This window comes from Cupriavidus sp. 207A1 (assembly GCF_057798955.1).
The window spans coordinates 1-55,877 of the sequence record NZ_JBYOJO010000024.1; the positions used below are offsets into that span (position 1 = coordinate 1).

The 55,877-nt window shown below is 69.3% G+C and carries 51 protein-coding genes and 1 rRNA gene (1 of these 52 running past the window's edge); 11 read left to right on the top strand and 41 right to left on the bottom strand.

What is annotated here, in order from left to right; translation table 11 throughout:
- Window positions 1–90: 90 nt before the first annotated feature.
- Window positions 91–203: ribosomal RNA gene (rrf, locus tag AC3FMM_RS29980) — 5S ribosomal RNA — on the top strand.
- 92 nt (window positions 204–295) lie between these two features.
- Here the strand turns inward: rrf and AC3FMM_RS29985 are convergent.
- From AC3FMM_RS29985 to AC3FMM_RS30020, 8 genes are all read right to left on the bottom strand, one after another.
- Window positions 296–1,435, bottom strand: coding sequence for an MFS transporter (locus AC3FMM_RS29985; RefSeq protein WP_488688085.1), 1,140 nt, complete (start codon window positions 1,433–1,435; stop codon window positions 296–298).
- A 228-nt stretch (window positions 1,436–1,663) separates the two neighbouring features.
- Window positions 1,664–2,671, bottom strand: coding sequence for a tripartite tricarboxylate transporter substrate-binding protein (locus tag AC3FMM_RS29990; protein ID WP_116313607.1), 1,008 nt, complete (start codon window positions 2,669–2,671; stop codon window positions 1,664–1,666).
- A 145-nt stretch (window positions 2,672–2,816) separates the two neighbouring features.
- Window positions 2,817–5,540: a molybdopterin-dependent oxidoreductase gene (locus AC3FMM_RS29995; RefSeq protein ID WP_488688088.1), complete on the bottom strand. Its 2,724-nt coding sequence runs from the start codon at window positions 5,538–5,540 to the stop codon at window positions 2,817–2,819.
- Window positions 5,541–5,580: 40 nt separating this feature from the next.
- Complete coding sequence (locus AC3FMM_RS30000) at window positions 5,581–6,822, bottom strand: NAD(P)/FAD-dependent oxidoreductase (RefSeq protein WP_116313610.1); 1,242 nt, start codon at window positions 6,820–6,822, stop codon at window positions 5,581–5,583.
- A 61-nt stretch (window positions 6,823–6,883) separates the two neighbouring features.
- Window positions 6,884–7,267, bottom strand: coding sequence for a nitrite reductase small subunit NirD (gene nirD, locus AC3FMM_RS30005; protein WP_115712679.1), 384 nt, complete (start codon window positions 7,265–7,267; stop codon window positions 6,884–6,886).
- 26 nt (window positions 7,268–7,293) lie between these two features.
- Entirely contained in the window at window positions 7,294–9,855 is a 2,562-nt protein-coding gene (nirB, locus tag AC3FMM_RS30010) for a nitrite reductase large subunit NirB (RefSeq protein WP_115712680.1), read from the bottom strand.
- Window positions 9,856–9,920: 65 nt separating this feature from the next.
- Window positions 9,921–11,240, bottom strand: coding sequence for a NarK family nitrate/nitrite MFS transporter (locus tag AC3FMM_RS30015; protein WP_115712682.1), 1,320 nt, complete (start codon window positions 11,238–11,240; stop codon window positions 9,921–9,923).
- Between the two features lie 329 nt (window positions 11,241–11,569).
- On the bottom strand, window positions 11,570–12,046 hold the full coding sequence (locus AC3FMM_RS30020; protein WP_326348559.1) for a winged helix-turn-helix transcriptional regulator: 477 nt from the start codon (window positions 12,044–12,046) through the stop codon (window positions 11,570–11,572).
- Window positions 12,047–12,124: 78 nt separating this feature from the next.
- On the opposite strand from AC3FMM_RS30020, the gene AC3FMM_RS30025 reads away from it, so the two are divergent.
- Window positions 12,125–12,706, top strand: coding sequence for a GNAT family N-acetyltransferase (locus tag AC3FMM_RS30025; protein WP_116313612.1), 582 nt, complete (start codon window positions 12,125–12,127; stop codon window positions 12,704–12,706).
- Window positions 12,707–12,725: 19 nt separating this feature from the next.
- Here the strand turns inward: AC3FMM_RS30025 and AC3FMM_RS30030 are convergent, their stop codons facing one another.
- Complete coding sequence (locus tag AC3FMM_RS30030; protein ID WP_231942326.1) at window positions 12,726–13,538, bottom strand: EamA family transporter; 813 nt, start codon at window positions 13,536–13,538, stop codon at window positions 12,726–12,728.
- 208 nt (window positions 13,539–13,746) lie between these two features.
- Window positions 13,747–14,169 (bottom strand): Fur family transcriptional regulator, encoded by a 423-nt coding sequence (locus AC3FMM_RS30035; RefSeq protein WP_115699928.1) that lies wholly within the window; start codon window positions 14,167–14,169, stop codon window positions 13,747–13,749.
- A gap of 99 nt (window positions 14,170–14,268) precedes the next feature.
- On the opposite strand from AC3FMM_RS30035, the gene AC3FMM_RS30040 reads away from it, so the two are divergent.
- Both AC3FMM_RS30040 and AC3FMM_RS30045 read left to right on the top strand, forming a co-directional pair.
- Complete coding sequence (locus tag AC3FMM_RS30040) at window positions 14,269–16,440, top strand: TonB-dependent siderophore receptor (protein ID WP_488688092.1); 2,172 nt, start codon at window positions 14,269–14,271, stop codon at window positions 16,438–16,440.
- Window positions 16,441–16,449: 9 nt separating this feature from the next.
- Window positions 16,450–17,592, top strand: coding sequence for an acetyltransferase domain-containing protein (locus tag AC3FMM_RS30045; RefSeq protein ID WP_488688094.1), 1,143 nt, complete (start codon window positions 16,450–16,452; stop codon window positions 17,590–17,592).
- Window positions 17,593–17,619: 27 nt separating this feature from the next.
- On the opposite strand, the gene AC3FMM_RS30050 is transcribed toward AC3FMM_RS30045, so the two are convergent.
- From AC3FMM_RS30050 to AC3FMM_RS30100, 11 genes are all read right to left on the bottom strand, one after another.
- Window positions 17,620–19,515, bottom strand: a complete 1,896-nt coding sequence (locus AC3FMM_RS30050; RefSeq protein WP_488688096.1) for an efflux transporter outer membrane subunit — start codon at window positions 19,513–19,515, stop codon at window positions 17,620–17,622.
- Between the two features lie 38 nt (window positions 19,516–19,553).
- A complete protein-coding gene (locus AC3FMM_RS30055; RefSeq protein ID WP_115712695.1) occupies window positions 19,554–21,515 on the bottom strand; it encodes a glycosyltransferase in 1,962 nt (653 codons plus the stop codon).
- A gap of 2 nt (window positions 21,516–21,517) precedes the next feature.
- Window positions 21,518–22,852, bottom strand: coding sequence for a hypothetical protein (locus AC3FMM_RS30060; protein WP_115712696.1), 1,335 nt, complete (start codon window positions 22,850–22,852; stop codon window positions 21,518–21,520).
- A gap of 23 nt (window positions 22,853–22,875) precedes the next feature.
- Window positions 22,876–24,276, bottom strand: a complete 1,401-nt coding sequence (locus AC3FMM_RS30065; protein WP_488688098.1) for an HlyD family secretion protein — start codon at window positions 24,274–24,276, stop codon at window positions 22,876–22,878.
- 458 nt (window positions 24,277–24,734) lie between these two features.
- The gene (locus AC3FMM_RS30070; protein WP_116313622.1) at window positions 24,735–26,201 is read right to left on the bottom strand and encodes an MFS transporter; all 1,467 of its coding nucleotides are present in this window, start codon (window positions 26,199–26,201) and stop codon (window positions 24,735–24,737) included.
- A gap of 45 nt (window positions 26,202–26,246) precedes the next feature.
- Window positions 26,247–28,202: a TRAP transporter large permease gene (locus AC3FMM_RS30075; RefSeq protein WP_488688100.1), complete on the bottom strand. Its 1,956-nt coding sequence runs from the start codon at window positions 28,200–28,202 to the stop codon at window positions 26,247–26,249.
- Window positions 28,199–28,828, bottom strand: a complete 630-nt coding sequence (locus tag AC3FMM_RS30080) for a TRAP transporter small permease subunit (protein WP_115712704.1) — start codon at window positions 28,826–28,828, stop codon at window positions 28,199–28,201. Before AC3FMM_RS30080 ends, AC3FMM_RS30075 begins: the two co-directional genes overlap by 4 nt.
- Before the next feature lie 17 nt (window positions 28,829–28,845).
- Window positions 28,846–29,889: a TRAP transporter substrate-binding protein gene (locus AC3FMM_RS30085; protein WP_232348311.1), complete on the bottom strand. Its 1,044-nt coding sequence runs from the start codon at window positions 29,887–29,889 to the stop codon at window positions 28,846–28,848.
- Between the two features lie 403 nt (window positions 29,890–30,292).
- Window positions 30,293–30,988, bottom strand: a complete 696-nt coding sequence (locus tag AC3FMM_RS30090; RefSeq protein WP_488688102.1) for an intradiol ring-cleavage dioxygenase — start codon at window positions 30,986–30,988, stop codon at window positions 30,293–30,295.
- Between the two features lie 63 nt (window positions 30,989–31,051).
- A complete protein-coding gene (locus AC3FMM_RS30095; protein WP_115682935.1) occupies window positions 31,052–31,261 on the bottom strand; it encodes a hypothetical protein in 210 nt (69 codons plus the stop codon).
- A 332-nt stretch (window positions 31,262–31,593) separates the two neighbouring features.
- Window positions 31,594–32,061 (bottom strand): nucleoside deaminase, encoded by a 468-nt coding sequence (locus AC3FMM_RS30100; protein ID WP_488688104.1) that lies wholly within the window; start codon window positions 32,059–32,061, stop codon window positions 31,594–31,596.
- A 219-nt stretch (window positions 32,062–32,280) separates the two neighbouring features.
- Here AC3FMM_RS30100 and AC3FMM_RS30105 point away from each other — a divergent pair, with 219 nt between their 5' ends.
- Window positions 32,281–32,952 (top strand): ankyrin repeat domain-containing protein, encoded by a 672-nt coding sequence (locus AC3FMM_RS30105; RefSeq protein WP_488688106.1) that lies wholly within the window; start codon window positions 32,281–32,283, stop codon window positions 32,950–32,952.
- A gap of 46 nt (window positions 32,953–32,998) precedes the next feature.
- On the opposite strand, the gene AC3FMM_RS30110 is transcribed toward AC3FMM_RS30105, so the two are convergent.
- Window positions 32,999–33,595, bottom strand: a complete 597-nt coding sequence (locus AC3FMM_RS30110) for a helix-turn-helix domain-containing protein (RefSeq protein WP_115682914.1) — start codon at window positions 33,593–33,595, stop codon at window positions 32,999–33,001.
- A gap of 128 nt (window positions 33,596–33,723) precedes the next feature.
- On the opposite strand from AC3FMM_RS30110, the gene kbl reads away from it, so the two are divergent.
- Window positions 33,724–34,926: a glycine C-acetyltransferase gene (gene kbl, locus AC3FMM_RS30115; RefSeq protein ID WP_488688108.1), complete on the top strand. Its 1,203-nt coding sequence runs from the start codon at window positions 33,724–33,726 to the stop codon at window positions 34,924–34,926.
- Window positions 34,923–35,879, top strand: coding sequence for an L-threonine 3-dehydrogenase (locus AC3FMM_RS30120; protein WP_111521121.1), 957 nt, complete (start codon window positions 34,923–34,925; stop codon window positions 35,877–35,879). The genes kbl and AC3FMM_RS30120 overlap by 4 nt, the downstream gene beginning before the upstream one ends.
- A gap of 3 nt (window positions 35,880–35,882) precedes the next feature.
- On the opposite strand, the gene ccmI is transcribed toward AC3FMM_RS30120, so the two are convergent.
- The 19 genes from ccmI to AC3FMM_RS30215 all read right to left on the bottom strand — a co-directional run bounded on the left by ccmI (window position 35,883) and on the right by AC3FMM_RS30215 (window position 52,566).
- Complete coding sequence (gene ccmI / locus AC3FMM_RS30125) at window positions 35,883–37,082, bottom strand: c-type cytochrome biogenesis protein CcmI (protein WP_414249518.1); 1,200 nt, start codon at window positions 37,080–37,082, stop codon at window positions 35,883–35,885.
- Window positions 37,079–37,546, bottom strand: coding sequence for a cytochrome c-type biogenesis protein (locus AC3FMM_RS30130; RefSeq protein WP_414249517.1), 468 nt, complete (start codon window positions 37,544–37,546; stop codon window positions 37,079–37,081). The genes ccmI and AC3FMM_RS30130 overlap by 4 nt, the downstream gene beginning before the upstream one ends.
- Entirely contained in the window at window positions 37,539–38,081 is a 543-nt protein-coding gene (locus AC3FMM_RS30135) for a DsbE family thiol:disulfide interchange protein (RefSeq protein WP_116313644.1), read from the bottom strand. Before AC3FMM_RS30135 ends, AC3FMM_RS30130 begins: the two co-directional genes overlap by 8 nt.
- Complete coding sequence (locus AC3FMM_RS30140) at window positions 38,078–40,114, bottom strand: heme lyase CcmF/NrfE family subunit (protein WP_326348575.1); 2,037 nt, start codon at window positions 40,112–40,114, stop codon at window positions 38,078–38,080. The genes AC3FMM_RS30135 and AC3FMM_RS30140 overlap by 4 nt, the downstream gene beginning before the upstream one ends.
- The gene (gene ccmE, locus AC3FMM_RS30145; RefSeq protein WP_111521126.1) at window positions 40,111–40,581 is read right to left on the bottom strand and encodes a cytochrome c maturation protein CcmE; all 471 of its coding nucleotides are present in this window, start codon (window positions 40,579–40,581) and stop codon (window positions 40,111–40,113) included. The genes AC3FMM_RS30140 and ccmE overlap by 4 nt, the downstream gene beginning before the upstream one ends.
- On the bottom strand, window positions 40,578–40,727 hold the full coding sequence (ccmD, locus tag AC3FMM_RS30150) for a heme exporter protein CcmD (RefSeq protein WP_115712754.1): 150 nt from the start codon (window positions 40,725–40,727) through the stop codon (window positions 40,578–40,580). Before ccmD ends, ccmE begins: the two co-directional genes overlap by 4 nt.
- Window positions 40,724–41,494: a heme ABC transporter permease gene (locus AC3FMM_RS30155; RefSeq protein ID WP_111521127.1), complete on the bottom strand. Its 771-nt coding sequence runs from the start codon at window positions 41,492–41,494 to the stop codon at window positions 40,724–40,726. Before AC3FMM_RS30155 ends, ccmD begins: the two co-directional genes overlap by 4 nt.
- Window positions 41,491–42,168 (bottom strand): heme exporter protein CcmB, encoded by a 678-nt coding sequence (gene ccmB, locus AC3FMM_RS30160; RefSeq protein WP_488688112.1) that lies wholly within the window; start codon window positions 42,166–42,168, stop codon window positions 41,491–41,493. Before ccmB ends, AC3FMM_RS30155 begins: the two co-directional genes overlap by 4 nt.
- A complete protein-coding gene (ccmA, locus tag AC3FMM_RS30165; protein WP_442784928.1) occupies window positions 42,165–42,812 on the bottom strand; it encodes a cytochrome c biogenesis heme-transporting ATPase CcmA in 648 nt (215 codons plus the stop codon). The genes ccmB and ccmA overlap by 4 nt, the downstream gene beginning before the upstream one ends.
- Before the next feature lie 3 nt (window positions 42,813–42,815).
- The gene (locus AC3FMM_RS30170) at window positions 42,816–43,403 is read right to left on the bottom strand and encodes a cytochrome c3 family protein (protein ID WP_111521201.1); all 588 of its coding nucleotides are present in this window, start codon (window positions 43,401–43,403) and stop codon (window positions 42,816–42,818) included.
- A gap of 58 nt (window positions 43,404–43,461) precedes the next feature.
- Complete coding sequence (locus AC3FMM_RS30175) at window positions 43,462–44,001, bottom strand: nitrate reductase cytochrome c-type subunit (protein ID WP_488688115.1); 540 nt, start codon at window positions 43,999–44,001, stop codon at window positions 43,462–43,464.
- Window positions 44,002–44,026: 25 nt separating this feature from the next.
- Window positions 44,027–46,522 carry a periplasmic nitrate reductase subunit alpha gene (gene napA, locus AC3FMM_RS30180; RefSeq protein WP_115682905.1) on the bottom strand — a complete coding sequence of 832 codons (2,496 nt, stop codon included), beginning with the start codon at window positions 46,520–46,522 and terminating at the stop codon, window positions 44,027–44,029.
- Complete coding sequence (locus tag AC3FMM_RS30185; protein ID WP_115712759.1) at window positions 46,519–46,857, bottom strand: chaperone NapD; 339 nt, start codon at window positions 46,855–46,857, stop codon at window positions 46,519–46,521. The genes napA and AC3FMM_RS30185 overlap by 4 nt, the downstream gene beginning before the upstream one ends.
- Window positions 46,858–46,961: 104 nt before the next feature.
- Window positions 46,962–47,126 carry a periplasmic nitrate reductase, NapE protein gene (gene napE / locus AC3FMM_RS30190; RefSeq protein WP_115682903.1) on the bottom strand — a complete coding sequence of 55 codons (165 nt, stop codon included), beginning with the start codon at window positions 47,124–47,126 and terminating at the stop codon, window positions 46,962–46,964.
- Between the two features lie 193 nt (window positions 47,127–47,319).
- Window positions 47,320–47,664 (bottom strand): hypothetical protein, encoded by a 345-nt coding sequence (locus AC3FMM_RS30195; RefSeq protein WP_115712760.1) that lies wholly within the window; start codon window positions 47,662–47,664, stop codon window positions 47,320–47,322.
- Window positions 47,665–47,871: 207 nt separating this feature from the next.
- The gene (serA, locus tag AC3FMM_RS30200) at window positions 47,872–49,098 is read right to left on the bottom strand and encodes a phosphoglycerate dehydrogenase (RefSeq protein WP_326348581.1); all 1,227 of its coding nucleotides are present in this window, start codon (window positions 49,096–49,098) and stop codon (window positions 47,872–47,874) included.
- A 112-nt stretch (window positions 49,099–49,210) separates the two neighbouring features.
- Window positions 49,211–49,738: a hypothetical protein gene (locus AC3FMM_RS30205; RefSeq protein ID WP_116313649.1), complete on the bottom strand. Its 528-nt coding sequence runs from the start codon at window positions 49,736–49,738 to the stop codon at window positions 49,211–49,213.
- Between the two features lie 99 nt (window positions 49,739–49,837).
- A complete protein-coding gene (locus tag AC3FMM_RS30210) occupies window positions 49,838–50,032 on the bottom strand; it encodes a hypothetical protein (RefSeq protein WP_092313141.1) in 195 nt (64 codons plus the stop codon).
- A 92-nt stretch (window positions 50,033–50,124) separates the two neighbouring features.
- Window positions 50,125–52,566: a TonB-dependent receptor gene (locus AC3FMM_RS30215; protein ID WP_488688118.1), complete on the bottom strand. Its 2,442-nt coding sequence runs from the start codon at window positions 52,564–52,566 to the stop codon at window positions 50,125–50,127.
- Between the two features lie 326 nt (window positions 52,567–52,892).
- Between AC3FMM_RS30215 and AC3FMM_RS30220 the strand changes: the two genes are divergently transcribed.
- The 4 genes in view from AC3FMM_RS30220 to AC3FMM_RS30235 are tightly spaced (each overlapping or abutting the next) and all read left to right on the top strand, a layout consistent with a single transcriptional unit that may run on beyond the window.
- The gene (locus tag AC3FMM_RS30220) at window positions 52,893–53,876 is read left to right on the top strand and encodes a tripartite tricarboxylate transporter substrate binding protein (RefSeq protein ID WP_115712767.1); all 984 of its coding nucleotides are present in this window, start codon (window positions 52,893–52,895) and stop codon (window positions 53,874–53,876) included.
- On the top strand, window positions 53,873–54,652 hold the full coding sequence (locus AC3FMM_RS30225) for an ABC transporter ATP-binding protein (RefSeq protein ID WP_198036064.1): 780 nt from the start codon (window positions 53,873–53,875) through the stop codon (window positions 54,650–54,652). Before AC3FMM_RS30220 ends, AC3FMM_RS30225 begins: the two co-directional genes overlap by 4 nt.
- The gene (locus AC3FMM_RS30230) at window positions 54,649–55,677 is read left to right on the top strand and encodes a PQQ-dependent catabolism-associated beta-propeller protein (RefSeq protein ID WP_116313651.1); all 1,029 of its coding nucleotides are present in this window, start codon (window positions 54,649–54,651) and stop codon (window positions 55,675–55,677) included. Before AC3FMM_RS30225 ends, AC3FMM_RS30230 begins: the two co-directional genes overlap by 4 nt.
- Window positions 55,670–55,877, top strand: the beginning of a protein-coding gene (locus tag AC3FMM_RS30235) for a type 1 periplasmic-binding domain-containing protein (protein ID WP_488688121.1). The gene runs 971 nt beyond the window's last position; the window shows 208 of its 1,179 coding nt (coding positions 1–208); its start codon is at window positions 55,670–55,672; the stop codon falls past the right edge of the window. The genes AC3FMM_RS30230 and AC3FMM_RS30235 overlap by 8 nt, the downstream gene beginning before the upstream one ends.

Consider the following 55,877-nt stretch of genomic DNA (forward strand, 5'->3'; position numbering starts at 1 on the left):
GTGCCACGTGTGTTGACACAGTAAGCACAACCCCAACTACATCCCGATTCGTGACGCTGTCCCAACCCGACAGCGCCACAACCCCTCATGCCTGGTGACCATAGCGAGCTGGAACCACCCCTTCCCATCCCGAACAGGACCGTGAAACAGCTCCGCGCCGATGATAGTGCGGATTCCCGTGTGAAAGTAGGTCATCGCCAGGCTCTTATTGTGCAAAACCCCTCGACAGCGTGTGCTGTGAGGGGTTTTTGCTTTGGCGCGGCGGAAACGCTGCGCTCGCATTTTCTTGCTGGAGCTAACGACGCCGTACCGTGGCACTTCCGATGGCCCCAGCCAGACAGATCCCGCCCAGCAACGCCGCGGCAGGCGTGACCAGGGACGTGGCCGACGCGCTTGCAGCGACCGGCAACAGCATCAGTACGGCCACGTTATTGACGCTTTCCGACGCCGCCAACACTTTTCCTTTGTTTGCGCCCGCCCGCTGCGCAAGGATGGCGGTGCTGGCAGGTGCCGCGATACCCAGCGCCACTCCCCAGACCAGCAGGCATCCCAGCGCCACCGGCAGCCCGATCGCGGCCGTCAGGAATAATGTCATGGAGCAGGCGACCACCACGGTAGCGAGAACCAGGATGTTTTCTTCGCGCTGGTAACGCCGGCTGCAATGTCCCGCCAGCATATTGCCGACTCCCAGGCCCAGACCGAATACGGAGACGGCAACGCCGACGGCTCCTACCTCGAGCCCATATCGCATCCGCAGCACTTCGCCCGCAAAGACATAGCCCGCCACTGCGCTGCCATTCCAGGCGCCTTTTGCGAGCAGAAGGCAGAAGATACCGGCGCCTGCATTCTTGATGGACGATTCCTTAATCATGCAGGCGCTTGGCCGATCGTGCGGAATCACGCACCAGCCCGCGCCGAAGGCCACAAGGCAGCTCCCGGCGATCAACAGAAACGGCGTGCGCCAGCCCCAGGCTTCTGTCAGCAAACCGGCCATGGCGGGCCCAGCCGCGATCCCCGCGGTCATACCGAGCATGACGCTACCCATGGCGCCTGCCTGCTTTGCTGGCGGTATCCGATCGGCGATCAGGGCGAAGACGGTGGGGATTGTTGCGGCCGCGGCGAGGCCGCCAAGAATTCGCAAGGCCATGGCGGCGTGCAGGGTCGGCACCAGCGTCAGCGCAATGCTATCGGCGGCGAACAGCAGCGTGGCAGCGAGCAGCACCTTGCGCCGTCCGGCGCGATCCGAGAGCCAGCCCATCAGCGGTGCCGCCGCGGCGTACGACAGGGCATAGGCCGAGACCAGTCCCGAGGCATGCGCCGGGGATGTGTGGAAGGTCGATGCGAGCGGGGCCAGCATCGGGGCGAGCATGAACTCCGCCGCCCCGACCATGCAGACGGCAAGGGCCAGGACGGGCAGAAGGAACGGCGATGGCATCGGAAACTCCGGGGTGAGATGACGGACAGCCGAAGCGCGCGTCATGACGGCGCAACGCAACGGCATCGATGGCTAAAGCCAGCTAAATCGGGGAATTGAGCGGCGCCGCAGAGTCGGGCGCAGACAGTAGCGGTGCGCGGGGGCACCGGTCAGGCGGGATGGGCGGACCAGAAAGGTCCGCCCGGAAGATGGAAGATTCTAACGTATCGCCGGGAAAGGAGCGTGGGCTTAGTCTGCCTCTACCTTCATCGACTTCAGCAGCGGCTGCCACTTGTCGCTTTCCGTCTTCAGCAGCGTCCGCAGGCCTTCCGGCGTCTGCTTGTCGACCGGAACAATTTCCGCGCCGAGTCCGTCCAGCTTCTTGATCACGGCCGGATCCTTCAGTCCTTTTTGCAATGCCTTGGTGAGGCGTTCGACGGCAGCCGGCGGCGTGCCCCTGGGCGCGTAGATGCCGTGCCATACCTTGACGTCAAAGCCTTTCAGCCCGCCTTCCTGCAACGTGGGGGCCTGCGGCAGCGCCTTGATTCGTGCCGGTGTGGTAACGCCGAACAGGCGCACGCGATCGGCCTGGATATGCGGCAGGGTGGCCGTGGTCTGGTCGCACAGCAGGTCGACCTGGCCGCCCAGCAGCGCGGTCAGCGCGGGGCCCGCGCCTTGGTAGGGGATGGCGTTCAGCCTGACGTGCACCGATTGTTCGAACAACAGCCCGCAGAGCTGGGAGACGGCACCCAGGCCGGCATTGGCCAGCGACACCTTGTCCTTGTTCTGCGTCACGTACCGGATCAGTTCGGGCACCGTCTTCGCCGGCAGGTCCTTGCGACCCATCAGCGTCATCGGCACGTCCGCCACCTGGCCGACATACTCGAAATCCTTCAGCGGCGCATACGACAGCTTCTTGTACAGCGCCGGCGCGGTCGCCATGCCGTTGTGGTGGATCAGCAGGGTATAGCCGTCGGCCTGCGCGCGGGCGACGAAGGCGGCCGCCACGGTGCCGCCGGCACCGGTGCGGTTTTCCACCACGATGCTCTGGCCAAGGTCTTGCGACATCGCTTGCGCCAGCGTGCGCGCGACGACATCGGTCGGGCCGCCGGCGGAGTAGGGCACGACCAGGGTGATCGGCTTGGCCGGATAGGCATCGGCCGCTGCCGCGCCTGAGGCGCCTGCCATCGCAGAAGCCGTTACCAGCATGCCCGCCAGCCATCGCGGCCCGGCGAGCCGATACTTCGCATCCTTCATTGCTGTCTCCAGATAGGTGCCGCGCCGTGGGTCCGGGGCGGCTTGTCAGGGTTGCGCGGCTAGCATGGCGGCAAGCCGCGGCGACAGCAATCTGGTTCTCGTGAAGGATGCCTAATGCATGGTGAAAGATCAGCCTGGTAAAAGATCAGGCCGCTTCGGCCACGCGCACCTCCACCAGCAGCTTTTTCAGCTCCGGCACGCACGAGCCGCAGTTGCCACCGGCCTTGACGCAGGCCGTGATCTCCGCGGGCGTTTTCAGGTCGTGCTTGCGCACGGCATCGCAGATGGTGTTGCGCCCCACGCCGAAGCACGAGCACACTGTCGGGCCGGTGTCGGCGCCTTTCTCCATCGGCTGTCCGAGCAGCAGCCCGATGCGGTCGGCGTCTTCCAGGCGCTCGCGACCGAAGAGGCCGGCAAGCCAGGCGCGCGACGGCAGCTCGGGGCGTGTCGAGACATAGACGCAGGCCTCGAGCCGGTCGTCGACGACATGGCCCGCGTGGTACACGCCCGCGGCCCGGTCCTCGTATTCCAGCCAGTCGGCGTCCGGATCGGTTACGCCGAGCAGCGCGCGCGCCCAGGCGGTGCGATCGGTCACGGTGTCGCGGCCGGCGAATTCATAGCGCTGGAACTGGCGGCCCTGCACGCGCGTCCAGTAGGTCAGCGCTTCGGCAGGTAGCGCGCGGCGGCTCAGCATGAAGCCATGCCAGTGCACGCCGAACGGCTCGACCCGTACCGGCGTGTGCTTGAATTCAGGCTCGCCCGAAACAGGATCGACCACCGGATTGACCAGCGCGCCGACCCGCGCGTCGGAGCTGAACTGCCCGTTCCAGTGGATCGGCACGAACACGCTGCCGCGCGGAATGCCGCCGCCGTGGCGCACGCGCGCTACCATCGCGCCCCAGCGCGTGCTGACGCGCGCGAGCTTGCCTTCGCCCACGCCGCACAGCAGCGCGTCCTGCGGATGCATGTCGACAAAGGGCTCGGGCAGGTGGTCGGCCAGCTTGGCCGACTTGCCCGTGCGCGTCATGGTGTGCCACTGGTCGCGCACGCGGCCGGTGTTCAGGATCAGCGGGAAGTCGTCGTCGGGCGCGTGGGCCGGCGCGCGCGGCGGCGTGGCGACAAAGCGGGCGCGGCCATCGGCGTGGGCGTAGCGGCCATCGCCGAACAGTCGGCGGGCGTCCTGTGTGCCTTGCGCGGGCACGGGCCACTGCACCGGTTCCAGCGCGTCATAGCGCACCCGGTCCAGGCCGGCCAGCCCGCCGATATCGAACGCGCGTGGGGCGTCATCATTGCGCCATGCGCTCAGGCGCGCGTGTTCGTCGAAGATCTGGTGCGGCCCGGCATAGTCGAAGCCGCTGAAGCCCATGCGGCGTGCCACCTCGCACAGGATGTCCCAGTCCGCGCGCGCTTCGCCCGGTGCCGGCAGGAAGGCGCGCTGGCGCGAAATGCGCCGCTCCGAGTTGGTCACGGTGCCATCCTTCTCGCCCCAGCCCAGCGCGGGCAGCAGCACATGCGCGGCGGCGTTGGTGTCGGTGCGCTCGATGATGTCGCTGCTGACCACCAGCTCGCACCTGGCCAGCGCGCGGCGCACCTGGTCGGCGTCGGGCAGGCTCACCACCGGGTTGGTGGCGATCACCCAGACCGCCTTGACGCGGCCGGCTTCGATGGCCTCGAACAGCTCCACGGCCTTCAGCCCGGGGCGATCGGCCACCGCCGGCGATTGCCAGAAACCTTGCACCACCTCGCGATGCAACGGGTTGGCCAGTTCCATGTGCGCGGCCAGCATGTTGGCCAGGCCGCCGACTTCGCGCCCGCCCATCGCGTTGGGCTGGCCGGTCAGCGAGAACGGGCCCATGCCCGGCTGCCCGATACGGCCGGTGAGCAGGTGGCAATTGATGATGCTGTTGACCTTGTCGGTGCCGGCCGACGACTGGTTGACGCCCTGCGAGAAGGCGGTCACGGCCTTCTCGGTCTGCGCGAACAATGCGTAGAAGTCCAGCACATCCTGCAGATTCAACTTGCACGCGCGGGCCACGGCAGCCGGATCGGCGCAGGTGGCGTCAGCGGCTTGCAGGGCTTCATCCAGTCCCGCGGTGCTGGCGCCGACGAAGGCGGCGTTGGCGTGCCCTTCACGCGCGAGGTAGCTCAGCAGCCCGTTGAACAGCCACACGTCGGTGCCCGGGCGGAGCGCCAGGTGCAGGTCGGCCAGTTCGCAGGTGGCGGTGCGGCGCGGGTCGATCGCCACGATCTTCATCTCCGGGCGCGCTTCCTTGGCCCGGGACAGGCGCTGGAACAGGATCGGGTGGCACCACGCGGTGTTGGAGCCCACCAGCACCACCAGGTCGGCCAATTCCAGGTCTTCGTAGTTGCCCGGCACCAGGTCTTCGCCGAAGGCGCGCTTGTGGCCGGCCACGGCCGACGACATGCACAGGCGCGAGTTGGTGTCGATATTGGCGCTGCCGATGAAGCCCTTCATCAGCTTGTTGGCGACATAGTAGTCCTCGGTCAGCAACTGGCCCGAGACGTAGAGCGCGACCGAATCCGGACCATGGCGGCGGATGATGTCGGTGAAGCCCTGCGCCACGGTGTCGAGTGCACGGTCCCATGACACCTGCTGCAAGCGGCCCTCGGCATCGCGCAGCTTGGGATGGAGCAGGCGGCCTTCCAGGTCGACCGTTTCGCCCAGCGCCGAGCCCTTGACGCAGAGCCGACCCTGGTTGGACGGATGTTGCGCGTCGCCCGCGATCTCGACCTGGCCGTCGGCGCGCACCGTGGCACGCACGCCGCAGCCGACGCCGCAGTACGGGCAGGTCGTGGCGGTGGTAGTGGTCAGGGTTGCAGAGACAACCGGGATGTCGGACAGGTTCACGCGTTCTCCGTGCGGGGGCGTTATATGGCTTGGGGTGATGCTAGGCAGCGAGCGCTTCGCACTGCGCCTTGCCGAACAGCAGGCGCTGGCGCAGCGCGGCCACCGGCGTGCGTTGCTGGATCAGCTCGAAATACCAGGCACCGTCCTGCACGTCGCCGTACAGAACGGCGCCGACCAGGCGCCCGTCCTGCAGTACCAGGCGCTTGTAGACGCCGCGGCGCGCGTCGCGCAGCACCAGGTCTTCGCTGCCTTCGCCGCCGATGAAGTCCCCAGCGGAGTACAGGTCGACGCCAGTCACTTTCAGCTTGGTCGCAGTGGCCTGCTGCACGTAGCGGCGATGGCCGGCGCCGGCGAGATGGGCCGCGCAAACGCGCGCCTGGTCCCAGATCGGCGCCACCAGCCCGAAGGTGGCCTGGCGATGCTGGACGCACTCGCCGACGGCATAGATGCGCGGATCGTAGGTCTGCAGCGTGTCGTCGACGACGATGGCGCGCTCGCAATGCAGGCCGGCGCCTGCGGCCAGTTCGATGTTGGGGCGCACGCCGGCGGTCATTACCACCAGGTCGGCGGGGATCTCGCTGCCGTCCTTGAAGCGCACGCCGGTGACGCGCCCGGTGCCGAGAATTTCCGCGGTCTGCGCGCTCAGCAGGAAGCGCAGGCCCTTGCGTTCCAGCGCGCCTTTGAGCAGCGTGGCAGCGGGCTTGTCGAGCTGGCGCTCCATCAGGCAGTCGGCCAGGTGCACCACGGTCACGTCCATGCCCTGGCGCAGCAGGCCGTTGGCCGCCTCCAGCCCGAGCAGGCCGCCGCCGATCACCACCGCATGGCGGTGGTTGCGCGCGGCATCCAGCATGGTCTCGACGTCCTGGATGTCGCGGAATGCGATCACGCCTTCGAGCTGGTGTCCCGGCACCGGAATGATGAACGGCCTGGAGCCGGTGGCCAGCAGCAGGCGGTCATAGCGCACCTCGCGCCCCGAGGCGGAACGCACCATGCGGCGCGGCCGGTCGACCGATACCACCGGATCGCCGGCGAGCAGCTCGATGCCGTTCTCTTCGTACCACTCGCGCGTGTTGAGCATGATGTCCGCCACTGTCTTCTCGCCCGCCAGCACCGGCGACAGCAGGATGCGGTTGTAGTTGCCGTGCGGCTCGGCGCCGAACACCGTGATGTCGTACAGGTCCGGGGCGAGCTTGAGCAGTTCCTCGACGGTGCGCATGCCGGCCATGCCGTTGCCGACCACGACCAGGCGCGGGCGGGCTCGAGGGTTGGCTGAAGGCGTCATGCCGGCATCTCCGTTGGCAGGGCAGATAGACAGGGGCAGCATCGATTGACCGGGGCCTGGGTCAGGCGGCGAGTTCTTCCTCGGCCTCGCGCATGGCCGCGGCGGCGGCGATCCACACCTTGCCGTCATAGACGCGCGCGGGGTAGGCGTTGACCGACTGTTCAGGTGCCTCCAGGCATTCGCCCGTGCGCAGATCGAAGTGGTGCTTGTAGATCGGCGAGGCCACCACCAGCCGCTCGCCCAGGTTGCCGACCAGCCCGCGCGACAGCACCGCGGCCTGCGCGTTGGGATCGAAGTTGTCGATGGCGTAGACCTCGTCGCCGCGGCCGATGCGGAAGACCGCGACCTGCCGGTCGTCGACCAGCGCGCACACACCAGTATTGGGCACGATATCGCGTACGGTGCAGACGGCGGTCCAGGTTTCGGCATGGTGGGGATGGCTCATCACGTTCTCCTTGGTTGCTGGCACGGTCAGGCGGCTTTCGCGGGCATGGAGACCACGGGAATGTGGCTCAGCCGGGAGCGCTGCAATTTCCGTTCCTCCGGCGTGGCCGGGCGAATCTGGCCGCGCTCTTCGATGAAGACCAGGTTGTCGTCGCGGCGGTCGCTGTTGACGAAGTGGCGGAAGCGCTTGCGCGTCTCGGGGTCGGTCACGGCCTTCTTCCACTCGTCTTCATAGGTGTCGACCACGTGCTGCATCTCGGCTTCGAGCTCGGCGGCGATGCCCAGCCTGTCGTCGAGCACCACGGCCTTCAGGTAGTCCAGCCCGCCTTCCAGGTTGTCGCGCCAGACGCTGGTGCGCTGCAGGCGGTCGGCGGTGCGCACATAGAACATCAGGAAGCGGTCGATGTAGCGCACCAGCGTGTCGTGGTCGAGGTCGCTCGCCAGCAGTTCGGCGTGGCGCGGCTTCATGCCGCCGTTGCCGCAGACGTACAGGTTCCAGCCCTTGTCGGTGGCGATCACGCCGACGTCCTTGCCTTGCGCCTCGGCGCATTCGCGCGTGCAGCCCGATACGCCGAACTTGATCTTGTGCGGCGCGCGCAGGCCCTTGTAGCGGTTCTCCAGTTCGATGGCGAGGCCGACCGAATCGCCCACGCCGTAGCGGCACCAGGTGGAACCCACGCACGACTTCACCGTACGCAGCGCCTTGCCGTAGGCATGGCCGGATTCAAAGCCGGCGGCGATCAGCTCTTCCCAGATATAGGGCAGTTCCTCGGCACGCGCACCGAACAGGTCCACGCGCTGGCCGCCGGTGATCTTGGTGTAGAGGCCGTATTTCTTCGCGACCTGGCCCACGGCGATCAGGCCTTCGGGCGTGACCTCGCCGCCCGGCATGCGGGGCACCACCGAGTATGTGCCGTCCTTCTGGATGTTGGCGAGATAGTAGTCGTTGGAGTCCTGCAGGCTCGCGTGCTCTTCCTTCAGCACGAACTCGTTCCAGCACGACGCCAGGATGCTGCCCACGGTGGGCTTGCAGATGTCGCAGCCCATGCCGCTGCCATGCGCTTCCAGCAGCGCGTCGAAGGTCTTGAACTTGCCCACGCGCACCAGGTGGTAGAGCTCCTGGCGCGAGAACGGGAAGTGCTCGCAGAGATGGTTGTTGACCGCCATCCCTTGCTTCTTCATCTCGGCCTTCATGATCTGCGTCACCAGCGGCACGCAGCCGCCGCAGGCCGTGCCGGCCCTGGTGCAGCTCTTGAGCGCGCCGATGCTGGTCGAACCATCGCAGACGGCGGCGCAGATCTCGCCCTTCGATACGTTGTTGCACGAGCAGATCTGCGCGGTGTCGGGCAGGGCGTCGGCACCCAGCGCCGGCCTGGCCTTGCCGCTGCTGTCGGGCAGGATCAGGAACTCGGGCGACTCGGGCAGCTCGATCCTGTTCAGCATCATCTGCAGCAGCGTGCCGTACTCGCTGGCATCGCCGATCAGCACGCCACCCAGCAGGTACTTGCCGCAGTCGGACACCACCAGCTTCTTGTAGACCTCCTTGCGGTCGTCGCTGAACTGGTAGATGCGCGCGCCCGGCACGGTGCCATGCGGGTCGCCGATGCTGGCCACGTCCACGCCCATCAGCTTGAGCTTGGTGCTCATGTCGGCGCCGCCGAACTCGGCCGCCTCGCCGCGCAGGTGGCGCGCGGCCACGCGGGCCATGTCGTAGCCGGGGGCCACCAGGCCGTAGATCTTGCCGTCCCACAGCGCGCATTCACCGATGGCGTAGATGTCCGGGTCGGAGGTGCGGCAGTTGTTGTCCACCGCGATGCCGCCGCGGGCGCCGACTTCCAGGCCGCTGGCGCGCGCCAGTTCGTCGCGCGGGCGGATGCCGGCGGAGAACACGATCATGTCGGTGTCCAGATGAGTGCCGTCGGCGAACACCATGCGATGGGTACCGTCCTCGCCGTCGACGATCTCGACGGTGTTCTTGCCGGTGTGCGCGGTCACGCCCAGGCCCGCGATCTTCTGGCGCAGCATGCGGCCACCGCCTTCGTCGACCTGCACCGCCATCAGGCGCGGCGCGAATTCCACCACATGCGTCTGCAGGCCCATGTCGCGCAGCGCCTTGGCGCATTCGAGGCCAAGCAGGCCGCCGCCGACGACCACGCCGGTCTTCGAGCGCGCGCCGCATTCCTGCATCGCTTCCAGGTCTTCGATGGTGCGATAGACGAAGCAGTCCTTGCGGTCCTTGCCCGGCACCGGCGGCACGAACGGATAGGAGCCGGTGGCGAGGATCAGCTTGTCATAGGACAGGGTCTCGCCGGTGGAGACCCTGACCGTGCGCGCGGCGCGATCGATCTCCACCGCACGGGCGTTCAGGCGCAGCAGCATGTTGTCGTGCTGCTCGAAGAAGCCCGCCGGCACCAGCGACAGGTCTTCCGCCGACTTGCCGGAGAAGAACTCGGACAGGTGCACGCGATCGTAGGCGGGACGCGGTTCTTCGCACAGCACGGTCACTTCCAGGTTTTCCGCACCGGCTTCCGCCAGCGCTTCCAGGAACTTGTGACCCACCATGCCGTGGCCGACGATGATCAGTTTCATGATGCTTTCCTTGTCCGGTAGTCAGTCTTTGCTGCTTGATGTTGCGGTGGGGCGATGCCTGGGAATCAGTTGGCCAGCGCGCTGTCGTAAAGCGCCTGCTCGCGCGCCTTGTGCTCGGCGCTGAAGCGGATGGCGATGGCGCACAGCGCCGCGATGGTGGCCAGCACGCCCAGCACCGTCAGGGTCTGCTGCACGTTGCCCAGGCCCTTGAGCAGGAAGCCCGCGGCCACCGCGCCGACGTTGCCGCCCGCGCCGATGATCCCGGCCACGCCGCCCAGCGCCTTGCGGTCGATAAAGGGCACCAGCGCATAGGTGGCGCCGCAGGCCATGTGGGTGAACAGGCCGAACATCAGCATTGCCACCACCGCAAGCGCCACGTTGCCGGCCTGCGCGAACCACAGCAGGCCCAGGCCTTCGCCCAGGATCAGCACGAACAGCAGCGTGGCGCGCGCATCCAGGCCGCGCCGGCGCGCCGCCTTGTCCGACAGCCAGCCCCCCAGCGCGCGCGCAAACAGCGCCAGCAGGCCAAAGCTCGCGGCGGCCATGCCGGCGGCCTTCAGGCTCAGGCCGAAGCGGTCGACGTAGTACATCGCGGCGATGTTGTGGATGAAGATCTCCACGCCGAAGCAGGCGCCGTAGGTGATGAACAGCAGCCACACGCGGTAGTTGGCGCTGGCGGCGCGGAAGCTGGCCCAGCCGCCACCCTTGCCGCCATCCTTGCCGCTGATCTCGATGCCGCGCGCGCGCAGCTCCGAGTAGTTGCCTTCCGGGCAGTCCTGGGTGAAGCGGTAATAGACCACCGCCATCACCAGCATCAGCACGCCCGGCACCAGCAGCGCGATGCGCCAGCCGAAGGCGTGGTCAGCGCCCGTCATCAGCACCGCGGCCAGCACCAGCGGCATCAGCGCCTGCGCGGCGCCACCGCCGGCATTGCCCCAGCCGGCCGTGGTTGCGTTGGCGGTGCCGACCACGTTGGGCGCGAACATCACCGAGGTGTGGTACTGCGTGATCACGAAGCTGGCGCCGACCGCGCCGATCAGCAGGCGGAACACCAGGAAGGTCTCGTAGTTCTGCGCCAGCGCCACGCCCAGCACCGGCAGCGCGCCCAGCGCCAGCAGCCCGGTGTAGGTCTTGCGCGGGCCAAAGCGGTCGCACATCGGGCCGATCACCAGGCGCACCAGGATCGTCACCGCGACCGCGGCGATATTGATGTTGGCGATCTGGCCGGCGCTCAGGCCGAACTCGCCCTTGAGCACCGGCATCAGCGGCGCGCAGGCAAACCACGCGAAGAAACACACGAAGAACGCCATCCAGGTCAGGTGGAAGGCGCGCATCTGCGGAGTGCTCAAGCTCAGCAGCTCGATGCGGGTGGCTTTGCCGGTCATCGTCACTTGCTCCAAAAACAAATGGCGTCCCGCAAACCGGCCGTGAAGCCGGTTCAGGGGACGCCGTTGTCCTGACAGCCGCTACAAGGGATAGGGGCTGTGTGTGTGGGGGTGGGCCGGTCGCCGTTGACGGGCCCGGACCCAATTACGCAAGGGGTGTGCCAGCCCGTTATGTGACGGGCAATGGCGTCTGACGGCCGGTCGGCGGGGGCGCAAGCGCTTTGGATGCGCTGTGGTGGGGCGGGCGGCGGGCGCGCGGCACGCTCATGGTGCAGTGCGGTGGACTGCGCTGGTGCGGTGCGGCACCGGCGGCAAGGAAGGCTTTGGCGTTAGCCGCCGCCGGCGGGCTTTCGCACCGGAATGATCTGCATGTCGCGCGGCGACACCTCGGCGCCGTCCTCGTCGACCAGCGCGGCGCGCACCAGCTTGCCATTCGCGCGCGAGCGGACCTCGACCGGGCCGCCGTCGGGCGCCATGTGGCAGTCGCCCCATTGCATCAGCCCGACCAGCACCGGCAGCAGTTCGACCGCGGCACGGGTGGGGCGGTACTCGAAGCGCTCACGTTCGCCGGGTTCGCGGTAGCCGACCTTGCGCAGCAGGCCGGCATCGGTCAGCGTCTTGAGCCGCGCCGACAGCACCGCGGGCGAGCATTCCAGCCGGCGCAGGAAGTCGTCGAAGCGCGTCACGCCGTGGAAAACGTCGCGCAGGATCAGGATCGTCCACTTTTCGCCAATCAGCGACAGCGTGGAGGCGATCGAGCAATGGCGGAGGTCGGACGCAGTGGTGGTCATGATGCCGTGAAGCATAGCATGCTGACTTCATTTGCAAAAGTCAGGTTATCTCCTATACTCTGGCTACAGATTATGAATCCAGAGGGTGGCAGCATGGATCTCCAGGGCTCGGCGCGCGGCGGCGTGACGGAAAGCTGGACGGCGGGACGGGGCACGCAGGTGACGCTGCGCCGCACCCAGGTTCAGGATGGCGCGGCATTGCGTGCGATGGTGGAAGCGCTGTCGCGGGAAAGCCGCTACTTCCGCTTCCTGACTGGCGGGCGCGTGGTCGATGAAATCGTCGCCGGCCTGGCCGCGCCCGGAGACGGTGGCGTGGCGCTGGTCGTGGTCGCGCCCGGTGAAGACGGCAGCCAGACCATCGTCGCCAGCGCCGAATATGTGGTGTCCGGCCAGATTGCCGAGTTCGCGGTGGTGGTGGCCGACGCCTGGCAGGGGCAGGGGCTGGGCCGGCGCCTGATCGCCAGGCTGTGCGAGCTGGCGCGTGCCGCCGGGCTGCACGGCCTGCGCGGCGACGTGCTCAGCGAGAACCGGCGCATGCTGGCGATCCTGCAGGGGCTGGGCTTTGCCAGCCGCCGCAATCCGCAGGACAGCTTCCTGCATGAAGTCTCGCTGGCGCTGGCGCAGCCGGCGCGCAGCGCGCAACGGCTGCCGGCGGACTGGTTCAGCGCGCGCTGACCGGCAGCGCGCTCAAGCCTCAGCCGGCTTCGCGCTTGCCGCGCGAAGTCATGGTACAGCCGACCGAGGCCGTGATGATGCTCGCGATCGCCAGCCACTGCACCGTGCTCAGTTGCTCATGCAGGAACACCAGCCCGGCCAGCGCGCCCATGGCCGGCTCCATGCTCAGCAGGATGCCGAAGGTGCGCCGGTGCAGGCGCTTGAGCGCCACCATCTCGAGCGAATAGGGAATCGCGCTCGACAGGATGCCGACCGCCAGCCCGAACAGCAGCAGGGTCGGACTGAACATCGCGGTGCCCGCGTGCGCGAGGCCGAACGGCAGCACCACCAGTGCGGCCATGGTCAGCCCCAGCGAGGTCGCCTGCCCGCCGTGGGCGTTGCCGGCCATCTGCCCGAACACGATATACAGCGCCCAGCCCACGCCCGCGGCCAGCGCATAGCCGATCCCGACCGGATCGAGCGTGCCGGCGGCATCGCCGACCGGAAGCAACAGCAGCAGCCCGGTCACCGCGAACGCAATCCACAGGAAATCGATCGCGCGCCGCGACGACAGCACCGCCACCGCCAGCGGCCCGGTGAACTCGATCGCGATCGCCAGCCCCAGCGGAATGGTCCGCAGCGACATGTAGAACAGCAGGTTGGTGGCGCCCAGCGCTGCGCCGTACAGCGCGATCGCGCGCGCGTTGGCGCGCGTCAGCGGCATGCGCCACGGCCGCCAGACGCACAGCAGGATCAGCGCGGAAAAGCTCACCCGCAGCGCCGTGGTGCCCTGCGCGCCCAGCGCCGAGAACAGGCTCTTGGCAAACGAGGTGCCGATGCACAGCGAGGCCATCGAGCCGGTCAGGGCCAGTACGGCGATCAGGGTCGAGTGGCGGTGGGCGGTGGCGTGCTGCAAGGTCGGGTCCTGTATCGAGGTTGGGGGCCGGTGCGAATGCTGCCGCATCATGCGGCATGCGCGGCGCGGGCGCCATATACAGGTGCGCGCAGGCGGCTCAGTACAGTTGCGCCGCGTGCGGCCGCAGACCGGCCCCTGCTGCGGCTCAGTGCTCCCGCGCCGCGGCCTTGCGCCGCTTGCCGGGCTTGCCGGCGCAATCCGGGCAGCGCCCCAGCAGCGTCAGTTCGTGGTGCTCCACCACGAAGCCCGGCGGCGTGATCTCTTCCAGGTGGCCGGGACATCCTTCCAGCGGGAACACGCGGTCGCACGTCAGGCACTGGAAATAGTGGCGGTGCGTCACCGCGCCCGGTTCCTCCGCCAGTTCATAACGGTCGGCCTGGCCGGGCAATTCCACCGCGTGCACCTGCGCATCGTCGAGCAGGGCGCGGAGATTGCGATAGACCGTGGCCAGGCCCAGGGACGGCACCTGGCGCTGCGCCGCGGCCAGGATCTCGGCCGGGCTCAGCGGCCGGCCGGCTTCGCGCAGCGCGTCGATCACGGCGCCGCGTTGACGGGTCATGCGTTCCATGCCTAGAATCTTAGTGAGAATTTATTATCATTAGTGAGTCGCCGCGGTTTGCCAGTCGGATGGCCGCCGCGGCGACTCGTTTTTTTCGGGGTGTTCCTTATGCTGCTTGCGCAGCCCAGCCGTGCCCGGCACCCGGTGCCGCTTTCCTTCCTGCGCGTGGTATTCCGGCCAGTACCCGCGCGGCGGCCACTGGCCGCGCTGATGCTGGCGATGTCCGGCCTGGCCGATGCGGCGGAACCCGCGCAGGCCTCCGATATTACGCTGCCGGCGGTGTCCGTGACCGGTACGGCCACCGCATCATACAACCCGCCCGACGCCTCGGGCGCGACCCGCACCGACACGCCGCTGCGCGAGATCCCGCAGTCGGTGCGCGTGGTGCCGCGCGCCATGCTCGACGACCTTGCCGCGACCCGCTTCGACCAGACCTTCGACTATGTCAGTGGCGTCGCGCGCCAGAACAACTTCGGCGGGCTGTGGGACAACTTTGCCATGCGCGGCTTCACCGGCAACGAGAACACCGGCGCCGGCTACCTGGTCAACGGCTTCGCCGCCAACCGCGGCTATACCGCGCCGATGGACGCGGCCACCATCGAGCGCGTCGAAGTGCTCAAGGGCCCGACCTCATCGCTGTACGGCAGCAGCGAGCCTGGCGGCACCTTCAACGTGGTCACGCGCCAGCCGCAGTTCCGGCCCGCGCAGCGCTACGGCTTCGAGCTGGGCACGCGCGACGGCTACCGCGCCAGCGCCGACGTCACCGGCGCGCTGGGCGAAGACATCGCCGGCCGGCTGATCGCGGTGGCCGACCACCAGGGCAGCACCCGCGACTTCATCCACAGCCAGCGCTACCTGGTCGCGCCGTCGTTCACGTGGATGCTCGGCAACGACACCATCGTGCAGTACGCGGCGGAATTCCAGCGCTATACCACGCCGATGGACCGCGGCGTGGTCGCCGTCAACGGCCAGTTGGGCCGCATCCCGCGCTCGCGCTTCCTGGGCGAGCCCGGCGACGGCAGCCTGCGCCTGGACAGCCAGTCGCACCAGCTCAGCGTGGAGCACCAGTTTTCGCCGCAGTGGCAGGGCAGGCTCGGCCTGTCGTACCGCGGCGGCGCGCTGGCGGGGCATTCCAGCGAAGCCGCCGCGCTCGCCGCCGACGGCCGCACGCTCTGGCGCCAGCACCGCTACCGCGACTTCCAGTCCGACGATGTCTCGCTGCAGGCCAGCGTGACCGGCAAGTTCAGCACCGGCCCGGTCGGGCATGAACTGCTGCTGGGCGTCGACGCCTACCGCTTCGGCAACACCATGGCGATCCTGCGCAAAAACCCCAGCGCCGCGGCACCGTACGCGATCGACATCTATGATCCGGTCTATGGCCAGCCGGCGCCGCCGCTGGCCTGGAACATGGACACCTACGAGCGCCAGCACAATGTCGGCGCGTACGGGCAGGACCAGCTGCGCCTGGGCGAGCGCTGGCGCGTGCTGGCCGGCGTGCGCTTCGACAGCTTCAGCCAGTCGCTGGACGACCATCTGCGCGGCACCCGCACCACGCAGCACCACAACGCGGTGTCGCCGCGCGTGGGCGTGAGCTACCTCGCCAGCAACAACCTGTCGCTGTTCGCCAATGCCAGCCAGTCGTTCCGCCCCAATGCCGGCAGCGACGCCGCCGGCCAGCCGTTCGAACCCGAGCGCGGTCGCGCGCTGGAAGCCGGCATCAAGTTCGACAGCGACGACCGCCGCACCGGTGCCACGCTGGCCGTGTTCGAGATCCGCAAGCGCAATGTGCTGGCCGCCGACCCGGCCGATCCGTCGTTCTATCTCGCCGCCGGTGAGGCCCGCAGCCGCGGCGTCGAGCTCGACGTGGCCGGGCAGCTTGGCACGCACTGGCGCGTCTCGGGCAGCTTCGCGCTGACCGATGCCGAGATCACGCAGGACACCCGGCTGGCCCCCGGCACGCCGTTGTCCAACGTGCCGCGTACCAGCGCCAGCCTGCTGGCGATTTACGAGGACGCGGCGCCGGTCGGGCAGCGCTATGGCGCAGGCGCCGGCCTGCGTTATGTCGGACGGCGCCCGGGCGACGTGCAGGACAGCTTCTCCTTGCCCGCCTACGTGCTGGCCGACCTGCACGGCTACTGGCAATACAGCCGGCACGTGCGCGTGTCGCTCAACGTGGGCAACGTGTTCGACAAGACCTATTACGCCAGCTCGTACAGCAGCCTGTGGGTGGCGCCGGGCGCGGGCCGCAGCGTGCGGCTGGGCGTGCAGCTGAGCTACTGACGGGGACCGATGATGCCGACACCACTGGCGGTTGCCCGGGGCCCGACCCACCGGCTGCTCTCCATCGATGCGTTGCGCGGGCTGGTGATCCTGATCATGCTGCTGGACCATGTGCGCGATATGTTTTTCCTGCACGTGCCGGTCGCCGATCCGATGGATGTCGCCACGACCTCGCCGGCGCTGTTCTGTTCGCGGCTGCTGGCCCACCTGTGCGCGCCGGTGTTCATCGCGCTGGCGGGCGTGTCGGCCTGGCTCTACGGCAACGCCGGGCACGACCGGCGCGCGGTCAGCGGCTTCCTGCTCAGGCGCGGCCTGTTCCTGGTGTTGCTGGAGCTGACCCTGGTGGGCTTTGCCTGGACCTGGCGCCTGCCGCCGCAGGTGATCTACCTGCAGGTGATCTGGGCCATTGGCCTGAGCATGATGGCGCTGGCCGCGCTGGCATGGCTGCCGCGCGCGGCGCTGGTCGCCACCGGCGTTGCCCTGGTGGCGGGGCACAACCTGCTGGATCCGCTGCACTTTGCGGCTGACAGTGCCTGGCACGTGCCCTGGGCGATCCTGCACGACCGCACCTGGATCGAGGTGGCCGATGGCCTGCGCGTGCGCACTTCATATCCGGTGCTGCCGTGGATCGGCGTGATCGCGCTGGGCTATGCGGCGGGGCCGTGGTTTGCCGCGACCATGCCTGCCCGCGCGCGCCAGCTGAGGCTGGCCACCTGCGGCCTGGCGGGGCTGGCCGGGTTTGCGTGGTTGCGCGCGCTCAACGGCTACGGCCAGGAACAGAAATGGATCCCCGGCGCGGATGCCCTGCATACCGCGATGAGCTTCCTCAACGTGACCAAGTACCCGCCGTCGCTGCTGTTCCTGCTGCTGTGGCTGGAGCGCGCGCAGGGCGGCCGGGCGACGCGTTGCCTGGCCGTGTTCGGCGCAGTGCCGATGTTCTTCTACCTGCTGCACCTGTATGTGCTGCAGGGCCTGTACCAGCTTTGCGTGTACCGCTGGGGCCTGAACCAGGGCCGCGTATTCGGCCTGGACCATGTCCGGCAGCTGTGGCTGGCGGCAGCAGTGCTGGCGCTGCTGCTGTGGCCGGCGGTGCGCTGGTTCGCGGTGCTGAAGGCGACGCGGCGGGACTGGCGCTGGCTGAAGTACTTCTGACCAGCGCCGCGAGCCGCCGCGCGAGCCTTAGCGTGGTGCAGTGGCGGCAGCGGCCGGCTGCACCGTCGCCGGGGCCGGTGCCGGCGCCTGCGCCGCTGGCTGCGGCTGTGCGACGGGCTGTTGCTGTGTGACGGCTTGAGGCTGCGCGACCGGCTGTTGCTGTGCGACGGCTTGCGGCTGCGCGACCGGCTGTTGCTGAGCAACGGCTTGCGGCTGCGCACTGGCTTGTTGCTGCGTGACAGCTTGCGGTTGCGCCACGGCCTGAGGTCGCGCGACGGCTTGGGGTTGCGCCACCGCCTGAGGTCGCGCGACGGCCTGCGGCTGCGCCACCGCCTGGGGCCGCACCGCGGCTTGCGGGCCGGCGGCGGGCGCGCCGTTGGCGACCGGAGCGGCCGCGGTCAGTTCACGCCAGCCGCCGCCCAGCGCCTTGTACAGCGATACGCGGCTGGTCAGCCCGGCCAGCTTGTAGGTGATCAGCGCCTGCTGCGCGGTGTAGAGCTCGCGCTGCGCGTCGAACACGCCGAAGTAGTCGTCCACGCCGTTCTTGAAGCGCATCTCCGACAGCCGCCGGGTTTCGCTGCCTTCGCGCACCAGCGCTTCCTGCGCCTGCACCTGGCGCTCGTAGGTGGCGCGGGCCGCCATGCTGTCGGCAACTTCGCGGAACGCGGTCTGGATGGTCTTCTCGTAGTTGGCGACGTTGATGTCCTTGCGCACGTTGGCCGCGTCGAGGCCGGCGCGGTTGCGTCCCGCATCGAAGATCGGCACTGTCAGCTGCGGCGCGAAGACCCACGCCATGCCGCCCGAGAACAGCCCCGCAAGGCTGCTGCTGGCCACGCCCAGCGCGCCGGTCAGCGAGATGCGCGGGAAGAAGGCCGCACGCGCCGCGCCGATATTGGCGTTGGCGGCCTTGAGCCGGTGCTCGGCGTCGAGGATGTCGGGACGGCGCACCAGCACGCTGGAGGGCAGCCCTTCGGGGAACTCGCGCATCAGCATGCGCGCGTCGAGCGGATCCGGCGCGGGGGCATTCGGATTGGCGGGCGCGGCACCGGCATCGGTGACCGACTTGGGCAGCGGCCCGCCGATCAGCAGCGCCAGCGCGTTCTCGTCCTGCGCGACTTGCCGGGTGTATTGCTCCACGCCCACCTGCGCGGTCTGCACCTGGGTTTGCGCGCGATGCTGGTCCAGCTGCGCCATCGCGCCCACCTGGTGCCCGCGCCGGACCATCTCCGCCGCGTCCTGTTGGGTCTTGAGCGTGTTCTGCGACAGCTGCAGCAGCGCGCGGTCGGCACGCAGCGTCAGGTAGGCGCTGGCCACTTCCGCCACCAGGCTGATCTGCGCGCTGCGGCGCGCCTCTTCGGTGGCCATGTATTCCTCCAGCGCGGCATGCTTGAGGCTGCGCACGCGGCCGAAGAAGTCCAGTTCGAATGCGGTCAGGCCGATGCCGGCGTTGTAGGTGGTGATCTGCGGCGACTGTCCCGCCGCGCGCAGCCGTTGCGGCAGCCGCTGCGACACCATGCCGGCATTGCCCTCCACGGTGGGGAACTGCGCCGCGCGCTGGATCTGGTACAGCGCGCGCGCCTCGTCGATGGCCAGCGTGGCCATGCGCAGGTCGCGGTTGTTGGCCAGCGCCAGCTCGATCAGCTGGCGCAGCTGCGGGTCGACGAAGACATCGCGCCAGCCCAGGTCGGCGGCCGAGGGGCCGGGGGGCTGCGCCGGCTGGCCCGGCTGCGCCGCGCCGTTGGCCGGTTTGGCCTGCGCGGTGCGGTAGGCCGCGCCGTCGGGCCATGCCGACGGGATCGGGGCTTCGGGGCGCTGGTATTGCGGCTCCAGCGTGCACGCGGCAAGCGCCAGTACCAGCGCGCCAGGCAGCAGCAGGCGTGGCGGGAGGGGGGCACGGCGGCGGGGACGGGGCAGGCTTCGCATGGATGGTTCCGGAGAGAGAGAAACGGGAGCAGCAGGGGTCAGCCCATCAGCGCACGGCGCATGAAGCGCGAGATCGCCAGCTTGGGCTGCCCCTGTCGGGCAATGTTGTGGGCGGGATCGGTGAACAGCAGCCGGATCAGCGCGTGGCGCGCGGCCATGCTGGTATGCAGCGCGATCCCCAGCAGCTGGCCGTCGCGGCGTACCACCCGGCAGGGGATCCAGCCGGTCTGCGCCAGCCACAGCGCACCTTCCATGCCGGGGCGGAAGGCCGGTGCCAGCGGCGTGATCACGGCCACGCCGTTGCAGGAGAGGTCCCGGGTGGCGACGCGGTACTCGCGCCCGTCGACGCGCAGCAGCGCGGCGGCATGGTGCGGAAAGCGCTCTTCCTTGCGCGGCCGCGGCAGTTCCACGCACACCAGCAGCGAGGCCAGGTACAGCATCAGCGCCACGCCGGTCCAGATCGTGTTGAAGGCCAGGCCCTGCGCATCGGGGTCCACCACCAGTGCGCGGCCGAGGCCGAGCGCGGAGAACCCCAGCAGGCCGGCGTACAGCGCGGCGAACTTGCCGTGGATCACCAGCTTGGAGCGGTCCAGCCCTTTGTTGGTGACCTTGAACGGCCGACCGAACGGCTTGAACATCGCGCTGACCAGCGACGCGGTCACCGCCAGCGCCGCGACGATCTGGGTCACCTCGGTAAAGATCGGCAGCGCGCGCTGCCCGGTGATCCAGATGCTGTACGCCCAGTACGCCACCAGCGCGGGCAGTCCGTAGGCCAGGAATTGCAGCGGCTCGCCGTACAGCGTGGAGACGCCGAAGTACCAGTACAGCAGCGGCCCCGCCAGCAGCATCAGCGTGAACGGGCGCGACAGCCAGTGCAGCAGCCCGTGCACATAGTGCAGGCGCTGCATGAAGGTGTAGCCGCGCCCGCGCAGCGGACCGTCGGCGGTCAGCGCCACCTGGATCGTGCCCAGCCCCCAGCGGCTGCGCTGGCTGATGTATTCGGGCAGGCCCTCGGCCGACAGGCCCACGCTCAGGCGCTCGTTGAGCCAGCGCGTGATATAGCCGTGCGGCAGCAGCCGGTAGGTCAGGTGGATGTCTTCGGTCACGGTGCCGGTGGGGAAGCCGCCGATCAGCTCGATCAGGTCGCGCCGCACCACGAACGAGGTGCCGATGCAGAACGCCGCGCCCCACGCGTCCTTGGCCGGCTGCATCACGTCGAAGAAGGCGCGCTGCTCGTCGACCCAGCATTCGGTGGCGCGCAGGTTATACTGGATCGGATCGGCGTTGTAGTAGAACTGGGGCGTCTGCACCACGCCCACGCGCGGGTCGCCGAACAGGCCCACCGTGCGCAGCAGGATGTTGCGATGGGGCGCGAAGTCCGCGTCCAGCACCAGGATGTAGGGCGCACCGCCGGCGGCGGCGCTGTGGCGCAGGCCGTTGTTGAGGTTGCCCGCCTTGGCGTGGGCGTTATCGGGACGCGTCACGTAGTTGGCGCCGACGCGCTCGCAGAACTCGCGCAGCCAGTCGCGGCGGGTGTCGTCGAGCACCCAGACGCGAAAGTCCGGATAGTCGATCGCCAGCGCGGAGACGATGGTCTTCTCCAGGATCTCCAGGCCTTCGTTGTAGGTAGCGATGAAGATGTCCACCGGCGGCACCCGCTGCGCGCGGCGCAGCGCCGCTTCGCCGGCGTCGGCATCGGGCGTGTGGTTGCTGGTGCGCGACAGCACCACGATCGACAGCAGCGTGTAGGCCAGCGTCATGCATTCGAAGATGAAGAACACATGGGCCCACACGCTGGCGAAGGTCATCTGCCAGTCGGGCAGGGTTTCGCGGATGCGCCAGGTCAGGTACACGCCCAGCAGCAGCGCGGTGACGCCGCCGAACAGGATGCGGTCCGCCGGCCGTTCGTGCCGGCACAGCAGCGACAGCAGCACCGTGGCCAGCAGCACGCCGCCGTTGATGATCAGCAGCGTCTGGTTTTCCAGGAAGAGGGCGAACATCGTCAGTCCTTGTCGGGGGTGGGGCTGGCGGCGGCAATCGCCGGCGGCGGGCAGGACGGCTCCAGGCAGCCGCCCGGGCGGAACGGGTTCCAGCGCGCGGCGGCCAGCACCGCCCACGCGGTGGCGCCCAGGTGCGGCAGGTGGAAGTAGTGGAAGTCCTCGGTGGTGGAGGTGGGGCCGATCGACAGCCCGGTGCTGACGCGCGCCTGCGGCGTGGCGTAGAGCATGCCGGACGGCGCGCGCTGCGCCCGCAGCAGCGGCCACAGCGGCGCGGCCTGCTGCGCCTGGCCGGCGGCCTGCAGTACCAGCGCGGCCTGTCCGGTGCCTTCGGTCCAGATGCCGTCGGGGCTGCCCTTGAAGCCGTAGCCGGCGCCGGCGCGATGCCTGGCTTCGACCCAGGCCAGGTTGCGGCGCCAGTCCTGCGGCGGGTCGGGGAAGGCGATCAGCGGCCACAGCACGGCGTCCAGCGCCGAAGGCCCGGCATTGGGCGCGCGCCCGTCGTCGTGCGTGCCGATGATGAAGCGGCCCTCGCGCGGCTGCCACATGGCGCTGACAAAGCCGCGCGAGCGCGCCGCGCCGTCGCGCCAGCGCGGCTCGTTGCGCAGGCTGGCCAGCCAGCTGAAGGCCGCATAGGTGTCGACGTTGTGCTCGGTCGATTTCCAGCCCTGGCGGATCTGCTTGGGCTCATGGCCGAAGAAGCCGCCGATATAGCCGGCCGGCGCGGCGGGGTCAGGCACGGTGGCATGCACCCAGCCCATCAGCGCCGCGGCGCCGTCGAGATAGCGCGCATCGCGCGTGGCGTCATGCACCGCCAGCAGCAGCAGCGCGGCCCAGGCCACGTTGCCGGTGGCGGTGCCGGCCTGGTAGGCGTCTTCGAACCAGCGCTTGCTGGGTTCGTCCCACCAGCCCGGCAGCGGCGCCGGGCCCGCTGGCAGCGGCCCGGCGCGGTAGGCGTTGCGCAAGCGCGCGTCGCGGAAGTGGCGGTCCTGGCGGGTGGCTTGCAGCACCGCGTCGGCAATGCGGCGCGCTTCCGCGGGCCGCTTGCAGGCGACCAGCGCGATGCCGGCCAGCGCGTTGTCGTAGACGAAGGCGGCATTGCGCAGCGCCGGCGACAGCGGTTCGCCGCCGGGCGCGGGCTCGTAGCTGGGCAGGAACAGCGGGCCATTGCCGCCGGCGCGGGCGACCTGGTCGGCCAGCGCCTTGCAGCCTTCTGACAGCAGCGCCTGCTGCGCGGGATCGGCGGCGCGCGCCGCGCTCGGCGCCAGCGCCAGCAGGACGGGAAGCAGCGCGCCGGCGATCATGCGGGGCAGGCGCGCGGTCGGGATCGGCAATCGCATCCGGCTCTCCTTGGCGCGGGCGCTTACAGCGAGGCCCGCAACTGGCCCAGCCAGCTCTGGTTCAGCGTGACGCGGGCCCAGCGGCCCATGCCGCAGTGTCCGGACTGCGCCGGCGCTGCCGCCGCTGCCGTGCCTGCGGTAGCGGGCGCGGCCGCGCTGCCCGATGCCGCGCCGGCCTTGGCCGGCAGGTTGCCGAGCGGGCGGTCGAGCTTGGCGATGACGTAGATCTCGTTCTTCTCGATCGGCGGGAACGGCACGAAATAGCGCGCCTGGTCGCCGTCCGGCGCGCGCGGCAGCACCTCGGCCACCGAGGCCGGCAGCGCCGTGGGCACGCCGTCGACCTGCACGTTCAGGCGCGCACCGGGCAGCAGGTTGTCGCTGAGGCTGCGCGGGAACACCGCCACCACGCGCGTCTGCGCGCAGTTGCTGGCGCGCGCCAGCGTGGCGCCGGCGGCGACGCGCATGCCCGGCTGCGCGATCAGGTCTTCGATGGTGCCAGGCTCGGGCGAGCGGATCTCAAGGTTGGAGAGGCGGTCGATGCGTTCCTGCTCGGTCGCGATCATTGCGTCGACCGACTTGCCGTAGGCTTCCAGCTGCTCCAGCTCCGCCGTCAGCTGTGCCGCTTCCGCGCCCAGCACCTGGCGGCGCTGCGCGAGCGTGGCGCTGGGGCCGTCGGTGGACGACGCATACACCTTGTTGCGCGACGCCTGGCTTTCGCCGATGGCATTGTCGAGCTCGGCCTTGGCCGCGGCCTTGGCGTTGGACAGCATCGACAGCTGGTAGCGCGAGGCATTGGTATAGGCCTCGCTGACCGCGCCGGCCCACTGCATGCCCTGGTTGCGGTTGACCACTTCCTGCTGCTGGTCCTCCTGCGCCTCGGCCGAAGCCAGCCGCGCTTCCAGCGCGCGCACGCGCGCGGCATGCTCGCGCTGCGCGGCGCTGTTGTAGCGCTGCAGGTCCTGGTCGGTGGCAGCCATCAGCCGTCGGTTGCTTTCCAGCCGCGCCTTGGCCGAGTCATAGCGCTGCTGGTTGTCGAGCTTCTTGCCGGTCAGGTCGACCAGCAGCGAACGGTCGATGTTGGGGTTCTGCACCACCATCAGCGCCTGGTTGGCCGTGAACGGCTGGCCCGCGGCCACCATCTGCTTCATCACCACGCCCTCCACCGGCGACGTCACCAGGCTGACGGGGCTGTTCACCACCGCGCGTTCCGACGAGCGCGTAAACACATTTGGAAACATGATCGTCAGCACGGCCCAGATGATGAACAGCACCACGCCGTAGCCCGCCATGCGCGGCACGATATGCCACAGCGGCACGGCGACCGGCTGCGGGCGCTGCACCAGCCCGTCGCCCTGGGGTTGGAGCAGCGGGGCAGGGGTCAGCGAGTGGGGGCGCGGCGGTGGGTTGTTGCGCTGGTCGGCCATGGTGTTGTTCTCCGGCAAGCAAAGTCAAAAAAACATCCCCGCCGGCATCCGGCGCATGGATGCCGGGCGAGCGTATCCGTCAGGCAAGCGTGTGGCGTCGCGCAAGGGCTGTCGCGCGTGGCCCGGCTTGCAAGTCCCCAATTCAGCTTGTTGTCTGCAGCACGCGCGATGTGGCTGGGCCGTATCGGCGCACTTTGCAATCGGACCGACATACCGCATGCAGCGGCGTGCGGCCCGTGGAGTTGCCCGGCTTCATCCAGGCAGAGTTGAACAATGGCCAGTTGATTGGCCAAGACATGGCGGCCCGCTGAAGCAAAGATTCACGCACTCAGGCCGCCGCAGGTGAGTTAAGGCTAGTCAGTTGCCCCTTCGCTTGCTGTAAGAATGTGTAAGAGGAGGCTGTAGCACTGCTTAACACGGCATGGAGAAGTGGCGCAGAATTGCGCCGCGCAGCGTCTCTATTCGTCGCTGCCGAGCGGCGGCGCGATATGCTCCAGCGGGCGGCGTTCGGCATCGATGCCGAAGCGCAACGCCAGCAGCCCGGCGACGATCACCAGCGCCGCGCCGAAGCCGTAGCCCGCCGCCACTGCTTCGCGGCTGCCGCTCTCGATCAACGCGCCCAGCAGCAGCGGCGCGATGAAGCCGCCGGTGCCGGTGCCCACGGCGTAGAACACCGAGATCGCCAGCGCGCGCATTTCCAGCGGGAATACCTCGCTCGCGGTCAGGTAGGCGGAACTGGCCGCGGCGGAGGCCAGGAAGAACACGGCGGACCAGCACAGCGCCTGCGTGCGCGCGTCGAGCCAGCCCTGCACGAAGGCCCAGCCGGTCAAGGCCAGGCCAACGCCGGACAGCACGTAAGTGGCGGCGATCATGCGCCGGCGCCCCACGTGGTCGAACAACGGCCCCAGCAGCAGCGGGCCCAGCGCGTTGCCGAGCGCGAACGGAAAGATGTACAGCGCCACGCGCGCTTCCGGCACGCCGTAGAAGCGCGACAGCACCAGCGCATAGGTGAAGAAGATCGCGTTGTAGAAGAAGGCCTGCGCCACCATCAGCGCCAGCGTGATCAGGCTGCGCTGGCGAAAGCGCCGCAGCAGCAGGCGCATGACCTCGCCCACGCCGGGCGCGGCGCGGCGGCGCATCGCCACCGCCGCGCAATCGGGCGACACCGGCGGCAGCGGCCCATGGCTGGCGCGCACTTCGGCCTCGATCGCGGCAATGATGCGCTCGGCCTCGTCCAGCCGCCCGTGCGTGGCAAGCCAGCGCGGGCTCTCCGGCACATGCCGGCGCACCAGCACGATCGCCACCGCCAGCACCGCGCCGAGCGCGAAGCAGGCGCGCCAGCCCCACACCGGACCGAATACGCGCGCATCCAGCAGCACCAGGCTGAGCCCCGCGCCCAGCGCCGCGCCCAGCCAGAAACTGCCGTTGATGGCCAGGTTCACGCGTCCCCTGACGCGCGCGGGAATCAGTTCGTCGATGGCCGAATTGATGGCGGCATATTCGCCGCCGATGCCCAGGCCGGTGCAGAAGCGGCAGGCCGCAAAGAAGGCAAAGTCGGGTGCGAACGCGGTCGCCAGCGTGGCCACCATGTAGACCGCGAGCGTGGCCAGGAACAGCCGCTTGCGGCCGAGCCGGTCGGCCATGCGCCCGAACACCAGCGCCCCCAGCACCGCGCCGGCGATGTAGAGCGAGCCCGACCAGCCCACCTCGGTCGCGCTCAGCCCGAGCGTATCGGGACGCTCCAGCACCGCGCCGACCGAGCCCACCAGCGTGACCTCCAGGCCATCGAGCACCCACGCGACGCCCAGCGCGATCGCCACGCGCCAGTGCCAGCGCGACCACGGCAGGCGGTCAAGCCGCCCCGGAATGTCGGTGTGGAAGGTGGTGCCGGGAGGCGGGCTGGCGAAGGCGGTATCGGTTGGCATTGCCAACCAGTATAGGAAACGGGCGCCGCGGCATCGATGCGGCGCTCAGCGGTACAGCACGGTCGGCAGCCAGAGGCCGATTTCAGGGAAGACGTAGAGCAGCACCAGCGCAATCAGCTGGATGCCCATGAACGGCAGCATGCCGAGGAAAATCTGGTTCAGCGTGACATGGGGCGGCGCCACGCCTTTCAGGTAGAACGCGGCCATCGCCACCGGCGGCGACAGGAAGGCGGTCTGCAGGTTCAGCGCCACCAGCAGCCCGAAGAACAGCGGATCGATGCCGAAGTTGTCCAGCAGCGGGATAAAGATCGGCATGAAGATGATGATGATCTCGGTCCACTCCAGCGGCCACCCCAGCAGGAAGATGATCAGCTGCGCCAGGATCATGAACTGCACCGGCGACAGGTTCATCGACAGCACCCATTGCTCGACCAGCGCCTGCCCGCCCAGCAGCGCGAACGCGGCCGAGAAGATCGACGAGCCCACGAACAGCCAGCACACCATGGCGCTGGTCTTGGCGGTCAGCAGCACCGATTCCTTGAGCACGCCGAAGGTCAGCTGGCGGTAGGCGGCGGCCAGCAGCGCGCCGCCGAGCGAGCCGACCGCGGCGGCCTCGGTGGGCGTGGCCAGCCCGAACACGATCGAGCCCAGCACGGCGAGGATCAGCAGCGCCAGCGGGAAGAACGACGTCAGCAGCATCTTGAAGATTTCCACCCGCGCAAAGCTGAAGCGCCAGTAGAAGTACACCAGCGCCAGCCCCACCACCGCCAGCGTGATCCAGAACCAGCGCGGTGCCGCGACGGCTGCGGCGGCAGGCGTCGATGGCGCCCGGGCGTCGGTTTCGGTGGCGGCGGGCGTGGCGGACGTGGCCGGCGCGGCAGGCGTGGCAGGCGTGGCAGGCGTGGCAGGCGTGGCCGGTGCCGCGGCGGCCGGAGCCGCCGGTTCCTCCGACGGCGGTGCCGCCAGGTCGTCCACCGCCGCGCTGCTTTCCTCTGCGCCACCCAGCGACAATGGTGCCTCGACCGCGATGCTCGCGGCCGGCGCGGTGACCGCGCTGTAGATCGTCCCCATCACCAGCGCCGTTGCCAGCGCGGGCAGCAGCACGATGCCAAGCTGGCGCGCGAACACGGCACTCGGCACCTCGGCGTTGCGCGGGCCCTTGAGCGCGCGCATCAGGCCCGCGCCCAGCGCCGGCAGGGCATGGGTGGCACCGCGTGCTTCCAGCGCGCGCGCCACCGCCGGCAGCGGCACCACGCGTTCGGAAGCTGGCAGCGGCGGCGCCAGTGCGGGCTTGACCTTGGCCAGCAGCACGATGTAGACGATATAGAGTCCGGTCAGCATCAGGCCGGGGAAGAAGGCCCCGGCATAGAGCTGCACCACCGACACGCCCGCGGTGGCACCGTAGACGATCAGCAGCACCGAAGGCGGTATCAGGATCCCCAGGCAGCCGCCGGCGGTCACCGCGCCGGCCGACATCGAGGTGCTGTAGCCCGCGCGCAGCATGGCCGGGAAGGCCAGCAGGCCCATCAGCGTGACCACCGCGCCGACAATGCCGGTGGCGGTGGCGAAGATCGCGCAGGTCACCAGCGTGGCCACCGCGAGCGAGCCCGGAATCCACGCCAGCGCCAGGTGCAGGCTACGGAACAGCTTCTCGATCAAGTTCGAGCGCTCGACCAGGTAGCCCATGAACACAAACAGCGGGATCGAGATCAGGACATCGTTGGTCATGACCGCATAGGCCCGCTGCACCATCAGGTCCAGCGTCTGCTGTACCGCGATCTCGGGGTTGGCGTTGCGGTAAGCCAGCCAGGAAAACAGCACGCCCATGCCCATCAGCGTGAACGCGGTGGGAAAGCCCAGCATGATCGCCACCACGATCAGCGCCAGCATCAGCAGGCCCAGGTGCCCGCTGGTCCAGTCCCCCGGAGCCGGCATGAACCAGGCCACGGCACCGACGATCAGCACCATCAGCGACATGCCAAACCACAGTTCCTTCCTCATCGGCCGGCTCCCGGCGGGTTGTCGCGAGGCGGCGGAGCGTCGACCAGCTCGGCCGTGGGCGTGCCTTGCACCATCTCCTTGAGCTTGTCGACGTCGACTTCCTCGACATCGCCTTCGCGCAGCGGCCAGCTGCCACTGCGCAGGCACATGACGCAGCGGATGGTCTCGGCCACGCCCTGCAGCAGCAGCAGCGCGCCGGCCACCGGGATGACCGCCTTGAACGGATAGATCGGCGGGCCGTCGGCGGCGATGGAAGAGTGTTCGTTCTGCGCCAGCGAGACCTCGAAGAAGTCGATGCCGGCCCAGGCCAGCGCGATCACGCCGGGGAAGAAGAAGGCCAGGTACAGCACCAGGTCGATGCTGGCCTGCATCCGCGGCGACAGGAAGCCGTAGAGGATGTCGCCGCGCACGTGGCCGCGCTTGGCCAGCGTGTACGCGCCCGCCAGCATGAACAGCGCGCCGTACAGCATGTTGCTGGCGTCGAATACCCACGCGTGCGGCGTCCCCAGCGCATAGCGCGAGAACACCTCATAGCTGATCATCAGCGTGAGCCCGATGATCAGCCACGAGGCGGCCTGGCCGACGAAGGTGCTGAGCCAGTCGATGCGCAGCAGCAGGCGTTGCACGGCGCGCGTCCCGGGGGTCAGCCGCGCTTGGAGAAGTAATGGCTGGTGGCCAGCCGGTAGTCGACGTTGGTATCGTTCTGCCAGCGCGTGGAGCGCTGCGCGAAGGCCTTCATCGAATCATTGACCTTCTTGAACATGGGGTTCTCTTTTTCCTTGCGCGCCACGATCTCGTCCCAGATCTTCAGCTGCGCCTGCAGCACCGAGTTGGGGGTGGCGTAGAACTTCACGCCCTGCTGCTGCAGCGCCTGGTAGTCCTTGGAATAGCGGTCGATGGCCTTCATCGACATGTCGGCCGAGGCCGCGTCCACCGCGTTGGCGATCAGCGCCTTGAGCTTGGCCGGCAGCGCGTCGTAGCGCTTCTTGTTGAACAGGATCTCGAACTGCTCCGAGCACTGGTGGAAGCTGCGCAGCATGCAGATCTTGGACACGTCCTGGAAGCCCAGCGCACGGTCGGAGCTGGCGTTGTTGAACTCCGCCGCGTCGAGCAGGCCGCGGTCCAGCGCCGGCACGATCTCGGCGCCCGGCAGCGCGTTCACCGCGGCGCCCAGGCCGGTGAAGATATCGATCGACAACCCGACGGTGCGGAACTTCAGCCCCTTGAAGTCTTCCGGCTTGGTGATGGGCTTCTTGAACCAGCCCAGCGGCTGGGTCGGCATCGGCCCGTACAGGAACGACACCACGTCCAGGTTCAGGCTGCGGTAGATCTCCTGCTGCAGTTCCTTGCCGCCGCCGTACTTGTGCCAGGCCAGCAGCATGTTCGGATCCATGCCCCAGGCCGGGCCCGAACCCCACAGCGCCAGCGCCGAGTTCTTGCCGTACCAGTACGCGATCACGCCATGGCCGCCGTCCAGCGTGCCCTTGCTGACTGCGTCGATCAGATCGAAGGCCTTGACCACCGCGCCGGCGGGCAGCAGCTCGATCTTGAGGTCGCCGCCCGACATGTCGTTCACCTTGGTGACGAAGTCGCCGGCAAACTCGTGAAAAATATCCTTGGTCGGCCAGGTGCTCTGCCAGCGCATCGTGACCGGCCCCTGCGCCTTGACGATGGCCGGGAAGCCCATGGCGGCCGCCCCCGCGGCCGCGCCGGCGGCGCCGCCCAGGAAGCCGCGGCGGGACACGCTGCTGCCATGGCCGCTACCCTGACCGCTGCTCCGCTCCTCTGATTTCCTCGCCCTGGATGCCATGACCGTCTCCCTCTGATGAGTGTGGGACTACCCGCGAGCGTGCCGGCCATGGAGGACCGAGGCCGCTCGCCACTGACGCGAACACCGGAAAAGTCGGGAAAAACTGGAGCATGCGGGGCCAGCGGACGCGCGGCAGGCCTGCCGACGGGCAGGGGTGCCGGGCAGGTGGCCCGTGATTCCCTTCATGGTAGGAAAGGCACAGGGAACCACAATCTAGGGATTACCCGCGCGGTGTGCGCCGACGCACTTCGTGGCCGCGGACGAGCGACGTGCGGCCGGCTCAGGCGCGCGCGATGCCGACCGTGAAGCCGGCTTCGAGCAACCCAGGCGCTCCGGCGGCCTCGCGCACTGCCATCAGGTTGGGGCGTGGACCCGCGATCGGATCCTGCACGGTGGCGCGCGCCGGCACGCCGTGCGCACGGTAGGCCGGATGGCTGCCCAGGACCTGGCGGTTGAGCGCGTCGCTGAAATACAGCTGGCTGGTCAGCGCCTCCGCGCGCCCGAGCAGCACCTTGAAGTGGATATGGATGGCGCGCGGCGCGTACCAGCCGGGATAGATCGAGGTGAAGGTGGCGATCCCGTCGCTGTCCGCCGGCTGGACCCCTCGAAGGAAGCGCGCCTGCCGGTCGCCGCCGCCTTCGCCGCTGTAGTGGCCGTGCGCATCGCAGTGCCAGATGCTGACCAAGGCACCCGGCACCGGCGCGCAGCCATGCCCGGCATCGACCACCCGTATGCGCAGCCGCAAGGGCTGGCCGGGACGGCCATCGCGGATATCGGCGCGCACCAGGGCATCGTCCAGGTAGAACGGTCCTTCGGTGGCGGCCGGCGTCAGCAGGCAGGCCGCGGGCGTCGCCGCCGCGGCCGTGGCCGGCGCTATGCCGGCCGCCGCCAGCAGGCCGAGGTCGCGCAGGAAGCGGCGGCGCGCCGCGTCGGGGTCTGCGGGGACGCCGGCATCAGGCGCCGGGCCCGTTGTCATGGAGGCCTCCGTGGGGTTGCGGGTGGGCTGGACGGCGCTTGCCGCGAATCGGCCAACGCGGCCTCAGCGTCCCATGGCCTTGAGCATGGAATAACCGTGGCTGGTGATGCGCGGCGCCTGGCGGCGACCGTGCAGGACTTCGAGGTGAACCAATCGCTTGTCGACCAGGGCCTTGAGGTCGGTGGGATCGATCTGGCGGGAATCGGTGGAATCGAGGGAATCGGGGCCGTCGCTCAGCAACAGCAGCGTGGCAAGTTCATGCGGGCTCAGCACGTTCGTCTCCTTGGCTAGAGGGGGGCGTTTGCTGGGAGTCTGCGCGGCGACATCGCGCCGGCGGGAAGGCGTAAAACGATCGTCGGGACGACGCGGCCACATGCGTTGCACATGTTGCGCCGCAATGCGCAGCGCTGCCGCCGTCTCGCAATCCATTGGTTTGACGGGAGGCTCCGCGCGCGGTTCCTTGCTGCCGCCGGCCGTTACATGTGACCCACTGTCGCAGCGCCGTCATCTCCATACTAGCCGGCCCCGGTGACAAAGCGATGGCCATGCCGGCATCGTGGGCAAAGGGAGCGGCAGCCGTCCGCTCCCGGGCTTGCCCCTCGCCCTTATTGCGCTTGCCGCGCGCGCCAGGCTTCGTACAGGTCGACGCCCTCGTCGCGCGCCGGCACGTAGGCCAGCGTCATCTCGCGCTGCTCGAGCGGACGGGCCAGCTCGACGTAGCCGCGCTCGGCGGACAGGTCGTAAGGGGCGCCATCCTCGTTGGAATACGCGTAGTAGACCGCCTCGACCCCGGCCAGGTACATCGCCGTCAGGCACATCGGGCAGGGATAGCCGCTGGCGTATACAGTGCAGCCGCTCAGGTCGGGCTTGCCGAGCGCGCGGCTGGCGGCGCGCACCGCCTGCATCTCGGCATGCGCGCTGGGGTCGCAGGTGGCATCGACCTCGTTGACCGCGCGCGCCAGCACCGTGCCGTCCTTGACCACCACGGCGCCAAAGGGCCAGGTATTGCGCTCGCGCACGTTCTCCATGGCGAGGCGGATGGAATCCAGCAGATAGGCTTCGGTTGTCGACACGCGTTGTCTCCGTTCAGGCCTGGCCCGCGCAGGCGGACATGATGCGGGCCTCGCGACTATAGGACAGCTTGCGCGGGCACGGTGGCGCGGGTTGTTATAGAGCGTATTCGGGCGCCGGCGGGCTATTGCGGCTGGCACTGGCGCGCATTCGAATCCTTAACTTCGCGTGGCGCGGGCGGCGTGCCAGAATGCGCCCGATGTATTCCTGAAGGATTCCACATGCTGGTGGCGCGCCTGTTCGTTTCCCTGTCCCTGTTCATTGCCATGCTGACATCCGTTCCCGCCGCTGCGCGTGCAACGCCCGAGCAACAACTGCGCGACGCCGCGGCGCGCGGCGACGCCGCGCAGGTCAGCGCGCTGCTGGCCCAGGGCGCCAGCATCGACGCGCGCGACGCGCAGGGACGCACCGCGCTGCTGCTGGCCACGCACCACAACCGCGTGCAGGCGGCGCGGGTGCTGATCGATGCCGGCGCCGACGTGAACGCGCAGGACGCGATCCACGACAGCCCCTACCTGTATGCCGGCGCGCGCGGCCACAACGAGATCCTGCGCATGACGCTGGCGCACGGCGCCGACCTGCGCAGCACCAACCGCTACGGCGGCACCGCGCTGATCCCCGCCGCCGAGCGCGGCCATGTCGAGACCGTGCGCCTGCTGATCGCGGCCGGGGTGTCGGTGGACCATGTGAACCGGCTCAAGTGGACGGCCTTGCTCGAGGCCATCATCCTCGGCAACGGCGGCGCCACCCATACCGAGATCGTGCGCCTGCTGGTCCAGGCCGGCGCTGACGTGAACCTGGCCGACGGCGACGGCGTCACGCCGCTGCAGCATGCGCGCCAGCGCGGCTATACGCAGATACAGCAGATCCTCACGGCCGCCGGCGCACGCTGAGCGGCCCGGGCCGCCGCGCAGGCGCGCGGCCGCCTGCCTTTGCGTGTCAGCCCGGATGCACTACAACCAGTAGTGCGGTGGCCGTGGTCTTGCCACCATTGGAGATCGCATGTGCGACATCGGCCGCATAGCGCGCGGTCTCGCCGTGCCGCAGCTTCTTCTCGTCGGCGCCCGCGCGCACCGTCATCGATCCGCTCAGCACCGACAGGTGCTCCTGGGTGCCGGCCTCGTGGGGCTCGGAGGCCAGCACGCCGCCGGCCTGGATCGTCAGCTCATACCACTCGAAGCGCCCGGCCAGATCGATCGGCCCCAGGATGCGCAGGTCGCAGCGCGTGTCCGGGCTCTTCAGCGAAGGGATCGCGTGCGGCTGGACCACGGTGATGCCGCCGCCGGGACGCTCCGCGGCGCCGCCGGCGAGGAAGTCGGTCAGGCTCACGCCGAGCGCATTGGCCAGCCGCCACAGCACCGCCACGGTCGGATTGGCCAGGTTGCGTTCGATCTGCGACAGCATCGACTTGGACACACCGGCGCGGCGCGACAGTTCGTCGAGCGACAGCCGCTGCTGCTGGCGCAGCGCCTGCAGCGCCATGCCGACGGCGGGCGGCCCGTCGGCCGGCGGGGTCTGGAGCAGGGCTTGCGTCATGGAATGATGTTCGTTATATTGCGCAAAATGTTCGATATACAGAACATGTTCGATTTATCGATCGGATCGTAGCACATCCGCCTGCACACCAATCGACCGATCCACCACCCAGACCCAGGAGCCAAGCCATGCCGAATGCCCAGGCGTTCTATGCGTCCATCCGCGACGAGCTGCAATCCATCCGCGACGCCGGGCTGTACAAGAACGAGCGCGTGATCGCGACGCCGCAAGGCGCGCGCGTGCGCACCAGCGACGGCCGCGAGGTCATCAACCTGTGCGCCAACAACTATCTGGGCCTGTCGTCGCACCCACGCGTGATCGAGGCCGCGCACGAAGCGCTGCGCACGCACGGCTTCGGCCTCAGCTCGGTGCGCTTCATCTGCGGCACGCAGGACCTGCACAAGACGCTCGAGGCCCGGCTGTCGAGCTTCCTCGGCACCGAGGACACCATCCTCTACGGCTCGGCCTTCGACGCCAATGGCGGCCTGTTCGAAACGCTGCTGGGGGCGGAAGACGCGGTCATCAGCGATGCGCTCAACCACGCCTCGATCATCGATGGCATCCGCCTGTCCAAGGCGCGGCGCTACCGCTACCAGCACAACGACATGGACGACCTGCGCGCGCAGCTGGAGCAGGCCCGCGCCGACGGCGCGCGCTACACGCTGGTGTTCTCCGACGGCGTGTTCTCGATGGACGGCACCGTGGCACGCCTGGACCAGATGCGTGCGCTGTGCGACGAGTACGGGGCGCTGCTGGGCATCGACGAATGCCATGCCACCGGCTTCATGGGCCAGCGCGGCCGCGGCACGCACGAGGCGCGCGGCGTGTTCGGCAAGATCGACATCATCACCGGCACGCTGGGCAAGGCGCTGGGCGGCGCGTCCGGCGGCTTCACCAGTGCGCGCAAGGAAGTGGTGGGGCTGCTGCGCCAGCGCTCGCGGCCGTATCTGTTCTCGAACACGGTGGCGCCGGCCATCGTGGGCGCGTCGATCGCGGTGCTCGATATCCTTGAAGGCAGCACCGAACTGCGCGACCGGCTCGAGCGCAACACCAGGTTCTTCCGCGCCGGGCTGGACCAGCTGGGCTACGACGTCAAGGCCGGCGACCACCCCATCATCCCGATCATGGTCTACGACGCCGACAAGGCGCAGCAGCTGGCGCAGCGGCTGCTGGAGCTGGGCGTGTACGTGGTGGGCTTCTTCTACCCGGTGGTACCCAAGGGCCAGGCCCGCATCCGCGTGCAGATGAGCGCGCTGCATGACGAGGCCACGCTGCAGGCGGCGCTGGACGCCTTCGGCCAGGCCGGCCGCGAACTGGGGCTGATCCGATGACCGACGGCACTCCCAGGATCCTGATCGTCGGCGCCAACGGCCAGATCGGCTCCGAGCTGGCACTGGCGCTGGCCGAGCGCTACGGCCGCGGCAGCGTCATTACCTCCGACGTGGTGCCGACCGGCCGCCACGTGCACATCACGCACGAGATGCTCAACGCCACCGACCGCGGCGAACTCGCCACCGTGGTCGAGCGCCATGGCATCACGCAGGTCTACCTGCTGGCGGCGGCGCTGTCGGCCACCGGCGAAAAGGCGCCGCAGTGGGCCTGGAACCTGAACATGACGAGCCTGCTCAACGTGCTGGAACTGGCGCGGCAGACCGGGCTGGAGCGCGTGTTCTGGCCCAGCTCGATCGCGGCGTTCGGCCCGACCACGCCATCGGTGGATACGCCGCAGAAGACCGTGATGGAGCCGACCACCGTCTATGGCATCTCCAAGCAGGCGGGCGAGGGCTGGTGCCGCTGGTACCACGCCAACCACGGCGTCGATGTGCGCAGCGTGCGCTATCCGGGGCTGATCTCGCACAAGACGCCGCCTGGCGGCGGCACCACCGACTATGCGGTCGATATCTTCCATGCTGCCGTGAAGGGCGAGCCCTACACTTGCTTCCTGAAGGAAGACGAGGCCCTGCCGATGATGTACATGCCCGACGCGCTGCGCGCGACCATCGAACTGATGGAGGCACCTGCGGAACGGCTGGGCGAACGCGGCAGCTACAACATCGCCGGCACCACCTTCACGCCCGCGCAGATCGCCGCGGCGATCCGCAAGCATGTGCCGGACTTCGAGATCCGCTACGAACCCGACTACCGCCAGGCGATCGCGCAAGGCTGGCCGGATTCGATCGACGATTCGGTGGCGCGCGCGGACTGGGGGTGGAAGGCGCAGTACGGCCTGGAGGAAATGGTCGCGGACATGCTGGCCAACCTGAGGGCGACGCTGGCCGCCTGAGCGCTATGGCACGGCGGCGTCGATCGCGATCCGCACGCCTTCGCTGCCGACTGCCAGCGGACCGCTGCGCCCGACCAGGTCGCCCGACTGCGGCATGGCATTGCCGCTTGCTGAAACGCGCGCCTCCACCACCACCTGCGTGTGCGCCGACAGCTTGCGGTCGGGCCGCATCGCCATTGCGTCGTCCAGCGTGAACGTCAGCGGCAGGTCGCGCGCCTGCCGGCGCACCACCGCCAGCGGCATGCGCGAGCCGTCGGCGGGCAGGGCGTAGACGAACAGGGTGTCGCCCGGCTGCGGCGTGCGCCCGGCCCTTTCGCTAAGGGTGACCATGCCGGTGATCTTCGCCGGCGGCGCGGCGGAATCGCCGCGCGCCGCGACAAGGTTTGCGGCCACGCGCGCCGCGGTCTGCGAATCCGGGGGCAGCAGCCGGTGCAGGTGTTCCCAGTAGCCGATCGCCGCCTGTTTGTCGCCGCGCTCCACCGCCGCGCTGGCCGCCAGCGCCAGGGCCTTGGGGTCATCCGGGTCCAGCGCCAGCGCCCGGCCGATCTCCGCCATTGGCAGACCTTGCAGTGAGCCATGGTTGAGACTGGCCAGCACATCGGCGTAATCGGCGCGCAGCGATGCCACCTCTGGCGCCAGCTCGACGGCGCGGGCGTAGGCCGCCGCAGCGTCGGCATGCCGCTCCAGCACGCTGTAGGAGCGCGCCAGCATGGCCCAGCCTTCGGGATCGGCCGGCGCTTCGCGCAGCCGCTGCGCCAGCTGGTTGACCATGCCTTCGACCTGCGCGCCGCTGAGCTGGTGCTGGCTGCCGCCAACGTCCGGCATGTCGCCGGCGCGCCAGAGCGCGACGGGGTTGCCCAGGTGCAGGTAGAGCAGGATGGCGGCGCTCGGCAACGCCGCCAGCAATGCCGCGGCGAGCAGGGGGGAAGTGCTGGCGCGGTGCGTGCCGGTGGCGGTGTCCGCGGCTTCATCCAGCAGCCGGCGGCCGAGTTCGTCGCGGGCTTCGGCATGCCGGGTCGCGCTCAGCGTGCCGGTGCGCAGGTCGGCGTCGAGCTCGCGCAACTGGTCGCGGTACAGGTCGACCAGCAGCGTGCGCTCCGGCGTGCCAGGGTCAGGAGTGGCGAGGCGGCGCAGCAGCGGCCACAACAGCCCGGCCATGGCGGCGGCGATCAGCGCGGCGGCGAGCAGCCAGAAGGTCGTCATGGTTGTCGGGGGCTGGCAGGATCGGTGGCGTCGTTGAGCAGTCTTTCAAGGTGGCGCCGGGCGCTGTCGTCGAGTGCAGCGCCCGTGCCGCGGTGACTTGCGCGAGCCCGCACGACTGCCCATGCGACGCCGGCAACCAGCAGCAGCGGGCCAAACCACAACAGCCACGTCAGCGGCCGCAGCGGCGGCTTGTACAGCACGAAGTCGCCATAGCGCTGTACCAGGTAGTCCTTGACCGACTGCTCGCTGGCGCCGCCGCGCAGCTGTTCGCGGATCTGGCGGCGCAGGTCGACGGCCAGGTCGGCGTTGGAGTCGGCCAGCGTCTGGTTCTGGCACACCAGGCAGCGCAGTTCATTGGACAGCGCATGCACGCGCGCATCGAGCTCGGCCTCGGTCGGCGCGGCAGCCGCCAGCACTGGCAGCCAGCATAGCCACAGGGCAAGCGCAGCGCGAAGCCTATGCATGGCCACCTCCCTGGCGCTGCAGGCGCTCGATCAGCGGGATCAGCTTCTGCTCCAGCACCTCGCGCGTGACGGGGCCGACCTGGCGGTAGCGCACCACGCCGTGCTGGTCGATGACAAAGGTCTCGGGCACGCCATAGACGCCGTAGTCGATCCCCACGCGCCCGTCGGCGTCGACCAGCGATGCGGTGTAGGGGTCGCCGAGCCGCTGCAGCCAGTCGCGCGCGGCGCCGGCCTCGTCCTTGTAATTCAGGCCGTACAGTGGCACCGGCGCGCGCGCGGCGAAGTCGACCAGTACCGGATGTTCGGTGCGGCAGGCCGCGCACCACGAGGCCCACACATTCAGCAGCCACACCTTGCCGCGCATGTCGGCGGACGCCAGCGTGCGGCCTTCCGGTTCCAGCAGCGGCAGCGTGAAGGCGGGCGCGGCCTTGCCTACCAGCGGCGAGGGCAGTTCGCGCGGATCGTGGCGCAGGCCCGCGGCCAGCGCGACAGCGAGCGCGAGGAAGGCGGCGAGCGGCAGCAGGAAACGCGTCATGCCGGCGTCTCCTCGCGCGTGGAAGCCAGTGCGGGCGCGGCAGGGGCACTCGTCGGCGCGGGAGCGGCTTCGGCCGCGGCGCGGCGGCGCAGCCGGTAGCGCTTGTCGCACGCGGCCAGCAGGCCGCCCAGCGCCATCAGCACGCAGCCCGCCCAGATCCAGTCGACGAAGGGCTTGACGTGGATGCGCACGGCCCAGGCGCTGCCGTCGGCGCCGTTGGACACGTTCTCGCCCAGCGCCACGTACAGGTCGCGCGTCAGGCCGCTGTCGATCGCGGCCTCGGTGGTCGGCATGTCCTGGCTGCGGTAGATGCGGCGCTCGGGATGGAGCACTGCCACGCGCTTGCCGTCGCGCGAGGCGGTCAGCGTGCCGCGCAGCGCGTCGTAATTGGGACCGGCGGCCTGCCTCACGCCGGCGAAGCGGAAGTCGTAGCCGCCGACACTGACGGTATCGCCCGCGCGCATCGGCAGTTCGCGCAGGCTTTCCTGTCCGGTGACCAGCGTCACGCCCGCGATGAAGATGCCGACGCCGGCGTGCGCCAGCAGCATGCCCCAGTAGCTGGGCGCGAGCTGGCGCAGCGCGCTGAACCTGCGCCCCTGCTGATGGCGCAGCCTGCCCGCCAGGCTCGCCACCGCGCTCAGCACGCACCATGCCGCCAGCAGCAGCCCAAGCCCGGTCATGGCGGAGGTGTTGCGCAGCACCAGCAGCAGTCCCAGGCCGATGGCCACGCTGGCGATGCCGGCCCAGCGCAGCCGCCGCGCCATGTCGGGCAGGCTGCCATGGCGCCAGCGCGCCAGCGGCGCCGCGCCCATCAGCAGCACCGCGGGAGCCATCAGCGGCACGAACACCTGCTCGAAGTAGGCAGGCCCGACCGAGATCTTGCCCAGCCCCAGCACATCGACCAGCAGCGGGTAGAGCGTGCCGAGCAGCACCGTTGCCGCCGCCACCGCCAGCAGCACGTTGTTGGCCAGCAGCAGCGACTCGCGCGAGACCGCGGCAAACTCGACCCGCCGCGACACGCCCGACAAGCGCGGCGCGCGCCATGCGTACAGCGCCAGCGCAATGCCGGTGACCAGGCCCAGCAGGGCCAGGATGAAGATGCCGCGCCTGGGATCGACCGCGAACGCATGCACCGAGGTCAGCACGCCGGAGCGGACCAGGAAGGTGCCGAGCAGGCTCAGCGAGAACGTGAAGATGGCGAGCAGCACGGTCCACGCGCGGAACGCCCCGCGCTTCTCCGTGACCGCCAGCGAATGCATCAGCGCGGTCCCCGCCAGCCACGGCATGAACGAGGCGTTCTCGACCGGATCCCAGAACCACCAGCCGCCCCAGCCCAGTTCGTAATACGCCCAGGCGCTGCCCAGCATGATGCCCAGCGTCAGGAAGGCCCACGCCACCGTGGTCCACGGCCGCGACCAGCGCGCCCAGGCGGCGTCGACGCGCCCGGCCAGCAGTGCCGCCACGGCGAAGGCGAAGGTCACCGAGAAGCCGACATAGCCCATGTAGAGCAGCGGGGGGTGGAAGACCATGCCGGGGTCCTGCAGCAACGGATTGAGGTCGCGCCCCGCCATCGCCGGCGGCAGCAGCCGCACGAAGGGGTTGGAGGCAAACAGCAGGAACAGCACGAAACCAGCGCTGATCGCTCCCATCACGCCCAGCACGCGCGCCACCGTGGCCAGCGGCAGCTGGCGGCTGTAGCGCGCCACCGCCAGCGACCACAGCGCCAGCATCAGCGTCCACAGCAGCATCGAACCTTCATGCCCGCCCCATACCGCCGCAATGCGGTAGGCAAGCGGCAGCGCGCTGTTGGAATTGGCGGCGACATAGCGCACGCTGAAGTCGTTGGCGACGAAGCCCCATGCCAGCGCCGCGAACGACAATGCCACCAGCGCGCATTGCACGCGCGCAGCCGGCCGCGCCACCGCCATCCACGCCAGCCTGCCGCGCGCCACGCCCGCCAGCGGCACTGCCGCCTGCACCAGCGCTACCAGCAGCGCGACGATCAGCGCGAAGTGCCCCAGTTCGGCGATCATTGGCGCGCTCCCTGCGCGGGGGCCCCGGCCATGCGGCGGTTCACCTGTTCAGCCTGCTTGAGCGCGTCGGCGGCTTCGGGCGGCATGTAGTTCTCGTCGTGCTTGGCCAGCACCTCGCTGGCAATGAATGTGCCGTCGGCTTCCAGCTTGCCGCGCGCGACCACGCCCTTGCCCTCGCGGAACAGGTCGGGCAGCAGGCCGCGGTAGAGCACCGGCACCTGCCGCGCGGTGTCGGTGACGACGAAGCGCACGGTCATGCCGTCGCCCTCGCGCCGGATCGAGCCGGGCTCGACCAGTCCGCCAAGCCGGAAGCTGCGCGCCACCGGCGCTTCCTGCGCCGCCACCTGGCTCGGGCTGAAGAAGAACACCAGGTTGGAGCGGAAGGCATTAAGTACCAGCGCCAGCGCGATGCCGCCGCAGGCCAGGGCCGCGGCGAGCATGCCGAAGCGGCGCTGGCGCGGCGTCATCGGCGCGTGCCGGCCTGTTTCGCACCGGCGCGGCAGCGGCGCGCCAGCAGCGCCAGTTCCAGCGCCAGCAGCAGCGCGCTCATGCCGAACGCGCCGGCGATGAAGATGCCATGGCCTCCATAGGGGAGCAGCGACGACAGGGTCATGATGTCTCTCCGGTGGGCGGCACCTCGCCGCGTTCGCGCAGGATGCAGCGCACGCGCACCAGCGCTACGGCGATGGTGTACATCCAGCATGCCAGCGTCATCAGCAGCATGCCGGCCAGCATCGTGGCCGCCATCGACGGCGCCGCCGTCAGGCTGACCGAAGCGCCCTGGTGCAGCGTGTTCCACCACTGCACGGAGAAGTAGATCACCGGGATATTGGCCACGCCCACCAGCGCCAGCACCGCGCAGGCACGCTCGGCGCGGCGCGGCTCGTCGATGGCGGATTCCAGCGCGATAAAGCCGAGGTACAGGAACAGCAGGATCAGCTCGGAGGTCAGCCGCGCATCCCAGACCCACCAAGTGCCCCACGTCGGCTGGCCCCACAGCGCACCGGTCCAGAGCGCCAGCGCCGTGAACAGCGCGCCGGTGGGCGCCAGCGCCGAGGCCATCATCGACGACAGCCGCGTGCGCAGCACCAGCGCCAGCGCGCAGTAGCAGGCCATGACCAGGTAGATGAACATCGACATCCATGCCGCCGGCACGTGGATGAAGATGATGCGGTAGACCTCGCCCTGCTGCGCATCGGTGGGCGCCACGGCAAAGCCGACATACAGGCCGGCGAGGGCAAGCACCGCCGCCGCGGCGAAGAACCACGGTGCCATGCGCCCGGCCAGCGGATAGAACCGCACCGGCGCCGCGTATGCCATCCAGGCAAAGCGCGCCCGCGGCGCTCCGGCGGTATGCAGCGAGGGCAGCGGCTGGCTCATGCCGGCGTCTCCATGGCGATGCGTAGCCCCGCGGCGGCGGCCAGCGGGCACAGGAACAGCGACAACGCCAGGCACGCGCCCAGCAACGAGAACTGCGGCACCACGTCGAGCCCGGCGTCGGCCGCCGCCGCGGCACTGGCGCCGAACACCAGCACCGGCACGCACAGCGGCAGCACCAGGATGCACAGCAGCACCGCGCCGCCGCGCACGCCCAGCGTCAGCGCCGCGCCCACGGCGCCGATCAGGGAGAGCGTCGGCGTGCCGACCAGCAGCGAGGCCGACAGCAGCAGCGAGGCACCCCACGGCAGCCCGTACTGCTGCGCCAGCAACGGTGTCAGCAGCAACAGCGGCAGCCCGCTGGTCAGCCAGTGCGCCGCGATCTTGGCCAGCACCAGCAGCGCCAGCGGATGCGGTGACAGCAGCAACTGGTCGAGGCTGCCATCCGCGTGCTCCTGCGCGAACAGCCGCGACAGCGACAGCATCGACGCCAGCAGCGCCGTGACCCACAGGATCCCGGGCGCCAGCGCGCGCAACTGCTGCGGCTCGGGACCGAGCGCCAGCGGGAACAGGCTCGCGGCGATGACAAAGAACACCACGCTGCCGAGCAGGCTGCCACGCCGGCGCCAGGACAGCGACACGTCGTGCGCGACGATGGCGGCCAGGGTGCGGGTCATGCCGCCGCCTCCAGCCGCAGCACCGCGCCGCCGTTGCGCAGCAACTGGTGGGTGGCGATCACCGCCATGCCGCCCGCTGCCAGGTGCGCGTCGAGCTGTGCGTCGAAGCGCGCGCAGGCGTCGGCATCCAGCGCCGCCACCGGTTCGTCGAGCAGCCACAGCGCGCGCCGCGCCAGCGACAGGCGTGCCAGCGCCACGCGCCGCCGCTGCCCTTGCGACAGCGCGCGCACCGGCGTGTGCGCGAGACGCTCCAGTGCCTGCGCGGCCAGTGCATTCGCGACCGCGCCGGCCGCGTCGCTGCCGGCCATGCGTGCGGCAAAGCGCAGGTTTTCAGTCGGGCTCAAATCCGGGTCGATGCCATTGGCATGGCCGACATAGGCCAGCGCCTGCAGGTAGGCAGGATCGCCGGCGCGCAGTGGCCGGCCGTGCCAGTGCAGCGTGCCTTCGTCCGGCACGGCGAGGCCGCACAGCACGCGCAGCAGGCTGGTCTTGCCGCTACCGTTGGCCCCCAGTACCTGCAGCAGGCAGCCCGGCGACAGCGCCAGGTCGATGCCGCGCAGCACCGGGCGGGCGGCGCGCGACAGGCCGAGCCCTTCAACGCTCAGCGCGGGCGCATGATCTGGCCGGGCGGCGGGTAGCAGCACGCGTCATTTCTCCTCGGCCTTGGATACGTCCGGAAGATGATGGGCGATGCCCTTGTGGCAGTCGATGCAGGTCTTCTCCTTGTTGGCCAGGTAGGTCGAATGCATGGCCTGCGCGCGCGGGCTCTGCCGGGTGAAGTCCATCGACTGGTAATCGTGGCAGTTGCGGCATTCCAGCGAATCGTTGGCCTTGAAGCGGGCCCACTCGTGCTGCGCCAGCGTCAGCCGGTGCGCCTGGAATTTCTCGCGCGTGTCGACGGTGCCGAAGATCTTGGCCCAGACTTCCTTGGACGCCTGCATCTTGCGCGCCATCTTGTCGGTCCAGTTGTGCGGCACGTGGCAGTCCGAGCATTTGGCGCGCACGCCGCTGCGGTTGGTGAAGTGGATGGTGCCCTGCAGCTCCTGGTAGACGTTGTCGCGCATCTCGTGGCAGCCGGTGCAGAATTGCTCGGTGTTGGTCAGTTCCAGCGCGGTGTTGAACGCGCCCCAGAACACCACGCCGGCGATAAAGCCGCCCAGTGTCAGGAAGCCCAGGCTGAAGTAGGCGCTGGGCCGGTTGATGGTCCGCCAGTAGCGCTTGAGCAGGTCGAGCATGGCGCGCATCCGCAATGAGGTTGAGGTCGGGGCCGGGCGCTGCTATCTGGTCGCGCCTTTATTTGGCCGCTCCCTTGGTGTCGGCCGCTCCTTTGGCGCCGGGCTTGCGCTTGAGCATCTGCTCGACATCGATGAAGGTATTGCCCACCAGCGGCTTGGCGTCCGCCTGCGGCACGTGGCACTGCGTGCAGAAATAGCGGCGCGGCGACACCTCGGCCAGCACGTTGTTGTCGCGGTCCATGTAGTGCGTAATGCTGACCGGGATCGCCTGGGTCTCTTCGGTGCGGGTGCGCGCGTGGCAGAACATGCAGCGGTTGAAGTCCTTGTCGACCTGGTAGCCGTCGATCTTGTGCGGGATCGTCGGCGGCTGCATGGTGTAGTTGCGGTTGCGGCGGATGTCCTTGTTTTCGGTCGGGTATATGATCGGGGCCTTGGTCTCGTTGCCGATGGGCGTGCTGCCGCGCATGGCATCGACCAGGCCTTGCTGCTGCTGCTGCTGCTGCTGCTGAGCACGCGCCGGCAGCGGCAATGCCGCCAGCACCGCCAGCAGCAGCGTGAGCACGGCCAGCAGTGGCGCCCAGGATCGACTCGGTTTCATGGCGTCTCCCGTTGTATCGGCCGCGCTAGACCTTGACGATCTTGACCGCGCACTTCTTGAAGTCGGTCTGCAGCGAGATCGGGCAGGTGGCGTCGAGCGTGACCTTGTTGATCAGCTGGCTGGCGTCGAACCACGGCACGAACACCAGCCCGCGCGGCGGCGCATCGCGCCCGCGGGTCTCAAGGCGCGAGCGCATGCTCCCGCGCCGCGACACCACTTCCACTTCCACGCCGCGGCGCAGTCCCATGGCCCTGGCATCTTCCGGATGCATGAACACCACGGCGTTGGGGAAGGCGCGGTACAGCTCGGGCACGCGGCGCGTCATCGAGCCGGAATGCCAGTGCTCCAGCACGCGGCCCGTGACCAGCCAGTACGGGTACTCCTTGTCGGGCGATTCGGCCGGCGGCTCGTAGGGCAGGGCGAAGATCACCGCCTTGCCGTCGGGGTTGCCGTAGAACTGGTAGCCGGTGCCGGCCTTCACGTAGGGATCGCTGCCTTCGCGGTAGCGCCAGCGGGTTTCCTTGCCGTTGACCACCGGCCAGCGCAGGCCGCGCGCCTCATGGTAGGCGTCGAACGGCGCCAGGTCGTGGCCATGGCCGCGGCCGAAGGTGGCGTATTCCTCGAACAGCCCCTTCTGCACGTAGAAGCCGAAGGCCTTGGCCTCGGCGTTGTGGTACTCGGTGCTGACTTCCTTGAGCGGGAACTTGTCGACCTGCCCGTTGCGGTAGAGCACGTCGAACAGGGTCTTGCCGCGGTATTCCGGCTTCTTCGCGATCAGGTCGGCGGGCCAGACGTCCTCGACCTTGAAGCGCTTGGAAAACTCCATCAGCTGCCACAGGTCGGAGCGCGCCTCGCCCGGCGCATCGACCAGCTGGTGCCAGAACTGCGTGCGGCGCTCGGCATTGCCGTAGGCGCCTTCCTTCTCGACCCACATCGCGCTCGGCAGGATCAGGTCGGCCGCCAGCGCGGTGACGGTGGGGTAGGCGTCAGACACCACGATGAAGTTGGCGGGATTGCGGTAGCCCGGCAAGCCCTCTTCCATCAGGTTGGCCGCCGCCTGCATGTTGTTGTTGACCTGCACCCAGTACGCATTGAGCTTGCCGTCCTTGAGCATGCGGTTCTGCAGCACGGCGTGGTAGCCCGGCTTGTCGGGAATGGTGCCCGCCGGCAGCTTCCAGATGCGCTCGGCTTCTTCGCGGTGCTTGGGATTGGTCACCACCATGTCCGCCGGCAGCCGGTGCGAGAAGGTGCCCACCTCGCGCGCGGTGCCGCAGGCGGACGGCTGCCCGGTCAGCGAAAACGGGCTGTTGCCCGGCGTGGCGATCTTGCCGGTCAGCAGGTGCAGGTTGTAGATCATGTTGTTGGCCCAGCTGCCGCGCGTATGCTGGTTGAAGCCCATGGTCCACAGCGACATCACCTTGATGTTGGGATCGGCATAGAGCTCGGCCAGCTGGTCGAGCTTGTCCTTGGGCACGCCCGACAGCTTGCTGACGGTATCGGCATCGTACTTGGCCACGAAGCGCGCGAAGTCGTCGAACGTGATCGGGCGCGAGGCGCCGGGATCGGCCGCGTTCTTGGCCGCCTTCTGCAGCGGATGCTCGGGACGCAGCCCATAGCCGATGTTGGTCACGCCTTCCTTGAACACCGTGTGCTTGTTGACGAAGTCCTTGTTGACCTTGTTGTTCTTGATGATGTAGTGGGCGATGTAGTTCATCATCGCCAGGTCGGTCTGCGGCTTGAAGATGACCGGGATGTCGGCCAGGTCGAACGAGCGGTGGGTGAAGGTCGACAGCACCGCCACGCGGGTCTTGGGATGGCTCAGGCGCCGGTCGGTGATGCGGGTCCACAGGATGGGATGCATCTCGGCCATGTTCGAGCCCCACAGCACGAAGGCATCGGCGGCCTCGAAATCGTCATAGCAGCCCATCGGCTCGTCCATGCCGAAGGTGCGCATGAAGCCCTGTACCGCGGACGCCATGCAGTGGCGTGCATTGGGATCGATATTGTTGGAGCGGAAGCCGGCCTTGTACAGCTTGGACGCGGCATAGCCTTCCCACACGGTCCACTGGCCCGAGCCGAACATGCCCACCGCGGTCGGGCCTTTCTCTTTCAGCACGCGCTTGAACTGGCGCTCCATCTCGTCGAAGGCGCGCTCCCACGTGACCGGCGCGAATTCGCCGTTCTTGTCGTACTGGCCGTTCTTCATGCGCAGCAGCGGCCTGGTCAACCGGTCCTGGCCGTACATGATCTTCGACAGGAAGTAGCCCTTGACGCAGTTCAGCCCCTTGTTGACCTCGGCCTGCGGGTCGCCGTTGGTGGCAACCACCTTGTTGTCCTTGACCGCCACCGTGACGCCGCAGCCGGTGCCGCAGAAGCGGCACGGCGCCTTGGACCATTTCAGCTTTGTCACCTCGCTGTCCGTGACAAAGTTGGCGGCTCCGGCGGGCAGCGTGACGCCGGCTACCGATGCCGTTGCGGCGACGGCGGTCTGCTTGATGAAATCGCGGCGGGAGAGGGTCATATGCCAGCCTCCTCGTTCATTGCGGGATTCACGGCCTCGTGCATGGCCTCGGCATCTTCGTTGTGCTGGTAGACCAGCGCGGCCGACAGCACGCCGTCGAGCTGGTGCAGAAAGGTCAGATGCGCGGCGATGGCGCGCGAGGTGGGCGCTTCGATGGTGACTACCAGCTTGCCACTGTCGCTGGCGGCATGGATCTCGGCGCCGGCGATGGCGTCGATCGCCGCGCGCACCTGCGGCAGCCTGGCGGGAAGTGCATGGACCACGATGCCGGCTATATGCCACTCTGCGCCCGTCGGCAGTGGCTGGATGGGGATGGCACGTCTTGCAGCGGGCATGCGCAAGCTCCGGTTCGATGCCGTTTCAGTCTGTGCTGCAGCTTGTTTTTATCAATTCAATGCCCCGGTGGCGCCGCTTGGCAACACCGGCCTGCGTGGGCCGCCTAGTGGGACGGCGGTCCGCTGATCAACTGGGTCATCCAGACAATGAACCCATAGCCCGCGACGATGATGACGGACAGCACCGGCACCATGACCGCGGTCAGGAAAAGGAAGCTGCGCAGTTCTTCTTGCTTGCGTTGGGGATCGTGGGTTTCACCGGTATCCATCGTCGTTGACGTCCTCGGCAAAAGGGATCAGGCGCGGCCCGATGCGTTACACCATTAAAGGAAGCGCAGGGCAAGGTGTCAAGACTGCACTTGCCCGCGCCAGCGCGAGATGCGGCATAGGCCGCGGCGCCGGCTGTGCGGTGACCCGATTGCGGTAGCGCGGGCCGGGCGCAATGCCGGCCGGATATGTCATCTAGTGATAGGTCACCACAACCAGGTAGGCGGGCGCCGCCCCGCGCCGGGCGGCGCGGGCGGGTTCCACGTTCAGCCTGGCGATGCCGATGCGCGCGGGTCCTGCCTGTCGCGGCGGAGTCACGGCGAATGGTGCCGAGAGCATCTGCCCGGACGGCTGCTGGCAACTGGCCTGCACCATGCCGGCGGAGGGGCGCAGTGCACAGGAGGGATTCGTGATCGCCCCCAGGAACGTAATGGTGCCGGTCTGCGCTGCGGCGCTGCCAATCCCGGCGCTCCCCAGCAGCGCGACCCCGGCCAGCCGGCCGACCAGGGCGGCGGCCTTCCTGCTCCGTTCAAGCGACATAGCTGAACCTCACGATTGTTGGTGCGGCGCCGACGCGGGCCGCCATTGACATCGCTAGCGTGCAGGCCCACTAATGCGCTTGTGGGCTGCATTCAGCATAGTCCCTGGTTCAGAGCAGTTTTGGAGTTTCAGACAGTTTGGTGGAGATTGAAGAGAGCGCAGCCGCGACCATGGCGGGGCGCCCATGATCCGCGATCCTGGCCAATGCTAAGCCGCCCCGCGCAGGATCAGCCGCGAGCGCGCGAAGCCGGCATGCGTCTGCAACGCCTGCATCAACTGCCCGGACGGCGCGCGGTCCAGGTCGGTCACCACATAGCCGGTGTGGCCACGCGTCTGCAGGTGCTGGCCGGTAATGTTCACGCCTTCCTGCGCCAGCAGCGTGTTCAGCGCGGCCAGCGCGCCGGGCGCGTTGCCGTGCACGTTGAGCAGGCGTGCCGGTGCATGCAGCGGACCGGGGTCGACCTCGGGGAAGTTGACCGCGCCGATGGTGCCGCCGGTGGCGAGGAAGTGCGCGAGCTTGGCCGCGACCTCGGTGCCGATGTTCTCCTGCGCTTCCTCGGTGCTGCCGCCGACGTGCGGGGTCAGCAGTACGTTGGGCAGGTTCTGCAGTTCGCTGGTGAAGGGATCCTGGTTGGTCTTGGGCTCTTCGGGGAACACGTCGATGGCCGCGCCGCCCAGCCGCTTCTCGCGCAGCGCCGCGGCCAGCGCGGCGATGTCGACCACGCTGCCGCGCGAGGCATTGATCAGGATCGCGCCGGGCTTGAATGCGGCGAGGATGTTGGCATCGATCATGTTGCGCGTGCGCGGCGTGGCCGGCACGTGCAGAGTCACCACCTCTGCCTGCGACACCGCTTCTTCCAGCGACCCCGCGGCGCGGGCCGAACCGTGCGAGAGCCGCGCGAGCACATCGTAGTAGACCACGCGCATGCCCATCGATTCTGCCAGCACGCCTACCTGCGAGCCGATATTGCCGTAGCCGACGATGGCGATGGTCTTGCCGCGCGTCTCGAACGCGCCGGCTGCGCCCTTGGCCCATTTGCCGGCATGCGCGAGCGTGTTCTTCTCGGGGATCCGGCGCAGCAGCATCACCGCTTCGGCAACGACCAGCTCGGCCACCGAGCGGGTGTTGGAAAAGGGCGCGTTGAAGACCGGGATGCCGGCGGCGGTGGCCGCGTCGAGGTCGACCTGCGAGGTGCCGATGCAGAAGCAGCCGATCGAAAGCAGCCCGGGCGCGCTGCGGATATCGTCCGCGCGCAGGTGGGTGGCGGAGCGGATGCCGATCACCTCATGGTCGGCCAGCACCTGGCGCAGTTCGGCACCGGCCAGCGCGCCGGTGCGGCGCTCGACCTGCAGGCCGGCTTCGGCCAGCCGGGCGTTGGCGCTCTGGTGGATGTTCTCGAGCAGGATGGCTGTGGTCACGTTGGTTTTCCGCATGGAGGGTTGGCGGGCATTGCCGCATCGCCTCCATTCTGCGCGCAAAACGGTGGCGGGGCCGGGGAGCCCCTGCTGCCGGCATTGGCACCGGACGCGGCTTCAGCGTCAGCCGTCAGCGCGCGCGGCGCGCGTCGCCGCCAAGCGGGTCGACGATGATCATGGTCTGGCGCAGCACGCCGGCGTTGTCGAAATAGCAGCTGAAGTGCGCCGTCTGCAGGCCGTCCTTGTACATGCGCCAGGACCAGGCTTCGCGCTGCATCAGCGGGTAATACTGCACCGGCTCGCGCGGCAGGCCGAAGTGCTGCTGCACGTCCTGCTTGGTCCAGACCCCGACCTGGGCGCGATAGATTTCGGCCTCGGTCAGCATCTGGCGGTAGCGGGTCAGCTTGCCCGCGGCGTCGAAATCGGCGGCATAGACCTCATGGCCGAAAGGCTGCCGCGACCACAGCCAGCGGCTGGTGCCGTCGGCCAGGCGGTGGGTCTCGGTGGGAGGCCCGAAAGTCTGTCGCACCGCACTTTCGGGGCTGCCGATCATCTGCTGGCCAGTCTGCTCGGGCTGCAGCGTGGCACAGGCGCCGAGCAGGGCGGCGGCTATGCAAAAGAGGACGAGGTGACGGCGGGGCAGGGACCGGGTTGGCATGGCGCGCTCCTGCGAAAAGGATGTCCGCAGCCGCCATTGTCCGGCTGCCGGCCCGCCTGGCGCAAGCGGCCGGCGAGGCGGGCGCCGGCCCGTGCCGGTTTAGCAGCGGCCCTTCTTGGCCTGGCCCGGCGGGCAGAACGACTCGTTGCCGTACGCGTCGATGCGGCAGTTGCCCTTTTTGGCCTGGCCCGGCGGGCAGCCCTGCGGGCCTCCGCCGTAGGTGTCATAGGGGGCGACCACGCAGCCGCCGAGCAGCGCGCTGCACGCAACCAGAAGGGCCAGGACGGATTTCATTGCATTCTCCTTGTTGTGGGGGATTCCATTTGCGACAGGAGAATAGATTGTGCCGGCGCCGTTGTCTGTAAGGAATCGTGAAGATCGCGGCGCTACATCCGGAACACCACACCCAGCCAGAAACTGCGCGGCGCCCCCGGCGCCACAAACAGCGCGCTGGCGGCGTCGCCCGGCGCCACGTGCGGCCGCACCAGGCTGCCGCCGGGAAAGACGTCGTTGGCGATCTGGCCATAGGTCTCGTAGCGCCGGTCCAGCAGGTTGGCCACGCGCGCGTAGATCTCGAAGCGCTTGCTGACCTGATACGCCGCGCGCAGGTTGATGGTGGCGTAGCCGGGCGTGCTCCAGTCGGCCGCCTGCGGGGCTGCGCCCGCCTGCGGGTCGCTGCGCAGGCCGTCCTCGTTGCCGCTGGAAGCCGAGCCCGATACCGCCACCAGGTCGGCGCCCAGCACCAGGCCGGCCAGCGCCTGCCAGTCCGCACCCAGCTTGAGCGTATGGCGCGGCAGCCCGGCCATGCGCATGCCCGGGCGGATGTCGATGGTGCGTTCGCCGGCGGCCAGCGCGCCGGCGGACTGGTAGGTGGCCTGCAGGTAGCTGTAGGCCAGCCGCAGCGTGACCGGGCCGAGGCGGTGGCGCGCGCTCAGGTCGAGCCCCTGATTGCGGGTGCGGTCGAAGTTGGCGAAGTAGCCGAGCTGCGTGTTCGGCGCGCGCACGAACAGGATGTCGTCGTGGTTGTCGATGCGGTAGAGCGACGCCGTGAGCTCGGTGTGCGGGCGCGGGTGCCAGCGCACGCCGGCCTCGAACGAATGCGACACCACCTGCTTCAGGTAGGGATCGGCCTGCAGGCCGGCCGGCAGCCGGCACGGCCGTTCCGGATCGGCGCAGCCGAGTTCGAGCACGGTCGGCACGCGGTTGTTCTGCGCATAGCCGCCGAACACCGTGACGCCGCCGCCCAGCTTCTGCGCCAGCCCCAGCGCCGGGTTCAGGCGGCGATAGGTGAAGCTTTCGCGCGGCTGCTCGCTGCCGTCGCTGTTGCGCAGCGTATTGCTGACGGTGACATGGTTCCAGCGCGCCGACGCGGTCAGGAAGGTGGTGGGCGTCAGCGACCAGGTATCGGACAGGTACAGGCCCAGCGTGCGCGCGTTGCCGCTGACGCCGGAGAACAGGGCGTTGGCCGCGGCAGGGTCGGCGACCACGCCGCGGTCGTCGGTGAAGCTGCCGGGCTGGGCGTATTGCGAATAGGTGAGGCGGCTGCGGTCGAGCGTCAGGCCGGCATTGGTCACGTGGTGCTCGCTCTCCCGCGCCAGGCTCAGCGCCATGCCGACGGTCTGCTGCCGCATATGGCTGGTGTTGAGCACCGCCGGGTGCAGCGCCGCGCCTTCGGCGCGGGTCATGCCGCAGTCGTCGCCGAGCGGGCTGCCGTCGGCGTCGAAGCCGTCCTCGCAGTCTTCGGCGTAGGCCTCGTAGTCCGGGTTCACGTCGCCGTTGGCGGTGTCGCGGCGGCTGTTGCGCACATAGGCCAGCGCCGCGGCGCTGGTCTTGTCGTCGAACCAGTGGCGGCCGTTGAGCGCGGCCTGCGTGACCTGGTTGCGGGTCTGGTCGGGATAGGTGTAGACCGCGCGCCGGTTGGACTGGTACAGCTCGGGCAGCGTGCCGCCGTCAGCCGCGCGATAGCTGGGCACCAGGCCGTTGCCGGTCAGCGTGCTGCGCCCGTGCAGCACGGACACGTCCCAGCTGCTGCTGGCGCCGGCGTAGCCCGCCTTGGCAAAGACATTGCCGAGCCGGCCCTCGGAATGGTCGCGCCAGCCATGCTCCTGGAACAGCGTGCCGGCGGCGAACGCATGCCAGCCGCCGTCGCTGCGTATGCCGCCGGACAGGTCGGCGCGCTTGCGGGCATGGCTGCCGTAGGACAGGTCGGCGGTGAAGCCGGGCGAGTCCAGCCCGGAACGCGTGGTCATGGCGAGCGCGCCGCCGAGCGTGTTGAGACCGTAGGCGGGGTTGGCGCTGGACACCAGCGACGCGCTCGCCAGCGCCGCCTCCGGGATCATGTCCCAGCTGACCACGTCGCCAAAGGGCTCGTTGACGCGGATGCCGTCAAGGTAAACCGACAGTCCCTGCGGCACGCCTGGGATCGATGACGCGCGGAAACCGCGGTAGGTGATGTCGGTCTGGAACGGGCTGCCCTGGATGTCGTTGACGTTGACGCCGGCGAGGTGGCGGTTCATGTAGTCGGCCAGGTTGCCGGCGCGCGCGCCGCCGAGCTCGCTGCCGCGCACGGTCTGCACGGTGTAGGGCACCAGGTCGCTGGCCACGCCGATGCCGGGCAGCGGCGCGGCGGCCACCACCAGCACTTCGGGCAGCAGCGTACTGTCCTGGTTTGGCGCAACAGTGTCCTGTTGCGCCACAGCGGCACGCTGGCACAGCAGCGTGATCAGCGCGGACAGCACCGCGGCGCAGCGGCACGGGCGGGCTGCGACGGCGCGCGGAAGTCGGGATGGCCGCTGGCCTGGCGGTGCAGGGCGCGGGATGGCTGGCATGGTCGGTCTCCTCGGGATAGCGGCGCATGCCTGCATCGGGCCGCGCCTGTGGGCAGGGCTTCAGCAGTTTTCGTACCGGGCGGCAGCATGGGCCTGCGCCCTGTCACAAAACAGGACAAGGGGGCGTTGCCATCAGCGGGACAGTGTTCCATCACGGCACAGTGCCGCGCGGCGCATCGCAGCACGCGTCGCTGCGAGCCGGCGGCCGGCAGCGGTGCAGCGCCGGCCAGGCAAGGTCCGCGGGGATGCGGCATGCCGTGTTGCATCGCACATGGTATCGGCCTTGCTCTGTCACACCGCATCCCAACCCGGTCCGGTGCTTCGCCATGTTCCGTTGCCTTGCCTGCCTGCTGTCGATGTGCCTCGGCCTGTTGCCGGCGGGCTTCGCGCGGGCCGAGGGCGCACACGCCTATCCGTCGCGTCCGGTCACGCTGGTGGTGCCGTGGCCAGCCGGCGGCGCCACCGATATCTCGATGCGCATCCTGGCCGAACTGGCCGGGCGTGAGCTGGGGCAGCCGATCGTGGTGGAGAACCGGCCCGGCGCCGGCGGCACGCTGGTGGGCGGCCTGCTTGCCGCCGCGCGGCCGGACGGCTACACCATCGGCCAGCTGCCGCTGACGGTGTACCGCTTCCCGCATCAGCAGAAGACCGCGTGGCAGCCGCTGCGCGACATCCAGCCGGTGCTGATGATCTCGGGCTATACCTTCGGCGTCGTGGTGCCCGCCGACAGCCCGTGGCGCTCGCTGCGCGAGCTGATTGCCTGGGGCCGCGCGCATCCGGGCCGGCTGACCGTGGGCTCGACCGGCATCGGCACCACCGCGCACCTGGCGATGGAGGACGTGCTGGGCCGCAGCGGCGTGCGCTACCTGCACGTGCCGTACCACGGCACCGCCGACCAGATGCTGGCGGTGGCCAACGGCTCGCTGATGGCGGGGGTCAATTCCACCGGCTTCGCGCCGTTCGTCGAAGCCGGCAAGCTGCGCCTGCTGGCGGTGTTCAGCGCGCAGCGCTCGGCGCGCTGGCCCGAGGTGCCGACCGTGGCCGAGCTGGGCTTCGCCGATGCGGTCCACAACTCGCCCTATGGCATCGGCGTGCCGCGCGGCACCGATGCGGCCATCGTCAGGCGCCTGCACGACGCGTTCCGCGCCGCCATGCAGCACCCGCGCCATCTCGCCGAGCTGGCCCGCTACGACCAGGAGCTGACCTACCTGGGCACCGCGCAATACGAAGCCTTCCTGCGCCAGGCCTGGGACACCGAACGCAGCTTTGCCCAGCGTGCGGGCACGGCCCGGGCGAAGGAGCAGTTATGAACGCACTGCCAATCCAGGAAGCGCCGGCGCTTGCTTGCGACGCGGTGCGCAAGGCGTTCGGCGGGCGCGTCGCGCTCGACGGGGTCTCGCTGTGCGTGCGGCGCGGCGAGTTCGTGGCGCTGCTGGGGCCCAACGGCGCGGGCAAGACCACGCTGTTCCAGATCCTCGGCGGCCTGTTCGTCGCCGATGCCGGGCAGGTCATGGTGATGGGCTGCGACATGCGGCGCGACCCGGTGCGCGCGCTGGCGCAGCTGGGCATCGTATTCCAGCAGCCCGCCATCGACCTGGACCTGCCGGTGCTGGCCAACCTGCGCTTCCATGCCGACCTGCATGGCCTGCCGCGGCGCGAGGCGGCGCAGCGGATCGCGCGCCTGCTGCAGGCCTTCGGCCTGGCGCCGCGCGCGCAAGCGCCGGTGCGCGAGCTGTCGGGCGGCAGCCGGCGCAAGGTCGAACTGGCGCGCGCCTTGCTGCATGAGCCGGCCATGCTGCTGCTCGACGAGCCGACGGTGGGACTCGACCCGGCCTCGCGCGTGCAGCTGCTGGCCGAGACCCGGCGGCTGGCGCGGCACGCAGGCGCCGGCGTGCTGTGGGCGACCCACCTGGTGCAGGAGGTGGAGCAGGCCGACCGCGTGATCGTGCTGGACCGTGGCGCGGTGCGCTTCGACGGCACCCCGGCCGCGCTGCTGGGCGTCACCGCGGCCGCGACGCTGGAAGCCGCTTTCCTCGCCATGACGCCGTCGATCAGCCGCGCGGCGCAAACGGAGCTGACCGCATGAAGCCGATGCCATCCCCCGCCTGGCTTGCCGGCGCCTGGCTGCTGGCCACGGCGCTGCTGGTTGCCGCCGGCCTGGCCGAGGGCGCGCAGGGCGCCCAGGGCGGCCCCGCGCGCGCCGCCACCGGCCAGGTCTTTGTCTCCAGCGAAAAGGACGACGCGCTGACCGCCTACGCTGCCGCCAGCGGCCAGCAGCTGGCGTCGTGGCGCCAGTGCCGGCGGCCGCGCCACCTGCAGCTGTCGCCGGATCGCGCGCGGCTGTACGTGGCCTGCAGCGACGACCACCGCGTCGACGTGGTCGACGTGGCCACCCGCAAGACCGTGGCAACCCTGCCGGTGGGCGACGACCCGGAGCTGTTCGATCTCAGCCAGGACGGCCGCACGCTCTACGTGTCGAATGAAGAGGACGCGCTGCTGTCGGCCTACGACACCGGCTCCGGCAAGCGCGTGTTCGCGGTCGCGGTGGGGGAGGAACCGGAGGGCGTCAGGGTCAGCGCGGACGGACGGCAGGTGTACGTGGCTTCCGAGGTGGCTAACCTGGTCCACGTGGTCGACGTCGCCACGCGCAAGGTGGTGCGCAATATCCGCGTCGGCAACCGGCCGCGCCGGCTGCTGCTGGTGCGCGGCGGCAAGGAGCTGTGGGTCTCCAACGAGCTGTCGGCCAGCGTCAGCGTGATCCGCACCGATACGCTGGAGGTGGTGCAGACCATTGCCTTCGCGCCGCGCGGCATGCGCGCCGAAGACGTGACCCCGGTCGGGATGGCGGCGCGCAGCGACGGCAGCCACGCCTATATCGGGCTGGGCCGCGCCAACCATGTCGCGGTGGTGGAGGTGGCGTCGCGCCGCGTGCAGGACTACGTGCTGGTGGGACGGCGCGCATGGGGGCTGGCGCTGAGCCGCGACAACGCCCGGCTCTACGTTGCCAACGGGCTGTCCGACGATGTCAGCGTGGTCGACACCGCCAGCCGCAAGGCGGTGGCCACGCTCAAGGCGGGCCGCGTGCCGCATTCGGTGGCGATCGATGACTGAGCGGGCCCTGGCCGTGCTGGCCTTTACGCTTGCGGCGGCGCTGGCGTCGCCGCTGCATGGCGCGGAGGTGCGCGTGGCGGTGGTGTCGCTGGCCGACGATGCCCGCCACGCGCCGCGGCGGCTGGCGCAGCGCTATCCCGACCAGCCGCAGGGCAGCGCGCTCGACGCCGCCCAGGTGGCCGCGGCGGAAGCGCGCTTTG

Excerpts from the sequence above, each read along its gene's own strand:
- AC3FMM_RS29985 (WP_488688085.1), bottom strand. The coding sequence starts at position 1,435 with ATGCCATCGCCGTTCCTTCTGCCCGTCCTGGCCCTTGCCGTCTGCATG.
- AC3FMM_RS29990 (WP_116313607.1), bottom strand. The coding sequence starts at position 2,671 with ATGAAGGATGCGAAGTATCGGCTCGCCGGGCCGCGATGGCTGGCGGGC.
- AC3FMM_RS30000 (WP_116313610.1), bottom strand. The coding sequence starts at position 6,822 with ATGACGCCTTCAGCCAACCCTCGAGCCCGCCCGCGCCTGGTCGTGGTC.
- nirD (WP_115712679.1), bottom strand. The coding sequence starts at position 7,267 with ATGAGCCATCCCCACCATGCCGAAACCTGGACCGCCGTCTGCACCGTA.
- nirB (WP_115712680.1), bottom strand. The coding sequence starts at position 9,855 with ATGAAACTGATCATCGTCGGCCACGGCATGGTGGGTCACAAGTTCCTG.
- AC3FMM_RS30015 (WP_115712682.1), bottom strand. The coding sequence starts at position 11,240 with ATGACCGGCAAAGCCACCCGCATCGAGCTGCTGAGCTTGAGCACTCCG.
- AC3FMM_RS30020 (WP_326348559.1), bottom strand. The coding sequence starts at position 12,046 with ATGCTTCACGGCATCATGACCACCACTGCGTCCGACCTCCGCCATTGC.
- AC3FMM_RS30025 (WP_116313612.1), top strand. The coding sequence starts at position 12,125 with ATGGATCTCCAGGGCTCGGCGCGCGGCGGCGTGACGGAAAGCTGGACG.
- AC3FMM_RS30030 (WP_231942326.1), bottom strand. The coding sequence starts at position 13,538 with ATGGCCTCGCTGTGCATCGGCACCTCGTTTGCCAAGAGCCTGTTCTCG.
- AC3FMM_RS30035 (WP_115699928.1), bottom strand. The coding sequence starts at position 14,169 with ATGGAACGCATGACCCGTCAACGCGGCGCCGTGATCGACGCGCTGCGC.
- AC3FMM_RS30040 (WP_488688092.1), top strand. The coding sequence starts at position 14,269 with ATGCTGCTTGCGCAGCCCAGCCGTGCCCGGCACCCGGTGCCGCTTTCC.
- AC3FMM_RS30045 (WP_488688094.1), top strand. The coding sequence starts at position 16,450 with ATGATGCCGACACCACTGGCGGTTGCCCGGGGCCCGACCCACCGGCTG.
- AC3FMM_RS30050 (WP_488688096.1), bottom strand. The coding sequence starts at position 19,515 with ATGCGAAGCCTGCCCCGTCCCCGCCGCCGTGCCCCCCTCCCGCCACGC.
- AC3FMM_RS30055 (WP_115712695.1), bottom strand. The coding sequence starts at position 21,515 with ATGTTCGCCCTCTTCCTGGAAAACCAGACGCTGCTGATCATCAACGGC.
- AC3FMM_RS30060 (WP_115712696.1), bottom strand. The coding sequence starts at position 22,852 with ATGCGATTGCCGATCCCGACCGCGCGCCTGCCCCGCATGATCGCCGGC.
- AC3FMM_RS30065 (WP_488688098.1), bottom strand. The coding sequence starts at position 24,276 with ATGGCCGACCAGCGCAACAACCCACCGCCGCGCCCCCACTCGCTGACC.
- AC3FMM_RS30070 (WP_116313622.1), bottom strand. The coding sequence starts at position 26,201 with ATGCCAACCGATACCGCCTTCGCCAGCCCGCCTCCCGGCACCACCTTC.
- AC3FMM_RS30075 (WP_488688100.1), bottom strand. The coding sequence starts at position 28,202 with ATGAGGAAGGAACTGTGGTTTGGCATGTCGCTGATGGTGCTGATCGTC.
- AC3FMM_RS30085 (WP_232348311.1), bottom strand. The coding sequence starts at position 29,889 with ATGGGCTTCCCGGCCATCGTCAAGGCGCAGGGGCCGGTCACGATGCGC.
- AC3FMM_RS30090 (WP_488688102.1), bottom strand. The coding sequence starts at position 30,988 with ATGACAACGGGCCCGGCGCCTGATGCCGGCGTCCCCGCAGACCCCGAC.
- AC3FMM_RS30105 (WP_488688106.1), top strand. The coding sequence starts at position 32,281 with ATGCTGGTGGCGCGCCTGTTCGTTTCCCTGTCCCTGTTCATTGCCATG.
- AC3FMM_RS30110 (WP_115682914.1), bottom strand. The coding sequence starts at position 33,595 with ATGACGCAAGCCCTGCTCCAGACCCCGCCGGCCGACGGGCCGCCCGCC.
- kbl (WP_488688108.1), top strand. The coding sequence starts at position 33,724 with ATGCCGAATGCCCAGGCGTTCTATGCGTCCATCCGCGACGAGCTGCAA.
- AC3FMM_RS30120 (WP_111521121.1), top strand. The coding sequence starts at position 34,923 with ATGACCGACGGCACTCCCAGGATCCTGATCGTCGGCGCCAACGGCCAG.
- ccmI (WP_414249518.1), bottom strand. The coding sequence starts at position 37,082 with ATGACGACCTTCTGGCTGCTCGCCGCCGCGCTGATCGCCGCCGCCATG.
- AC3FMM_RS30130 (WP_414249517.1), bottom strand. The coding sequence starts at position 37,546 with ATGCATAGGCTTCGCGCTGCGCTTGCCCTGTGGCTATGCTGGCTGCCA.
- AC3FMM_RS30135 (WP_116313644.1), bottom strand. The coding sequence starts at position 38,081 with ATGACGCGTTTCCTGCTGCCGCTCGCCGCCTTCCTCGCGCTCGCTGTC.
- AC3FMM_RS30140 (WP_326348575.1), bottom strand. The coding sequence starts at position 40,114 with ATGATCGCCGAACTGGGGCACTTCGCGCTGATCGTCGCGCTGCTGGTA.
- ccmE (WP_111521126.1), bottom strand. The coding sequence starts at position 40,581 with ATGACGCCGCGCCAGCGCCGCTTCGGCATGCTCGCCGCGGCCCTGGCC.
- ccmD (WP_115712754.1), bottom strand. The coding sequence starts at position 40,727 with ATGACCCTGTCGTCGCTGCTCCCCTATGGAGGCCATGGCATCTTCATC.
- AC3FMM_RS30155 (WP_111521127.1), bottom strand. The coding sequence starts at position 41,494 with ATGAGCCAGCCGCTGCCCTCGCTGCATACCGCCGGAGCGCCGCGGGCG.
- ccmB (WP_488688112.1), bottom strand. The coding sequence starts at position 42,168 with ATGACCCGCACCCTGGCCGCCATCGTCGCGCACGACGTGTCGCTGTCC.
- AC3FMM_RS30170 (WP_111521201.1), bottom strand. The coding sequence starts at position 43,403 with ATGCTCGACCTGCTCAAGCGCTACTGGCGGACCATCAACCGGCCCAGC.
- AC3FMM_RS30175 (WP_488688115.1), bottom strand. The coding sequence starts at position 44,001 with ATGAAACCGAGTCGATCCTGGGCGCCACTGCTGGCCGTGCTCACGCTG.
- napA (WP_115682905.1), bottom strand. The coding sequence starts at position 46,522 with ATGACCCTCTCCCGCCGCGATTTCATCAAGCAGACCGCCGTCGCCGCA.
- AC3FMM_RS30185 (WP_115712759.1), bottom strand. The coding sequence starts at position 46,857 with ATGCCCGCTGCAAGACGTGCCATCCCCATCCAGCCACTGCCGACGGGC.
- napE (WP_115682903.1), bottom strand. The coding sequence starts at position 47,126 with ATGGATACCGGTGAAACCCACGATCCCCAACGCAAGCAAGAAGAACTG.
- AC3FMM_RS30195 (WP_115712760.1), bottom strand. The coding sequence starts at position 47,664 with ATGTCGCTTGAACGGAGCAGGAAGGCCGCCGCCCTGGTCGGCCGGCTG.
- serA (WP_326348581.1), bottom strand. The coding sequence starts at position 49,098 with ATGCGGAAAACCAACGTGACCACAGCCATCCTGCTCGAGAACATCCAC.
- AC3FMM_RS30205 (WP_116313649.1), bottom strand. The coding sequence starts at position 49,738 with ATGCCAACCCGGTCCCTGCCCCGCCGTCACCTCGTCCTCTTTTGCATA.
- AC3FMM_RS30210 (WP_092313141.1), bottom strand. The coding sequence starts at position 50,032 with ATGAAATCCGTCCTGGCCCTTCTGGTTGCGTGCAGCGCGCTGCTCGGC.
- AC3FMM_RS30215 (WP_488688118.1), bottom strand. The coding sequence starts at position 52,566 with ATGCCAGCCATCCCGCGCCCTGCACCGCCAGGCCAGCGGCCATCCCGA.
- AC3FMM_RS30220 (WP_115712767.1), top strand. The coding sequence starts at position 52,893 with ATGTTCCGTTGCCTTGCCTGCCTGCTGTCGATGTGCCTCGGCCTGTTG.
- AC3FMM_RS30225 (WP_198036064.1), top strand. The coding sequence starts at position 53,873 with ATGAACGCACTGCCAATCCAGGAAGCGCCGGCGCTTGCTTGCGACGCG.
- AC3FMM_RS30230 (WP_116313651.1), top strand. The coding sequence starts at position 54,649 with ATGAAGCCGATGCCATCCCCCGCCTGGCTTGCCGGCGCCTGGCTGCTG.